The organism is uncultured Formosa sp., assembly GCF_947500765.1.
In the GTDB taxonomy this organism is placed as follows: Bacteria; Bacteroidota; Bacteroidia; order Flavobacteriales; family Flavobacteriaceae; genus Formosa.
The window spans coordinates 115344-173014 of the sequence record NZ_CANMTH010000004.1 but is presented as its reverse complement, the minus strand read 5'-3'; the positions used below and the strand labels follow the sequence as shown (position 1 = coordinate 173014).

The window sequence follows — 57671 nt, the reverse complement described above, 5'->3', positions numbered from 1 at the left end:
AAAAAGCTCATTTTAAGGCAATTAACCAAGAGTTAGAAACTAAAGGGCGCGCGTTAATTGATAAAATTAATAATTTAAGCTAATTTTTTTTGAAAAAGATTTGCAGATATGAGAAATAGCTCTATCTTTGCACTCGATTTTCAAGCCGATGTAGCTCAGCTGGCTAGAGCAGCTGATTTGTAATCAGCAGGTCGTGGGTTCGAGTCCCTCCATCGGCTCTTTAAAAGTTCAATGTTTTTGCATTGAACTTTTTTTTTGTTCTAATATTTTATAACGTAAGTGGAATTAGATTTTAAATAAACTCAAAAACTTAATAAATTTACAAGATTATTAAAAAGAAACCTTTTTTTTGAAATCACTAAAAAGTAAAGAGTAAGTTTGAATTAAATTTTAGACGTTTTAATCGCTGTTTATTGTTTTATCTAATTAGAATATAAGCAGGGGGGTAAAAGTCTTTAAAATTAAAGGATATGATGTTTGTTTAATAGTGTTATAAACAGAATAAGAAAAGGAATATCTTTATAACAAAAAACCACTTTACATTTTATTGTAAAGTGGTTTTTTGTTACTAGTAATTTTAGTGTTATAAAACACTTTTTATAGCTTCAACCATTTTTGAAGCTCTTAGTTTTACTTCATCTTCTGTCCACGACAATTTAATTAAGCAAGAAATATTTCTTGCAATAAAATAATCAGACTGCTCGAATGTTTTAGTTTCTAGAGCACGTAATGCTTCTTTAGTTTGGGAAGGCATTGGAAATAATGTCTTAGCTTCTTTTAAGTGATTCCATTCTCTAACATAATGCCAGTTGTTATTGTAATAATGAAAACAACCGTCTATTCCTGCTGTTTTTAATGCAGACATAGCAGAATTAGTTATTTCTAAATCAGGTAAAAAGAAATTTATAAACGAATAGTTTTCTTCTCCTGCTTCAGGAATCGTTCTAAAAGTAAGCTCAGGAATACTATTTAGTGCTTCTTTTAAAATGGTGTAATGTTTTTTCTGAATGGCTATAAAATCGTTTAAACGTCTAACTTGTGCTAAACCAACAGCAGCATGAAGTTCAGAAATTCTAAAATTATAACCTAAAAAAGGATGCGTTTCAGCACCACGGTCTGATCCTTGGTGATCGTGACCATGATCGCTATAATGATCTGCCCAAGTAGCATAATCATCATTATTTGTAATTACAGCACCACCTTCTCCAGTTGTAATGGTTTTAACAAAATCGAATGAAAAACAACCTACATCTCCATAGCTTCCAAGTGGTTTTCCTTCATAGCTTCCTCCAATAGCCTGACAAGCATCTTCAATTAATTTTAGACCATAAGTCTCGCAAATTTGTTTAAGCTCTTTTAAACGCGCCATACCACCGCACATATGTACAGGCATAATAGCTTTTGTTTTTGTTGTAATGGCGTTTTTAACAGCTTCAATATCTAATGTTAATGTGTCATCTATATCTACAAGAATAGGAATAGCTCCTAACATTAAAACGGCTTCAAAACTGGCAACAAAAGTAAAGGTTGGTAAAATAACTTCGTCTCCAGCACCTACACCGGCAATGGCAAGTGCAACAGAAACAGCAGCAGTACCACTAGATACTAATTGCGCATGCTTAACTTGCATTTGCTTTTGTAATTCAGTTTCTAATTCTTTGGCTTTCCAATGTCCATTTCGCATAGCATCAAAGCCATAACGCATTAAAATTCCACTATCAAGTACATCGTGTACTTCTTTCTGTTCAGCACTTCCAAAAAGTTCAAATCCAGGCATGAGGTATATTTAAAATTGATTTCAAATTTACGATTAAAGCAAGGAATAAAAAAGAAGAGAAAAAGAAGATTCAAAATCTTTAAGTCTTACATATGAATGATGCTATCTGAAATAGGTTTTCTTACTTTTTTCAATTCAGAAAACATATCGTCTTTTGCACGATACCCAATAGGAAGTACTAAAACCGACTTTAAGTTTTTGTTTTCAAGTTGTAATAATTTGTCGTATTCTGAGGGAATAAATCCTTCCATAGGGCAGGAGTCTATTTCTTCTATGGCACAAACAGTAAGTAAATTTCCTAGTGTTAAATATGCTTGTTTTTTGGCCCAAGCTTCAATCTCTAATTGTTCTTTAATTTCAAAATCATTGATTAAAAATGTTTTGAAAGGATTCAAAACAGTATCAGGTGTGTTTCGTAACGCTTTAACTCTTGAAAAATAATTATTAATAAATGTTTTATCAATAACAGTTTCTATACAGATTACTAGAACGTGAGAAGCCTGCCCAATTTGTTCCTGATTCATAGAGGCTGTCACTAGTTGTGCTTGCAATATTTTATTTTTTACAACCACCAATTTTACAGGTTGTAAGCCGTAAGAGGTTGCTGTTAAATTAAAGGATTCTAAAAGAATATTGATTTTTTGATCATCGATAATTTTAGAGTTATCGAATTTTTTTGTTGCATATCTCCATTGCAATTGTTTAATAATATCCATACATTTATTTAATAGATGTCAAAAATAGGATTTGAAACCGACTTTATTTCATATAACTATGAATTATTAATGAGAACTTAGCTAAATAAGTTTGAAATTTGTAAAAAATATAAATTCACAACCCTTTGAAATTTATATTATTAGAAGTGTGATTTAAAAAAGTTTTAATTTTTTTTCTTTTTTCTTTGAATAAATCGAAAAAGCGTCTTATATTTGCACCCGCATTCAGGGAATACCTGATGAGACACTCGGAGAATTGGCAGAGTGGTCGAATGCGGCAGTCTTGAAAACTGTTGAGGGTCACACCTCCGGGGGTTCGAATCCCTCATTCTCCGCAAAAACCCCGTAACAGTAATGTTATGGGGTTTTGTATTTAATGAATGTTGTTTAAATGGCATCCCTACTTTTAAGAGATGTGTTTATTAAGTTGTATTTATTTTCTTTTAACATCTTTTACATCTGTATTGTAGTAAATACAGAAATATCAAACATAAGTATTCTTGCATTTTACTGTGAATTTGATAATCCTTAGTGTCTTTTATAATCAAAAAAACTACTTTTATTATTTTATAATTAATATAAGAATGTCCTTTTGTTTGCTAATTCGGTAAAAAGATAACCTTGTTATGTCTTTCTTTATGAATTTGACTCATTCTATTCGCTAATTAAATATATATTAGTGTAAAATTAACCTTTAGTTAAACTTCAAGATCAGGTTTGTAATAATTTCTAAAACTTCTTTTCATAATTAATCTAATTTATGTTCAATTCCGATATAGAGATTTTAAAAGGTTTAAAAGATGACGATAAAAGAGCCTTAACCTTGTTATATAATACGTATTGGAAAGTGCTTTTTATTTCATCTTATAATCTTTTAAAAGATAAAGAGGTTTGTGAAGAAATTATTCAAGATGTTTTTATAGATATATGGAATAAGCGAAAAGATCTAGAAATAAAGGTCTCGTTACAAAGTTATCTTTATGCTTGTGTTAGATATAAAGTCTTTGCTGAATTTAGATCTAATAAAGTAATGCGAGTAGAACTCTTCGAAGAATTGGATAGGCGTATGCAATATGCCACACCGGAAACAAAAATTATGCATAAAGAACTTAAACAACATATTAAATTTGTTGTAGAAAGTTTACCCGAAAAATGCCAAAGAGTTTATAAACTAAGCCGGAACGAACAACTAAGCCATAAAGAAATTGCCAAGCAATTAAATATTTCTATTAAAACAGTAGAAAACCATATTACAAATGCACTTCGTATTTTAAGAGCTTCTCTAGGACAGGTTTTATTTATCCTACTTTTCTTCAATTATTAATGTCCTAATCTTACTTTTTTAAATTTTTTACTCTGAATTTTCAACATGTTTTACCTTTAATTTCTGTGTATAATGTGGTGTTTTGCTGTAGTTTGGTTAATTATTTTTAATAAAATCATAAAATAATTGAATTTTGTTTAGGGGGTGTTTGGTTTTTTAGACACTTACTTTATATAACACAAAAGTTTTTCGCATACATTTTATGGAATACCAGCAAAATACAAATCAAGATTTTCAAGACTTAATAGAAAAATACCTCGATGGTAAAATAAAAATCGAGGAAGTAAAAAAGCTTGTTAATTATTATGAAAGTTTTCAAGAAAGTCATGAGTGGGTTGAAGAACTGGGGGCAGAACATACCATAAAAAATAAAGTTCTTATAAATATTCTAGAATCGATTCAGTCTGAAGAATCTACACAACGTATTCCTTTTTATAAAAAAGTGGTATTTAAATATGCTGTGGCAGCATCTGTCTTATTACTTGTTTCTCTCGGTTTTCTGTTTAAACAAAATAAGAGTACAGAAGTGCCTATTCGTGTTGTAGATACTCCAATTATTATAGGGTCTGATAAGGCTACATTAACTTTAGAAGATGGGACAAATGTTGTTTTAGATAAGCAAGGAATGTATCAATCTAAAAAACTAACGAGTGACGGAAAGTCGTTGATTTACAATAAATCTGATAAACAAAATATAGCATTAGAGTATAATTATTTAACCATCCCAAGAGGAGGTCAGTTTTTTGTAACACTATCAGATGGGACAAAAGTGTGGTTAAATTCAGAATCTAAATTAAAATATCCGGTAAATTTTATTGCAGGACAACCTAGAGAAATAGAGTTGGTGTATGGCGAAGCGTATTTAGAAGTTTCTAAAAGTTATAAGCACAATGGCGATGCATTTATTTTAAAAACAAACGAACAAAACATCAGAGTTTTAGGGACGGTCTTTAATGTAAAAGCGTATAAAGACGAAACAGATATTTTAACCACTTTGGTTGAAGGTAGCGTTTCTGTTAGTAATGGAATTAGTAAAAACATTTTAAAACCAGGACAACAATCAAAATTATCTCAAACTAAAAACGATTTTAAAATTTACAATGTAGATGTAGATGAGCATATTTCTTGGCGTAATGGCGAATTTAGTTTTACTAATAAATCTTTAGAAGATATTACAAAGGTGCTTTCTAGATGGTATGATGTAGATATTGAAATTGAAAATACAGAAATGAAAAAAATTGGGTTTACAGGTGTAATAAGTAAGCGTCAGTCTATAAAATATATATTAGATATTATAAAAAACACAAACAATATGACCTATAAAATAGAAGGTAATAAAATAGTTATAGAATAAAAAAATAGGGATAAAACGTAACATCTCACAGCCAGTTATATCCCTGTGTAATTGATTAATTAACCAATATGTAAATTTATGAAAAAAAACATTACTAATCCGCTTCTCTTTGCGAAGAGGAGGTTTTTAACGCTCATCATGAAAACATTTATTTTTCTTTTTTCGATGTCTGTTTTTAGTTTATCTCCTAAAAATGGATTTTCACAGAATACTAAAATTGAAATAGCAGACAATCAATTGCTTTCAGTAGATGAAGTGTTTAAAATGATTAAGAATCAGACAGATTACACTTTTATTTATAGAGCAGATCTGTTTAAGAACTATCCTAAAGTCAGTTTAAAAAAAGGAAGTATCAAAGCCGGAGATTTGTTAGAGAAAACATTGTCTAATGGCGATTTTATTTACGAATTTTCACCAGAGCACACCATTCTCATTAAAGACAAGGTTGTTGTAAGTAACGTTCAGCAATTACTTATTAAAGGTAATGTTGTAGATAAAACGGGGATGCCTCTACCTGGGGCTTCTGTAATTGAAAAAGGTACAAATAATGGTGTGACAACAGATTTTGATGGTGATTTTAAAATTAACGTCAGTAAAGAAAATACCATATTAGTGGTTAGTTTTTTAGGGTATTTGCCACAAGAAGTTACTGCAACTTCTGCTAGTGATATTAAAATAGTTTTAAAAGAAAATGCTGAAAATTTAGATGAAGTTCTTGTTGTTGCTTACGGCGAGCAAAGTAAAAGTTCGTTTACAGGTTCAGCTGTTGGTGTAGACCTAGCAAAGGTTGAAGAGATGCCAACATCTTCTTTTCAAGAGACTTTACAAGGTAATGTGTCCGGAGTACAAATGTCTTCTGCTAGTGGGCAACCCGGATATTCACAAGATATTTTAATTAGAGGTGTTGGATCTATAAATGCAGATTCTAATCCGTTATACGTGGTAGATGGAATTCCTGTTGTTTCAGGAGATATCTCAACATTAGCGACAAGTTCTAATACAATTGCTGGAATTAATTCTAAAGATATTGAAACCATTACAGTATTAAAAGATGCATCTGCAACATCTATTTACGGATCTAGAGGTGCAAATGGTGTGATTTTAATTACAACTAAAAAAGGAAAATCTGGAAAAACTAAATTCGATTTTAGTACTCAATACGGTGTAAGTGAAATGATTTTTTCTGATAGAAATAAATTATTGAATACTGCAGAGAGTTTAGAACTATTAATAGAAAGTCGTGTAAATATTGGTGAAAGTTATGATGAAGCAGAACAATATATTTATGATAATGTAGACGAGAATGTAGATACAGACTGGAAAGATGTAATTACAAGAACAGGACAGTATAAGCAATACGGATTTAGCGCTAGTGGTGGTAATGAAAATACAGTGTTTTATTCTTCAGTAGGAATTTACGATCAAGAGTCGGTTATTATTGGTGTAGATTATAAAAAGTTGAATGCGAAATTGAATGTAAATCATCAAGCCACCGATAAATTATCTATGAATTTTGGAGTGTCTGCAAGTAACCAAGTGTTACATACAATAAGTGAGGCCGGAAGTGCATATAACCCAGTTAGAGCCATGTACAGAGAAGTGCCTTGGCAACCTGTTTATAATGAAGATGGCTCTTACAATACAGATATTTTACTTACCTATAATCCTGTGGGATTAGTTGAAGAAAACGAAAGAGAATCTAAATTATATGGAATTTTAGGGAATATTGGTGTGAATTATGATTTTACAGAGAATTTGTCTTTTGAAACCAAAGCAAATATTGATTTCAATTTAGCTGATGAGTTTCAGTATGATAATCCTTATTTTGGAGCCGGTAGAAATGATGGCGGTCGTGGGCAATCTTCAGACAATATTGTTTTAAATTGGAATGTAACAAACTTACTGAAGTATAAGTTAAACTTAAATGAAGATAATACCTTTAACTTCTTATTAGGTCAGGAAGCACAAAAAATAAATAGCAGTTCTGTGTATGCTTATGCAAGCAATTATGGTGCAGAAGGACTAACGACTCTAGACAATGCATCTGTATATAAGGATGCATCTAGTACAAAAACAGCTTCTTCATTATCTTCATTATTCTTCAATGTCAGTTATTCCTTTAAAAATAAATACTATTTAAATGTAACAGGAAGGCGAGATGGTTCTTCAAGATTTGGATCGGATGTTAGATATGCGAATTTCGGATCTGTAGGTGCTGGTTGGAATATTGATCAAGAAGTGTTTATGAAGGATGTTTCATTTATTAGTAAACTAAGATTAAGGTCTAGTTATGGGGTAAATGGAAATCAAGAAATTGGCGATTTTGCTTCTAGGGGTTTATATAGTACTGGAGACGATTATAATGGTGAACCAGGATATTCTTACAGTCAGCAATCTAATCCGTCTTTAACTTGGGAAAAGAACAAGCCTTTTAATGTTGGTTTAGATTTCGGATTATTTAATCGTTTGTCTGGTACGGTAGAATATTATACCAGAAAAACATCTAATTTATTGTTTGAAGTACCAATATCTTCAACCAATGGCCTTACTAGTTATTTAGATAATGTAGGTGAAATGAGAAATAGTGGTGTAGAACTATCTTTATCTGCAAGAATATTCGATAATCCTAATGGGTTTTCATGGAAATCAGATTTTAATATTACAACAAATACCAATGAAATTACGAAACTAACCAATGACGAATCTATAGTTGGTGATAATTATATTCGTGAAGTAGGGAGTGATTTCTATACGTTCTATATGCCAGGTTATGCCGGAGTAGATAGTGCAAATGGTAATGCATTATGGTATACAGATGGTACAGAAACGGCAACGACAAGTGTATATAGCGAAGCAGAATCTTATGAGCAGGGAAGTGCTTTGCCTAACTTTTATGCAGGTTTTACAAATACCTTTAGCTATAAAAACTTTAGCTTATCTGTTATGGTATTCTTAAACGAAGGAAATAAAGTATACGATACTTGGGGACGATACGTAGCAAGTGATGGAAGTGCCGAATTAAACGATCGTGGAAATTTAACACGTAAAATTTACGAGAACAGATGGCAACAACCTGGAGATATTACCGATGTACCAAAAGTAGTTTGGGGAAACACACAATCGGGATTATCTAATCAACATTCAACACGATTTTTATATGATGGGACGTATCTTAGATTAAGAGATATTACACTAGCATATCAGTTTCCGAGTGAATTGGTTGAAAAATTGAAAGTCAGTAACATTAGATTCTATCTTAAAGGAACTAATACGTTAACATGGGTAAAAGACAAAGGTTTAGAAATAGATCCTGAAGTCGGTATTGATGGTACAGCTAACTTAAGAATCCCAATTTCAAGACAATTCTTAATGGGATTAGATTTTTCATTTTAAAAACAAAAACACATGATCGTAAAATTTAAACATATATTAATTATTGCTACGGCGGTATTCACCGTTTCATGTAGTGAATCTTTTTTAGATATAGATCCGGAACAAAGTATTGCAGCAGAAAATGCTATTGTAGATCTATCTAGTTTACAAACCTCTATATATGGTGTATATAGTAAATTACAGAGTAATGATTATTATGGAAGAACAATGTATGTGATTCCAGAATTAATGGCAGACAACTTATATCTTAGTTCCAGAAATACTGGACGTTATTTAGAATTTGAAAACTTTGTAGTCTCAGAAAGGAATACAGAAGTAGAAGGTTTTTGGGATGCGAGTTACGAAGTTATTGTAAATGCAAACCGTGCTATTGATGGCGGAGAAAAAATAGAAACGTCTAATACTTTAGAACAAAGTGCTATTAATCAATTAGTAGGTGAAGCTTATGCTATTAGAGCATTAACGTATTTTGACTTAGTAAGAATGTTTGCGCAACCTTATAATTATACTGCAGATGCTAGCCATTTGGCTGTGCCTGTAATTACAGAAGTTAATATAGATGTTACTTCTCCTTCAAGAAATACAGTGAACGAGGTGTATACACAAGTTAAAGCCGATTTATTATCTGCTTTAGATTTATTACAGGATGATAAAGGAGAAGGTACGTTTTCTAAAGGTGCCGTTAACGGATTGTTGGCTAGAGTTGCTTTATATGAAGAAGATTATGTAAATGCAATTAAATATAGTTCTGAAGTTATAGATAATGGAGGATATACGTTAATTTCTAATACAGATTATACAACACTTTGGAGTTCAGATTTTAATACTGAAACGCTTTTTGAAATCGTAAATACAGTCTCAGATAACGAAGGTAGTAATAGTCTTGGTCACTTTTTTAGTGTAGATGGTTATGCAGATGCTTTAGTTACTACAGATTTATACAACCTTTACGGAGATCAGGATGTTAGAGCAGAAGCTGTCCTTTCTGGAGAAAAACCAAGTGCAGAAACAGATGCACTTTTTGTAAATAAATTTCCTAATGGTACCACTGCCGATGATAATATTAAAATCTTACGTTTAGCAGAACAGTATTTAATAAGAGCAGAGGCTTATCTTAAAGAAGGGCAAACAACTTTAGCTCAAGAAGATTTAAATGTTATTGTAAAAAGAGGAAATCCAGCAGCTTTAAACATTACAGAAACAGGAACGGACTTGCTAAATCGTATTCTTGAAGAACGAAGAAAAGAATTGGCTTTTGAAGGACACAGATTGTTTGATTTAAATAGAAATAAAATGGATCTCACAATAATTCAATCAGATCAAGAATTGGTAGTAAGTTACCCAAACGATAAATTTATACTTCCAATTCCATTGTCAGAAATTAATTCAAATCCAAATATAGAACCACAAAACCCTGGATATTAAATGATATCAATTGAAGTTAAACCATACTTATTACTTAAAAAGCATGTGTTTAGAATTGCAGGAGGAGCTCGAACGAGCACTCCTGTTGTATTAGTCAGATTAAAATATGAAGATTTTGAAGGTTATGGGGAGGCATCTATGCCTCCTCTTTATGGAGAAACGATTGCCTCGGCACAAAATTTTATTAAAACGTTAGATTTTAGTAATATAACGTATCCGTTTGATGTAGAAAATATTTCAGCCTATTTAGATGCTCACGCAAAAGGAAATTCAGCGGCTAAAGCAGCTATAGATATGGCGTTGCATGATCTTATCGGAAAAATAGAACAGGTGCCTTTATACCAGTATTTTAATTTGCCCAAAGCAGAATTAAAGACCAGTAAAACAATAGGTATAGATAGTGCTAAAATTATTGAAGAACGGGTAGCAGAAGCCGATGCATTTCAGTATTTAAAAATTAAACTTGGAGGAGATAATGATGCCGAAATTATAAAAGCTGTAAGACATGTTACAGACAAACCTTTATTTGTGGATGCTAATCAGGGGTGGACAAGTAAAGAAGAAGCACTAGATAAAATTGAATGGCTAAAGGAAGAAAATATAGTTTTTATTGAACAACCTATGCCTAAAACAGCCTTTTCAGATATGGAATGGTTGGTGTCTAGAAGTCCTTTACCTTTAATTGGAGATGAAGGAATACAACGTTTAGAGGATGTGAAAACAGCTAGCCGTTTTTATCATGGCATTAATATAAAACTAATGAAATCTACAGGCTTACATGAAGCTTATAAGATGGCTAAAATGGCACAATCATTAAACTTAAAAATAATGTTAGGGTGTATGTCAGAAACTTCGTGTGCTATAGGTGCAGCAGTACATTTGGGAGCGATGGCAGATTGGATTGATTTAGATGGTAATTTAGGAGTCACTAACGATCCTTATCAAGGACACGACGTTAAAAATGGAATTATTTACCTCAACGATAATAGTGGAATTGGATTGATTAACCCCAATTGGGACAATATCTAAACTTATGTGTAAAATATATCAGATTGCCATCCTTTTATTTTTGACACTTACATTAACTAATTGTAAAGAAGAAAAAGAGAAGGTTGTACAACTAAATGATGAGGTTCAAAATGATACTTTAGATACCTATTTTTCAAAATTATATGAAGCTAAAATGTTTAATGGTGCAGTTGCTATAAAACGAAAGGGCAAATTAATTTTTAAAAAAGGATATGGAATAGCAAATTTAAAAGCGCAAACCTCTTTTTTACCAAATACGTCTTTAGAAATAGCTTCGGTTTCTAAACAATTTACTGCAGCAGCAATCTTGTTATTACAGCAAAACCACAAATTAAAAGTAACAGATTTTGCTTATAAATATTTGGGTGAAGATTTTCCGTATAAAAGCATCACAATTTCTCAACTGTTATCTCACACTTCTGGATTAGCAGATTATTCTACTTATTTTAAGACACATTGGGATCCATCTAAAATTGCATATAACAAAGATATTCTTCAGTATTATAAAACAAGTAAACCAAATCTTTTAAGTATTCCGGGAGAAAAATATAAGTATTCTAATACAGGTTATATCTTTTTGGCAGAAATAGTAAATGCAACAAGTGGAATGACATTAGAAGACTACTTATTAAAAAAAGTATTTACTCCAATGCATATGGAAAATACGTTCTTTATAGGTCGAGATAGTATTTGGAATAAAGATAATTATGCACCAGGTTATATGTTTAATATCGAGAACTGTGAGCATGTCATTCCTGAAACACTACCAAATAAGGGCTACTACCGTTTTTTAAGCGGACGTTTAGGATCTGGAAGATTGTCTTCTAGTGTAGACGATTTAATAAAATGGGATCAGTTTTTATACAGTGATTCTATTTTTAATAAAGCGTCTAAAGTATTGGCTTTTACGCCGCATCCGCCAACAAAAGAAGCTTCAGATTACGGATATGGATGGCATATTAAGGAAGATAGTTTAAGTGGTAAAGTGGTGTTTCATACAGGAAGTTGGGCAGGAAACCTAACTTATATCAGCAGATCTTTAGATACTAAAGACCTTATAATTATTGTAAACAACACTTACAATAGCGGATATTTAAAACAAATAAGAGCCAGCGTTAATGGATTTTTAAATAATGAACCACTGCAATTTCCTAAAGAAAAAGCAAGTGAGTTATTCAAATTAAATTCTTGTGATTTGTCTGAAGTGACACTAGACCAATGGTACATAGACCATAAAGATATAGATTGGGATCTGGAAAATTTACAGAAGCTTCAGAATGACTATTTAAAAGTTGGAGCAACAGATAGAAGTGACATGTTAAGTGTGCTTATTAAAATGGTTCAAGCAGATAAAAATCTATTATAAAAGATTTAATCTCTTCATTAAATTAAAATTTCAAAACTAATTATGATAGAAAAATCTACTGCTTTAATTACCAATGATGCTGTTGTATTGGGAATACTAATAACTGTGTTAGGAGTTATTTTCGTAACGTCTTCAAGTGAGAAGCCTTTCTTTAAAAAATTCTACAGTATTGTTCCTTCAGTGTTATTGTGCTATTTTATTCCTGCGCTGTTTAATACGTTCAATATTATATCTGGTGAAACTTCAAATTTGTATACAATAGCTTCACGTTATTTATTGCCTTCTAGTTTAGTGTTATTGACGCTGAGTATTAATTTTGTTGCCTTAAAAAAATTAGGTAGTAAAGCTCTAATCATGTTTCTAGCAGGAACATTAGGGATTATTATTGGAGGCCCAATCGCATTATATACTGTGGGGAGTCTGTTTCCTGAAATTGTATCAACTAATGGTGCTGAAATTTGGAAAGGTTTGTCAACTATTGCAGGAAGTTGGATTGGAGGAGGAGCTAATCAAACGGCTATGTTAGAAGTTTTTGGAGCGAGTAAAAGTATGTTTGCACAAATGATTGCGGTAGATGTTTTAGTAGCCAATCTATGGATGGGATTTTTGCTTTATGGTACTCAGAAATCAGATAAAATTGATAAATGGTTAAAAGCAGATAATACACAAATTAGGGCTTTAGAAAGTAGATTAGAAGAAGAACAATCTGGTAAAAAGCAATCGCTTACTTCAAATAACTTAATGATTATTTTAATGGTGGCTTTTGGTGTTACTGGTATTGGCCATTTTTTAGCAGATATTTTAGCACCGTTTTTTAAAGTAAATTATCCTGAATTACAAAAATATTCTTTTACTAACGAGTTCTTTTGGTTGGTTATTATTACCACAACTATAGGCGTTGCATTGTCTTTTACTAAAGTGAGAAAAATAGAGCGTTATGGTGCATCCAAAGTAGGCGTTGTCTTTTTATATATCTTAGTAGCCACCATTGGGACACATATGAATTTAACTGCTATTTTTGATAACCCCTTATTGTTTTTAGTTGGAATAATATGGATTACGGTGCATATTCTTGTTATGATTATAGTCGCTAAAATTATTAAAGCACCTTTCTTTTATGTTGCCGTTGGTAGTCAGGCAAATATTGGCGGAGCAGCATCAGCTCCAATAGTTGCAGCAGCATTTAGCCCGTTTTTGGCTCCTGTAGGCGTACTCTTGGCTGTTTTAGGATATGCTGTTGGTACCTATGGCTCTTACATTTGTGGTTTATTGTTGTATGAGATATTTGTGGTTATTAGTTAGTCAGTAAATTTAACCTTATACTATATGTTTATAAAATTTAAAGCCTCGTAACAGTATGTTGCGAGGCTTTGTTTTGAGGATATAACTAATAAATAGCTATGCTTTAATTTTGCCAACCACCATCTAGTGCATGGTATAGTTGGACAACTGATTGTAATTCTTGTAGTTTATCATTAACACCATTTAATTGCGCTGATAATAGGCTGTTTTTTGTGGTGATAACATCTTCAAAAGCACTTATAAAAGTCGTTTTTGCTTTTTGAATATCAGGTCTATTTCTTAGAAATGTGAATGACAAATTTTTTGTGTAAAAAAGCCCTTTTATTCTTAATAAGATAAGAATAAAAGGTTTTTTTGAATGTAATAAGTTAAGCTTTGGTGTTAGAAGACGCTAACTGCTAATTGTACTCTTGCAATTTTTAGTGAAGGGTTCCACATAGTTGTTGCAGACACAGGGAAACTTAAATCTGAAAATTTAAGTGTTTTTGAAGCTGTTAATCCAACGTTCACCAAATCGAAGTTTTGTTCGCCATCGCCGTATAAATGCGTGTCTCCGTTTAAAGAAAAACCAGCTCCAACAAAACCGTTTAAATTAACTTTAGAATCTCTAATTATAGGATATGATGCTTCTATGTAAGTAGAATAACGTTGTTCGTAGTCGCCATCATTGTCTAATTGAGAATCTCCGCTACCATACAATAATATATCAGCTTCTAAGCGTAAAGGGAAGCTTTCATTAAAAGTGTAAGAGGTTCTTAAATCTAATAGGTGTGTGGTTGTTTCTTTATCGTAGTTCCAGATATCTGGATTTTCAACACTACGGGTATTAAATAAATCCCAAATTCCTATAGAAAAACCGTTTTTCGCATATTGAGCATAGTAATTTATTTCTTTGTACGATGTACCATCACTTTCATTAGAGAAAGCCATTCCGCCCCAAAAACCGGCTGTAAAACTACCTGTTTTTTCTAAATTTACTTTTGAGAAAACGGCAACCATTGGTTTGTCTGTAATGACTAGACCTCTCCATAAGTGGTTTGTTTTTACATCTACATTAAAGTCTATAGGACTGTCCTTGAGTTCAGTTTCTTGGGCATTGCTTATTTGCACTGCCAAAAGCGTTACGAATATTATGAGTATTTTTTTCATGGTGTTTTACTTAAATGAAATAATTACATTATGGCCATATACAAGTAAGCTGCAATAGCACAACCTAAAATAGGACCAACTACAGGAATCCAAGCGTATCCCCAATCGCTTTTACCTTTTACAGGTAGTATAGCGTGCATGATTCTTGGTCCTAAATCTCGAGCAGGATTAATAGCATATCCTGTTGTACCTCCTAATGACAAACCAATTACCCACACAAGAAAGGCTACTGGTATTGCTCCAATAGAGCCTAAACCTATAGGTGTTAATGGATCTCCTTCTGTTCCTAAATTAATATTTGCACCTGTGATATAAAATATTACAAAAATTAAGACAAACGTTCCTATAATTTCACTTGTTAAGTTTGATAAAGGATTTCGAATAGCAGGTCCTGTACAGAAACAATCTAACATACCTCTTTCGTCATCGGTTGCTTTGAATTGGTCTTTGTAAAATAACCATACAAAGAATGCTCCTAACATAGCACCTATCATTTCTCCTGCTAGATATTCAGGGACTAAAGACCAAGAGACTTTTCCAGCTATGGCTAAACCTATGGTTACTGCGGGGTTTAAATGTGCACCACTATACGGGCCAGCAACAATTACACCTACGAATACGGCTAAGGCCCATGCTGTTGTGATTTCTATCCATCCTGCTCCAGCTGCTTTTGTCCCTTTTAAAACGACATTGGCGACTACACCGTTACCTAATAGAATCATTAACATGGTACCTAATATTTCAGCTACTAAAATTGACATAATTTCAAGTTTTAAGGTTGTTGATTATAATTTATTCTTCGATCCAATTTTGTGTACATTTAACGGCTTTATGCCAATAGTGTAACATATTGTCTACTTTCTCCTTAGGAGCTTCTGGAAAGAATTCCTTATCAACAATCCATTGTGATTGTATGTCGTCTATACTGTCCCAATAACCAACTGCTAATCCTGCTAAATATGCAGCACCCATTGCAGTAGTTTCAAGTGTTTTAGGTCTTATAATTTTAAAGCCAAATAAATCGGATTGGATTTGCATTAATAAGTTACTAGCGGTAGCACCTCCATCAACTCTAAGTTCAATACTTTTTTCTCCTGCATCTGCTTCCATCGCTTTTACAATGTCGTACACTTGAAAAGCAATACCTTCTAATGTTGCTCGTGCAATATGTGCATCTGTAGTCCCTCGAGTAATTCCAAGCATTGCGCCTCTAGCGTATTGGTCCCAATAAGGTGCTCCAAGACCTGTTAATGCAGGAACAAAGTACACGCCACCATTATCCTCAACCATTTCTGCTAAATGGTTAATTCCTGGGGCAGTTCTTACCATTCTAAGTCCGTCGCGTATCCATTGAATAGCAGCTCCTCCTACAAAGACACTACCTTCTAAAGCGTAAGTTGTTTCTCCGTTTATTTTCCAAGCTACAGTAGTTAATAGGTTGTTTTTGGAATAGACAGCTTTATTTCCTGTATTCATTAATAAGAAACATCCTGTGCCATAGGTGTTTTTAACCATTCCTGGTTTTGTACACATTTGACCAAATAATGCAGCTTGTTGATCTCCTGCAATACCTGCAATCGGAATTTTTGTTGAGAATAATGTGGTTGCAGTTGTACCGTAAACTTCACTACTTTGTTTTACCTCTGGTAGCATAGATTCTGGAATGTTGAATAATTCCATTAATTCTTTGTCCCAAGACATGGTATGAATATTGAACAACATGGTTCTACTCGCGTTAGAAACATCTGTAATAAACATTTTTCCTCTGGTTAATTTCCATATTAACCAACAATCTACCGTACCAAAACATAGTTTTCCGGCTTCAGCCTTTTCTCTAGCGCCTTCAATATTATCTAAGATCCATTTTAATTTGGTTGCAGAAAAATAGGCGTCGATAACTAAACCTGTTTTCTTTTTAATAAGATCTTCGTGACCGGCATCTTTTAGTTCGTCACAATATCTTGCGGTTCTTCTGTCTTGCCATACAATTGCATTATAAATAGGTTCACTGGTTTCGCGATCCCATACCACAACGGTTTCTCTTTGATTTGTAATACCAATGGCTGCGATGTCTGTTCCGTTTATACCGTGTTGAGCTACAACTTCGGCCGCTACAGATATTTGTGAAGACCAGATATCATTAGGGTTGTGTTCTACCCAGCCTGGTTTAGGGAAAATTTGTTCGAATGGTTTTTGAGACACTCTTACAATTTCTCCATCATGGTTAAATAAAATAGCTCGAGACGATGTAGTCCCCTGGTCAAATGCTAAAATTAATTTACTTTTCATGTCAATGTAGTTGTTTGATTTGTTGAACTTATAAAATATAATTAGAGGTAACTTGTATGTAGTCTGCTACTTGTTTGGTTTGCCAAGCATCATCTTTACCTAATTCTTCTGCCATTATTTTAGCAACTTTAGGAGCCATTTTAATACTCTCTTTTGCATTTAATAATTGACAACGTACTCTTCTGGCTAGAAAATCTTCTACATTTAAAGCCATTTCGTTTCTTACTGCCCAAATAACTTGAGCTTCTATTACGCCCATAGAATCGCTAAGGGATGTATTCCATCCGTTTTGTTTAGATAATTCTAGTAGATCATCTTTGTCGCTACCATAGAAATATAACGGATCGTTATAATCTGGATTTGTTTTATATCCGTGTATTTTTAAATGTTTTGTTTTTGTAGGGATATGTTTCCATTCGTGATTATGTTCTGCTTTATCAACTAGATCTTGTCCCATTCTTCTAAAAGTGGTCCATTTACCACCTACAATGGTTAATAATCCTGAGTCGGAAGTATAAATTTTATGGCTACGAGAAATTTCTTTTGTTTTGCTTCCTTCGCTTTTTGGAGCTGCTAATGGACGTAAGCCTGCGAATACACTTAAAACATCACTTCTTTTAGGTGCTTTAGTTAAATATCGACCTGCTGTGCTTAAAATAAATCCAATTTCTTCTTCAAGAGCAACGGGTTCTAAAGACTCTTTTTTTAATGGAGTGTCTGTTGTTCCTACAATAACACGGTTATGCCAAGGCACTAAAAACAAAACTCTACCATCATCTGTTTTAGGAATTGTGATTGCATCATCACCAGGTAAGAAGGATTTGTCTAATATTAAGTGAACACCTTGACTAGGTGCTATTGTTTTTTCTGTTCCAGGAGCATCCATTTGTAAGATATCATCTGCAAAAACTCCGGTAGCATTTACAATTTGCTTTCCTTTTATTTCGAATTGTGTACCATCTGTTTCGTCGTGAACTTTAACGCCTGTGATTTTACCATTTGAGTCTTTTGTTAAATTATCTACAGCACAATAATTAACGACTAGTGCTCCCATTTCTACAGAGGATTGTAATACATTGATAGCCATACGTGAATCGTCAAACTGACCATCATAATAGACTACACCTGCCGAAATTTTATCTGGATTTATAAGTGAAATACGTTTTAGTGTTTTGGCTTTTGAAATACGTTTAGATCTGCCAAGGCTTAATTTACCAGCTAATAAATCGTAAAAAGTTAATCCAACAGTGTATAATATTTCATCATATAAACCATGTGTTGGAATTATAAAAGACTGACTTTTAGTTATGTGTGGTGCGTTTTTTAGCATTAATCCACGCTCTACGACAGCTTCACGAACTAGACCTATATCTCCTTGTGCTAAATATCGAACTCCTCCATGCATTAGTTTTGTTGATTTACTTGAGGTTGATTTTGTGAAATCAGATTTTTCAAGTAAAGCAACAGAGTAACCTCTAGCAGAGGCTTCAAGTGCAATACCAATACCGGTAGCTCCACCTCCAATTATTACGAAATCGTAAGTTTCAGAACTACTTCTTAACTTATCTATCATTGTTTTTCTGTTCATGATTTCTTAGTTTATATTCTTAGTGCCTTTTTAATTTTGAATAAATTTACAACAAAACGAAACAAAACAAAAGTTTTTATTTGTTATTTTTTCATTTGTTGTCTTTTTTTAAGTTTTTTTGATAAAATTAAGGGTGTTTGGTTATTGTATTTTTGTTTTTATAGTGCCTTTTGTTTGAAATATGTAATTGTAGTTTCGTTTTGAAATTGATAATTTATTAAAAAATGTACTTTTCGTGTTCATAATGATATTAGTAATCTTTATTTTTGTCCAAAACGAAACCAAATGTCACTAAATATTATAGACCGCCACAAACTCATATTAGATAAACTCGAAGCAGAGGGATTTGTTAGCGTTAACGAGCTAAGTGATGAGTTTAAGGTGTCGTTAGTTACTATTAGAAAGGATCTTAAGCTTCTAGAAGAAAAGAAATTGTTGTTTAGATCGCATGGAAAAGCAATTCCTGTAAATCCATATATTACAGAAAATCCTGTAAATATTAAGGAGAAGATACATGCTAAAGAAAAAAAGAAAATAGGGATGGCCGCGGCCGAACTATTGGAAGCAAACGATAGTGTTATCATTGCTTCTGGAACTTCTGTTATTGAATTTGCCAGACATATTAAACCTTTAGAAGGGTTAACGGTATTGACCGCATCGTTAAATACTGCTGTAATATTGGCAGCGATTAAAGATATTGATGTTATGCAATTAGGAGGTATGGTGAGGTCGAGTTCGGCATCTGTAATAGGACCTATAGGAGAACGAATGTTGGCCGAATTTACTTTTACTAAATTGTTTTTGGGAGTAGACGGTATCGATCTGGATTATGGGCTTACAACTACAAATTTAATGGAAGCGTCTTTAAATAAAGAAATGATTAAAGCATCACAAAAAATTATAGTATTGGCAGATTCTTCAAAATTCAATAAAAAAGGATTTGGCAGAATTTGTGGACTTGATGATGTCGATCAGATTATAACAGATTCAGGTATTGATGAGAGAACTAAAAATAAATTGATTGATATGGGTATGGAATTGATTATTGTATAAATGAATTTAAAAAATATTTTATAGCATATAAAAAAAAGAAGCTTACAATTTCAATCTCTTGAACCTGTAAGCTTCTTTTAATTTGGATATATTGTTTTAAAGCGCCTATTGTTAAAGTTGTCTAATCGGTTATTTTTATATCGATAGATGTTCTGGCTTGCCATCCTGTTTCATCTGTAACGGAATATGCACAATGGTAATCCCCGGCATCTATATCGTTAGGAATAGTTACCGAAACATTAATTTCATAATTAGTTAATTCGTTCTCTATTGTATAATTTTCCATGAAAATAAATGGATTTACAGCATCTTTTATCTCTTCTAAATCACATTCAGTGACTTGATCGTCGTGTGTGTGGTGATCAAAATTATTATGAATATCTATGCTATAAGATGCCAATGCTTTATTGTCTGTAACCTGAGCTCTGAAATTGTAAGTTTCTCCTTTTGTAAGTACTGAGCAGCCCTGCGGAAATCCATCTGTATAATTAACGGTAATCGTTGGTTTTTCTTCATCTTTATCAATACTATCATCACTGGTACATGACGCTATTAGAAGCATAGATAAAAAGGAGTAATAATATTTTAAGGTAAATCGCATTTTATAAGGGTATAAGAACCGCATAATATAAAGTTATACTATGCGATGTAAATTTTTAATTAAGCTGTAACATCTATATGTGTTTCATACTCTTTTGTATTACCATTTTCATCTTCAATTGTAAAAATGATATGATATTCTCCAGCAGGAGCAGTTACAGGAACATCAATATGCTCATGGAATTCTACTTCTGTTTCTTCATGGTAACCTTCTAAAAATTCTTCTTCGTAATCCCATTCAACTTCACCATCAGCTAAAGTAAGTCCGTGTGCATGCGCATCTACAGTTATAGAATGTATTCCATTAGCTGCATTAATCATGAATTCGGTATGAAAATCTTCTCCTCTAACTACAGTTTCATCTATAGAAATATTGCTTAAAGTAATAAGTTCTAAAATCTGGATGTAACCTTCTACTTCTGTACTGTTTCCAATTTCGTCTGTAATTAATAATTCAACATGATATTCTCCCGCAGGAATATCTGTAGGTACATCTATATGTTCATGAAACGTAGGGTTTATGGCTAAATATTTACTATCTGTAAATACTTGTTCGAAATCCCAATCTGCCTCACCATCTGCAAGTTCTAAGTCGTGTGCATGAATAGAAACAGTAATACTACTCACTGTAGCTTCTGCATAAATTTCTGCTTCTAAATGAATATTAGATCCTTTATAAGCAACTTGATCTGTAGAATGGCTACTACCTGCACCATATTCAAAACCAGAAACTTCTGGATCACTTGTTACAGCTTTGTCATCATCACTACTACATGATTGTAAAAATAATCCTAGAGAAAGGACAATGGCTAAAAATTTAAAATTTGTTTTCATAATTCTTGTTTTCATTGTTGTTGATTTAAATTGATTGTTAATATTTATAATGGTACTGTTAATGATATGGATAGGTTTCTTCCGGCTTCTGGAACATCAATTAAGCGGTAGAAACTGGTATGATCGAAATATTTTGTATTGAATACATTGTTCAATTTTACACGCATCTCTATAGGTGAATTATTTTTAAACAGATTTAATTCTGAAATAAAAGACATGTTGAATAATTGATAACCAGGTGTTTTTTCTTCTGGCGGAACAATCTCGTCCTGCGAAGCTGTAATTTTATAGTCGGCTATAAGCTGAGGTTTACTTAAAAACAATAGGTCTTTAAATTGATATCTTGCAGAAAGTAGACTTGATAACGGTGGAGAAAACGGAATAGTAAATCCTTCTTTTGCACCACTAGTTTGTCTAGAATACACATACTCTGAAGAAGCATCTAATTTTAGGTTTTCAAAAATTGTCGTACTTGCTCTAATTTCACCTCCAATTCTAAAAACTTTACTTTGGGTATATTCGTAAATTTGTAGGGTTTCGTAATAAGCAGATGTGGGATTTAGGTAAATAAAGTTTTCAAAAAAGTTAACAAACGGACTCACGCCAATACTAAAAGCATTAGTTGTATGATCGATATCTAAATCTAGCTGATAAGATGATTCTGGATCTAAATCTAAATTTCCTTTTTCGTAACGATACATGTGGTAATTCACTCCGTCTGAAGCTAATTCGTTTGCTAAAGGCATTCTAAAACTTTTTCCAACATTGATTTTAAATGTGGTATGATTTAAAATATAACTCAAGCCTACAGATCCACTAAAATTTCCGAAGTCTAAGGATTTATTTTGTGCACGTTGTAAATACACATATGATGTGGAACCATCTTCATTATTTATTGTAGAAGGAAACCAATCGTAATACGCTTTAGTATCTACAAATCCATAATCGTAACGTAAGCCCGCCAGAAAGTGTAAGTCTGGAGTAACTTCAAATGTATCAAAAGCAAAAGCCCCTACAGTAAAGCGATTGTATTCTGGAATTAAAAATCCCCATCCGCCAATATTATTATCCTGAAATTCCATATTTATCCCAAAAACCATATCGTGAGCAGCATTAGGTTTAAATGCATCTCTAACATTTAAAGCATAAGTGTTTTTATTAAAAACACGCTCTTCTGTATTTGGAGGTTTAGGCATATAACCATGAGGTATAGATTCTGAATGTTCTGATCTTAGATTGTTTTGATAGCCTAAATCGAAATAAAACGTATGATCTTCACTTTGAATTGTTGTGTTATTAGTGATTTTAAAATGATTCACTTTATGGTAAGGCAAATCAATATCTCTATTAGAACGATCATAGTCAATATCTGAAGTTCTTACTTCTAAACCATGAGCATTAGCGAAGAAACCATTTTTAGCATTTACATTACTAAAACTGGTTTCAGACTCTATGTTATCGTTAATATAACCCAGACTAAAACTTGCATCTGCTTCTTTACCCGCTGTGTTTCTTAAATTATTGTCGTGTAAATTGAAAATGTAATTTTCGTAACTAATTTGATCTGTAGGCACTTTATAATCGCCGTAATCTCTATAAGTGAGTCGGCCGCGATAAAACCAATTATGATTTCTAGCTTGTACACCAGCAGATACGCCTAACAAATCATTATTTGTTTCTCCTAAAAGATTTATATCTCCTGAAAACGAATGTATAGAAGGAATCGCATTGGGTTGTATATCTACAACACCAGCAATGGCATCAGATCCATAGACTAAAGATGCAGGTCCTTTTATAATTTGGATGTTCTCGATACCGTATTGATCTATTTCTAAACCATGATCATTTCCCCATTGTTGTGCTTCGTGTTTTATTCCGTTTTGTACAACAGCAACACGATTAAATCCTAAACCCCGAATGACAGGTTTGGATTGTCCTGATCCAATATTTATGGTGCTAACTCCTGGTATTTTACTTAGGGTTTGCATTAAACTATTTTCTCTATTTTCTTCTAAAAAAGTTTCAGAAACAGAATAAGACACGACAGGAGTTTCCATGAGTTCTCTTTTTTTAGACTTTCCGAGTACTTCAACTTCGTCGAGATTTGTAGCCGATTCTTCTAGGTAAATAATGACATCTTTTAGCATAGAATCTACCTGAATAGTAATGGTTTTTGAAGTAAATCCCATGCTAGACACAACTAAGTTATAGGTGCCTTGTTTTACGTTTTTTAGTGTAAATTCTCCAGTATTAGATGTTATAGAAAATAAATTCCCTCTACTAATTGAGGCTCCGTCTATTGGCTGTAACGTGTTGGCATTTAACACAGCGCCTTTTATTAAAAAAGAGTCTTGTGCAAATGCAATAGTGCACAGGCTAAAACATAGCCAGACACTAAGTGTTTTTTTAAGCATATTGAAATACTATAAGATTTGAATATTTGTTCTTGTAAAAGGACGTTAACAAAACCTATACATACCGTCAGGATATATTATCAATTACACTCTTTTTAGAGTGTTTTAATGTTGATAAATAGACGTGTATTGTTATTTGGTAAACTAAATAGAAACGTGTTAGATTAAGTTTAGTTGCCAAATAATTTTAAATAAAAAGGTATAGGAATACTTATATGGAGTAGGGAGGAGGTCGAGAAAAAAGCTGATGAGTATCTAATGTATTGGATATGCTAAAACAGTAGTTTTTAGACAACTCTTTTTTTACAAAAAATACAGGGACTTCTAGGTTGTAATTTTGTGAATCCGGAGTAAGTGCAGGTGCTAAATTCTGAGTTGTGGTATGCTGACAAACTACACAATGTAAATCATGATCTTCATTTTCAATGTGAGACAAGGCATGAAGCCCAACCAATTTCATTGAAATAAAAAGGACTAGGAAAAGATATGTGACGCTATTTTTAATGCAACTCGGTTTCATTAGTGGGCGAAAATATCAATTTTCATGAAATAAAAATCAAATAAAATGTTAAAGAAATGTTAATAGATAAATGAGGCTATAAGAGGCGGTTGTGTAATGTGTTCTTGGTTAGATGTGTATTGATAAAATGATCGCCTAAAAGATCTAAAAAGGAAACTCTTAGGCGATAATTAATATTTATATTATTGTCTTAATGGAAGCGCAATATCTGGATAATCGGTAATAATACCATCTACACCCATTTTTAGAACGTTAATCATTTCATCTTTTGTATTAACGGTCCAAGGAAATACTTTCATGTTTTTGGCGTGAATATTTTTCACCTCCTGATGATTTAATAATATGTAATACGGACTGTAAATTTCAGGTACAAAACTTAAGATATTCATATTGGTTTCAAAATCGTTTTCATACGTTAAAAAGGATAGCGTATAATCTGGATATGTTTTATGTAGATATTCTAAAACACGAGGATCAAAACTTTGTATTACAACTCTATTTAACGGTAAGTTTGCCTTCTCTATTTCTGTAATTAATAAATCAGAGAATTCATTTACACTTGGTTGAAATCCGTTAGCTTCATCTGTAGGTGTGCTTTTTATTTCAATGTTATATAGAATTTTAGGATTTTTTTCTTCAGCATAAGTTATAACCTCAGATAATAAAGGTTTGTGTGCTTCAATTTTTTCTTGCTTAGGAAACTTTGGGTTTCCTAAAGAGCCAACATCATATTTTTTTAAAGTTTTGTATTTGTTTTTATATATGTTAAATGTTAAAGCTTCTTCTTTTGTAATGTTATTTCCTTTAGCGTCTAGAGTAATTTCATGGTTTAGCCAAGGTTCGTGAGAGACCACAACTTTTTTGTCTTTAGTAATAACTACATCTAATTCTAAAGTGTTTACTTTTAACTCTAAAGCCTTTTTAAAAGCAAGAATAGTGTTCTCTGGTTCTAATCCTCTAGCACCTCTATGACCTTGTAGTTCGAAATTGTAAAGGTGTTCTTTTTCTAAAATAATATCGTCTATAAAGGCTACAGTTTGGTTGTAAACATTTTTGTAATCTTTAGACCTTAAGTCGCAAGCTATAACATGGTTTCCTGCTTCAGGAAATGCAATTTTTACTTTTTTGTCTTTAGGTGTTCCTAAATTTTCATACATATTTAAAATGGCAGGTACAGAAACAACTTGATCTTGTTCTTTTTCATTCTTGTAATAATAACCTACAAACGTAGGTGCTTTAACTTTAGCAAACATTTCAGGAGTTGCTGTACTAACAAGCATTTTTATTAAAGCTTCATACCCGTCTATATGGTAGGAAGTAGACCAATATTTTGCTTCTTCTTCGTTTCTGTTTTGTTTCATAATTTCACCACCGTTCATTTGTATAAAACCAGCTTTTCCTTCAGGAGTAAGAATGGCATTAAAAGCTGGGTTTTTAAGTCCAATAAAGGGTGAATACATAATAAGACCAGTAATAGAAGAATCTTCGGAAGTTAGTTTTAAACTTAATGTTCCTCCTGTAGATGTGCTTACTAAAATAATTTTTTCACCTAATAATTTACCAATTTGTAAAGCTTTTTTAGCTGTTGAGATATAGTTTTCTGGAGTTAACTTTTTAAAGTTATCTTCTCTATTTAAGCCGTGTTCTTTTAAACGCGACATGTACACATTGGCATTATATTGTTTAGAGAGCATAGACATTATAGGTTCGCCTTCTCTATTGCTAGCTCCAAAACCGTGTAAGTATACAAAAGCAATAGGCGATTGTTTTTCTTTGTAATCTTTAGCCCAAATAATTTTAGCTTCGTTATCGGGTTTTAAATTTGCTGTTTGCTGTTCTGCTGTTTTTACGGCTTCTTCAATATTTAAAATAGTAGTTTGTGTTGTTAATGATTGTCCGAAAGATATAGAAGCATAAAAACATGTAAAGAGGAACGCTAAAAATGAATATAATTTTTTCATAATGATATGAATTAAAAAAACTACGCTGATTAAATAACGTAGTTTTAAATGTGTTGATTTTTTGTTTTAGAAATTTGCTTTAAGTTGTATGCCGTATAATCTAGGAGCTCCACCAATAAAGGTTGGAATGTTAAAAGCACCTCCTGTATTACCTGCATCAATAATGTATTCTTCATCTAATACGTTATTCATGAAAAAGGTAATTTCATATTTTTCATACAAATTTAAACCTGTTCTGAAATTTAATAAACCATAACCATCTTGCGATATTTCTGGTAAGTTGGTTTCTTCAAAAAATACTTTCGATTTATAAGTGTACGATGGTCTAAAAAATAAATCTAGATTTTTGCTTATCGTTGGATTGATGTTAAATCCTAAAGAGAATGAATTTTTAGGTGTTAATCTGAAAGTGTTTCCTGCTAATTCTTGATCGTTACCATCAGAATCTTTATCGTCAAAACTAGCATCGATGTAGCTATAGTTTGCGAAGAAGCTACTGTTTTTAGAGAATGCATATTGTGTTGCTATTTCAAAACCAAAAGTGCTTGCGTTACCACTATCTTTGGTTGTTGCTACTAGTGTGCCATTTTCAAATTCGGTAACACTTGTTTGAAAGTTTGAATAGTTATAAATATATGCGTTTACATCAAACTGTAATCTGTTATTTAAGAATAATGATTTGCCTCCAATTTCGTAAGACCATACTGTTTCATCAGACAATACGTTTGTTTCTGTAGCCGTAATATTAATTACATTAGGTCTTCTTCCTTTAGAGACTGTTCCAAATAATGTTATGTTGTCATCAATATCATAATTCAAAGCAAAACGACCTACAGCTGATAAAAAGTTTTCACTAGCTTCTATTTTTTCACCATTTGTAGATGCGTATAATACATTAGGATAATTTCCTGTTAAGAAGCCAAGGTTAGAAGGTGTTTCTGCATCTGTAACTTCATATGCAGCATTAATATTTTCCCATGTAGCTCTTAAACCTACTGTTAAAGATAGTTTGTCTGTAACATCGTAAGAGGCGTCTGCAAAAATATCGCCCGAATAGTTTTTCCCGTAATTTGTGTATGTTTCTGTATTGTATTCGTTTAAAGGTGCCCCGGCTAATGGTCCGTAAGCAGGATCGTTAGGGATACTTGGTATTAATGTAGGTACTCCATTTATTACAAAGAATTCTGGACTCGCTAATAATACAGCAAAACTTTGTTCATTATATTCCCATGGCACACTTTGAGAGCCGTCTTCAAAGAAGAAATTCGTTCCGAAAAAACCTCTAAATTTATCATCAGTATCAAAATTGAATCTTAATTCTTGACTAAATTGTTTTCCTTTAGATATTTCATTAAAAAATAGGGCAGGAGCAGCAGTTCCGTCAGCATCAAAAGCTTCATCAGAATCGAATGTTCTATATGCTGTAGTTGATGTTAAATCCCAAACCGCATTAAAGTTATGTTTTAATATACCTGTAACACCCCAAACAGTTCGGTCTAAACCTAATGCTTCACCGCGTTCTAAATCTGCAAAAGTATTTGGGCTTAAATCGCCTCCAGCAGGGGCATAAGTTCCGCTTTTAAAACCTGTTCCAGGAGGCGTGTCTTGTTGCCAATTGGCGATAACATCTAAAGTGGTGTTGTTACTTATTAAATATTTTAAAGCTGTTCTAAATGCTAAGGTTTCTTTACCGTTTAAGTCGCCTCCAGAGAGGTTTTTAATATAACCGTCTCTGGTGTTGTAAATACCCGCAACACGTAAAAATAATTTGTCTTTAGCTAAAATAGTATTGGCGTCTCCTGTAGCTAAAAGTTGATTGAAGTTACCATATCCTACTTTTAAAGATCCTGAATTTTCATTTTTAGCTTTATTTTGAATAATGTGCATCGCTCCAATTTGTGCTCCCCGACCAAATAAAGTTCCTTGAGGCCCTTTTAATACTTCAATACGTTCTATGTCGAAAAGCTCGACTACAGAACCTCTAGATTTACTAATAGATACACCATCTTGAAAGATAGATACTCTAGGTTCTACTCTAGAATCTCCGCTATCACTTGTAATTCCTCTAACAACAATACCTGGGTTGTTTACACTCTGAATTTGAACTTGTAAACCAGGAACGTATTCTGATAAGGCATCATATTCAAAAGTACCTTGGTTTTCTATAAATTCTGTGCCGTAGGATGTAATTGCAATGGGCACATCTTTATTTTGTTGTTCTCTTTTTTGCGATGTTACTAGAACACCTTCTAACATATAAGAACTTTCTGATAACGTAAAATTGTGTGTGGTTTTACCAGAAGTAATTGTGACCGTTTTATTAATGGTATTGTATCCTATATAAGAAATCTCTACATTGTAAGATTTACCTTCTAATAATTTAATTTCATAATATCCCTCAAAATCTGTTGTCGTTCCAGTATTTAAGCTCTTAATAGAAATGTTAGCACCAATTACAGGTTCTCCGTTTTCTGTTTTAATAGTTCCGTTTAATTCTCCTTTGTTTTGCCCATTAACAATAAGCAAAAAGGACGATGTTAAAATTGTAAATAGAATTTTAAGCTTCATTTATTTGTATAGTTAAGTATAGATTAATTTCTATCAAAACTATTGATGAGATATTATGTTGGTGTCAATTCAAGATTATTCTATGATTACTATTTAGGTAAATGGTAACTTGTTTTTGTGAATAATTAACAATTATATAAAATCATTTGTTTGCTTGTTTTTTAGGATAGAGTTTGATGTTTATTATTGAAAACTTTGATTGGGATAAATTCTGTTTTATGATTTTTTGTTTCAAAATAGAGGTAAGTTATATACTGAAACTAATATTGGTAAAGAAGTTAGTACTTAAAAAAAATAATATAAAAAAAGCTTACAATCTCAATCTCTTGAAAAGGTAAGCTTAAAGAAGTTTAAAACTGAATTCTATTGCTTTATTTCGATTTGTTTTAGTTTAAAAAAATCAATTTCTGATTGTTGTAATTTTGATTTTGGTATAGAAATAACAAATGGTCTGGATAGATTTAAAGTTAGCCAAATTTTATCCTTTTTTAATTCTATCCTTTTTATCCAATTCCAATTTTTAGTTTCAATTTCGTCTTTATTTGTATGATTTATTATAATCTTGTCTTGATTAAATTCTACTAAAGCATCAAAATTAATGGTCTTTCCTAGAGTCTTTGCACTAAAATACTGTAATGGCCAAAGTATAAGCATAACACCTAAAAAATAGAGTAAAGCCGATACAAAAGGGTGTGTATTGTTTATAGGAATGAGGTATCCCATAATCGCTGTTAGAATTAAATATTTCCAGATTGATTTTTTTAGAAATAAATATATTTTTGCTCTAAGAATAGTATTAAAATTAGAGACTAATCTTTGTGTAACCATTATAATGTAAAGGATGTTGTGTTTGTATTATTTTAAAATAATTATTAGTTATCTTTTTCTTGATTATAAATTTTATCCCAAGCTTTTCGTTTCATTGTAAAAAGAGATTCTTTTTCTAGGTCAAATATAGAGACTTCTTTGTCGCTTATTACAATATGCTGATTCCATTCTACAAAGTTTTTGTAAAGTAACAGTGTGCATATGTCTGTAGATGAAATATATTTACTTGTAATGTGTGAATGAATGGTAGAAATAGTTGGCTTTTCTTTATTTCCCGAAGTATACGGAAATTGTAAAATAGTGTTATGAATTTTTTCTTTCTTGGTGAATTTGTTTTTCTTGTCGTAACTTAATTTATAATCGTTACCAAGTAATATAATTCCAGATACTTGTGGTCCTGTAATAACAAAAACATGGCTTTCTTTATCTGTAATTATAGGGATAAAATTTAAGGCAGCATTTTCGTAAAAGCTAAAAAAACTATCGGTATTGTTGGTGTAAGCTCTGTTTCTAGCGTCTTGTCTGATAGAAATCAGACTTTTTTCTAAATCACTTGCTTTGGTATTTACAGTGTCTATTGTTGTTGGTTGAGGTTTTGGTATACTGTCGAATTCATAACGAATTAAAATTTCGTCAGAGTTAAAACGACTGAAAAATATTGTTCTTATTTTATTGTTCTCAGTTTCGTAAGAAAGGTAACCACCTATTGAGTCTTGCTTTGTTTTAAATCTTGCAAGCATGTCATCAGTACCATACCAAGATCCTTTTTCTATTCTAAAAAGTAATTTTCCTTCATTCAATATGTTTTCAGTTTCCCTATTTTGAGAATAGATAAGTGTACTGGAAAATAATAATAAAATAAGAATAGCTTTTTGCATGGTTGTTAGATTATAATTAGTAATGTTTAATATTCTTAATCGTCTTCAAACATTTTATTTAAAGAGTTTAAGCAGGGCGTTACATCAAAATATAAGCCCTCTATATTTGATTTATTTTCTGCAACGGTTAAATAATCGTAGTGTTCAATTAAGCTTTGGCTACCTGCAAATTGAAATCCAATTACACCCAATAAATCGTATTCGTGAGAGGTGTAAATAACATAAAAAGCATCTTCTTTACTTGCGCCATTTCCAGAACTCATTAAGGCGTCTAATGTAGTTCGGAATTGAATAACTCTATTTTGATAAGTCGCTGTATTTCCTGTTTTTTCTAGTGCATACATCTGATAGTCCATAGCTCTTAAATCGAAGGGGTTTTTTGTAAGCATAGAGTCTGTAAACGTAATTACATTTTTTAAATCGATAGGTTCTAATTTCTTTTTTTGTAATACAACGCTTAAACTATCACTGTAATTAGAACTGGAATAAGGCGAGTAGTTTTTATGAAAAGAGTAACCGTAATAAAGATGTCTTTTTTCTTCTAATGTCATGGTAGAATCTGATTTCTGATATCTATTCATTAAAGAATCGTAAAAAAGGTTTGAATTTTTATTTTGAATGTTTTTTTCAATGGTTTCGTAATTAGGTTTTTCAAAATTCCAATCTTGAGAAAATGATAAAAAACTAACTAACAGACATAAGATTGATACTATGTTTTTCATTCTATATAAGTTTTATGAGATTAAATGAAGACGTTACGGTTTTTAAATACGTTTTTCTTCCTTCATGGTTGCACATTCACTAATAAGGTATTACGCCTTAAAAGGTGTTGTTATTTTATTCGATTATTAAATTTCTGTTTTTAGGATATTTAACTGAATATTTTAAATCTATATTTTTTGTTTTATTGGGCTCTAAATCAAATTTCCATTGTATTTCTCCAGTATCTATGTCTTGTTTACCTTTAGATAATTCTAAAACGTCTACTTTAATTTCATCAAGTGTAGAAACAGGAATTTGGTCCATGATTAACATGTTTATGGTTTCAGACTTATTATTTTTAACAGAAATTGCCCAGTTTCTGTTGTCTTCTTTTTTGCTGCCAATTAATTTTTTAGATGAAAAATCGGAAATCTTTTGCCTGTCTACAACTACATTCTTATCACGGCCAAGAGAAATTTGTAAACTGTCTGAAGCATATCTTACATCTAAAATGGTTTTTCCAACATAAGTGCCTTCAAAAAATATGTTTGCCTCACCTTCTAATAAATTGTATTGCTCCCAATCTTTTATACTTGCAATAAGAAAGGCTTCTTTCTCTATTTTTGGCACACTAAAATACTGATATTCTGCTGGCAAATTATAACTCACCATATTTACAGCATAGCTTTTGTTATCAGATGTAATGGTGTAGGGTAATTCTATTTTAAAATTAACGGTAGTTTGGTTTTCTACTTGGACAAGCGGAATTGGACTACTACTAGCACCTCTAATGTTAAGACCAGTAACTTTTCCTTGTAATTTATCGGATACAGATCTTTTTTTGCTAGTTCCATATCCAACCACAACAACTTCATCTAGTGATGTTATGTCTTCATTTAAACTAACATTATGAATTGGGTTTTTTATATTTAAAACTTGAGACTCGAAACCTAAATATGTAAATTCTAATTGGCTTGAGGTTTCCGGGATCGTAATTGCGTAGTTGCCATCAAAATCTGTGGTTGTTCCAATAGTAGTTCCTTTTACTAATACATTAACACCAGGAAGTGGTTGTGAATCGTTGTCTACAACTTTTCCCGTCACTTGGTTTATTAATCGGTTGTAACTTGGTGGTGCTGTATTATAATTTAAATAATATGTTCTTAATGTTGGTGCAACTCCAGATAAATTTGGGTCTGCAGAGGATAAACTTAATTTAATATTTTTCCAATCTATTTTGGTATCCTGTTTTATGTTTGCTTTATAAATAAGCTCTACAGGCTCGTTTACGTTTTTTGCTCTAATATCATAGCTAGGTAGCCAACCTGCATTTCCTACAACATAAGAAATTTCAAAGTTAGATTTAGTAGTGTTTTTACTTTCTACTTTAATCAAAATTTCACCATTAGCATAGTCTTTTTTACTAGTCATGGTTTGTATCTGGTTTTCAATATCGAATTCCTTTTTTCTTAGGTTAGCTAAGTTTTTGTGTCTATCAATTTCTTTAAGTTTTAAGGCAGTGAGTTTGGAGCTGTAAAAAATAGTAGCGTCTTTAAGATTTGTAACACTTAATTCTTCATTCTTGCCGCCAATATTTCTGTTTTCTTGCAAAAAGGCTAATTCTTCTTTTAGAATGTCTAGATAGGTTTCTTCTAACTTTAAATTGTCTTTTGTTTTTTCAAGTTCAGTTTCTAATGTAATGAGTGTATCTTGTTTTTCTAATTTATCAATAAAATTTTGCTGATGATTAACAGACAGCACAGTTACGTTTTTATCGGCCTTTACTTGTATACTTTTTGAATTGATGAAAGGGGAAAGATTTGTAAATTTCAGTATTGTTTTTCCTTTTTTTAATTCGACAGATTTTTTTCGGACTATTTGAGCGCCCTTAATAAATACAGTAACTTCTTCTATTTCTGAATTGATGGTTTTTTCGTTTATCTCTTGGGAAAATGAAAAGTTGAATGATAAACAAATAACGATAAGTACGATTTTTTTCATAGTGTTTTTAAAAAGAGTCTTGTTCTTAGATCAAAAGAAGCATGTTTAGTATGTTGTGTTTTTTGTGAAAATATATAAAACAAGTTCAGGAAATAAAGAAAATCAAGAGGTTAAGTTGAAAATAGCAATTTTTATATAAAGTGTTGTCTGTTATTTTTTAAACGATATTTACATTAAACAAATGACCTACAAGAGCGGTTAGTCCCATAGCTACAGTACCCCAAAATGTAATCCGGAGTATTGCTTTACTAATGCTAGAGCCTCCTGTTTTGGCGGCCAAAGCTCCTAAAATGATAAGAAAAAATAAAGCAGAACCATAAAGGGAGTATTCCATGTTCTTTAATGGAAGTAATAATGTGACTAAAAATGGGAGTAATCCGCCAACAGTAAATGCAGCAGCAGAGGCCGTTGCTGCTTGTAATGGTTTTGCCTGACTGATTTCATTAATACCCAATTCGTCTCTAATATGTGCTCCCAGAGCATCGTGTTCTGTTAATTCTTTAGCGACAGTTAAAGCCGTGCTTTTTTTTAAACCTCTTTTTTCGTAAATCTCTGCCAGACGTTGTAATTCGAGTTTGGGCATGTTTTTTAATTCAATTTTTTCACGCTCAATGTCGGCTTTTTCTATATCTGTTTGCGAACTTACAGAAACGTATTCTCCAGCCGCCATAGATAAAGCACCTGCGACTAATCCTGCAAGTGTTGCTAAAATAACCGTTTCTCGCATATCGCTCGCCGCAGTAACTCCTATTGCAATACTTGTAGTCGATAAAATACCATCGTTGGCACCAAGCACAGCGGCTCTTAACCAATTACTTCTGTGTATATAATGATTGTCTAAATAATTATCTAACTCTTCGGTTTTTTTAGTCATTTAGTGTGTTTGTCAAAATTACAACGGTTAAGGATGAGAATTATGCTGTTTTGTTTATGAGAATTTTTTTATGAAAAAGACTGGATTACGTAAACAAATCAACTTCTATTGGTTAGATTAAAAATAGTGATTTTTATGCAGAATTTTTCTGTTTTTTTTCAATTTCATAATATTCAATTTCTGTTAAAAAAGTTAATCATACTTAAATTAGTTAATGCTTGAATACCTCATGTTTTCGTCAAACAAAATATGTTTATAAAAATTATTCACTAAGACAGCTAATCTGATTGTAAAAAAAAATGTTTCATGAAAAAACATTGTTTTTCCATGAAACATTTTAGTTGTAACATTGTGTGTTAGTCTGCAAAAAAAATAAATACTAACGTTATTCTAATTGGATTTTTTTAGTTTAAGTATCACTTTATTATGATATGAGTATTACTTAATCCGAATACATGTTATCTATAAGTTCTTTGTATTTTTTTTGAATGACTTTACGTTTTAATTTTAAAGTTGCAGTGATTTCTCCTGCTTCTATACTGAATTCTTTAGGAAGTAAGGTGAATTTTTTAATTTTTTCAAATTTTGAAAATTCCTTTTGTAGCTCTTCAAATCGTTTTTCAAAAAGATCTATAATCTGAAGATTAGTAATTAAATCTTCTACGTCTTTAAAGTTAATTTTATGCTCTAAAGCATATTTTTTTAAATTATCAAAACTAGGAACAGCTAATGCAGTAACATATTTTTGTTGGTCTCCAATAACTGCAATCTGCTCAATAAATGAATCTGTAATTAGAGCATTTTCTAATTTTTGAGGCGCAATATATTTTCCTCCAGATGTTTTCATTAAATCTTTAATTCTATCGGTAATAATTAAATTTCCTTTTTCATCTATTTTACCTGCATCACCAGTTTTAAACCATCCATTATCAAATACAGCAGCAGTAGCTTCGGGTTTTTGATAATATCCTCTCATAACTCCAGGCCCTTTTACTAAAACCTCGTTGTTGTCACCAATTTTAATCTGAGTTCCTTCTATAGGCTTTCCTGCAGAATTAAACTCAAAATGTGTGTCTCCAAAAAGTGTAGCTGTTGCAGTGGTTTCTGTTAACCCATATCCGCATTTAATATTTAGTCCGAAAGAGTGGAAAAACGATACCGTATCTGCTGCTAGTGGTGCACCACCACAAGGCATAAATTTTATACGGCCACCAAATACGTCTCGCAATTTACTAAGTACTAGTTTGTCTGCTATTTTATATTTTAGTTTTAAAGCTGCTGGTACTTTTTTCTCTAGTCGTTTGTGTTTGTTGTAATAATTATTACCAATTCCTAAAGCCCAACTTGCTAGTTTCATTTTAGCAGGAGAAGCTTCTTTTCTTTTATCTTGAATTGCGGCAAAAATTTTCTCGAAGATTCGAGGCACTGTACACATTACAGTTGGTTTTACTTCTTTAATAACATCTACAATTTTTTTAGGGTCTTGATTAAAGTATACTTCAATTCCTTTTTTCAAGCAAAAGAATACCCAACTACGTTCGTAAATATGACTTAAAGGTAAGAAGCTTAGCGACGCGTCTTTTTCTGTAAGGGTTAATTCATGATCATGTGCAGCTAAAGAGCCTCCGAAATTATTGTAATCTAACATGACACCTTTAGGTTCTCCTGTAGTTCCAGAGGTGTAAATAATACTTGCGATGTCTTCAAAATCACACTCGTAATATCGTTTTTTAAGTTCTGTTTCTATTTGTTCACTGGCTTCAAAAGCAGTAAAATCTTCTAAATAAACAGATTTTTGCGAAGCATGAAGTTTAATTGTTTTTGTTAAAGCTACAATTAGTTTTAAATACTTTGAAGTGTCTAAAAGTTCGTAAGCTTTATCGTATTCGTTTTGATCGCCAACAAAAAGCAAACTTACCTTTGCGTCATCTATAACATATTCAACTTCTTTCTTAGAATTTGTAGCATAAATAGGTATAGTTACAGCTCTAACACGCATAATTGCAATATCTGAAATAATCCAATTTGGCATATTTTCAGAAAAAATAGCAATGTTTTGCTGTACCGATATTCCGTAATTTATAAGGGCTTTAGAAAGTGTTTCTATTCGAGATTCAAAATCTAACCAAGAAATGCCTTCCCATGTATTAAGCTCGTTATTTTTATAATAGATTGCATTTTTATTTTTAAAATGCTGACTATTATCTTTTATCTCTTCTACTAAGTGTTTATAGTTCATTACCCTGTTATTCGTTCCGAATTAAAATAGACCTTAGCCTAAATTAAAGCATACAAAGTTACGAATAATTGTACTCTTTTTGACTAAAATGAATGTTTGAGATTTTTTCGGACTAAGAATTTCTCCTTGTTTAGTAATTAATTTTACAGTTTTTTTATAAAAGAAGGGGTAATTTTCTGCTGGTTTTTACTTCGTGTTTAGTTGTGATATTTTACTTGAAATGAAGAGTTGTTGAAGTTGTTTAATTTCAAATGTTTTTGAGTAATTATATAACAATCCTAAAATAATCTGTGTTAAACAGGTACTAATATCCTTAAGTATAATACCAGTTAAATCTAAAATATATGTGAGCTAAATGGTTAAGAGGTAGGAGTATGTAATTAGGTTTAAAGTTTATTTAGAAGTAGCGGGAATAGTGCTTCTATGTTTGTTTATAAAGTTTCTTATTTTTTTATACACTAGCAAATAGGTGGTTGCGGTTCCGAAAGAGAGCAATGTGCCCCAATATATACCATATAATGGATATACGATTGAAATGGTTAGTGAATAGATAATTAATGAAAACATACCTATAGGTACATTTTTAATAACAGTATGTACATGTTCTTTAGAATAAGTTAAGTGTATAATTAATATTAAAGGAAAAAGGGTGGTAGGAAAGGCTGAAAAAAGTCCTGCCCACGTAGGTCCAACAAACTTTGGGACACTTGTAATAACTAAAATAATTAATGCAGCCAGAAAGGCTCTTACAAAAAGCGTTTTATAACTTAGTTTTGCTTTCGTTTTTATATTAATTTCTTTAATATTTTTGAAGAGATAGAGATACAGAAACGAAAATATAATAGGGATTAATATGGCTATATAGGTATTAACTTCTAAATGGTGCAATAACCAAACAACTATAAAGTAACCTAAAATGGCAGACAAAGCCGATAAGAGAATGTTGTATTTATTAAAGAATTTAGATGCAATGTAATAAATATATACAAAGGTTAATGCCGCTGTTAGTCCAATCATATTATAAACGGCACTTTTTGCAGCATATTCAGGATTTACTTCTAGTCCAAAGAAAAATAACGTTATTGCAGATCCTGTTGGATATCCAGATAAAATTCCAGCAACTTTTGGGCTTACATTTTCAGCAAGTACGGATAAGCCAATAACAAACCCAATTGCAACAATTAGTTTAATTAAGAATAGTAATTCTATCATTTTTATTAATTAATATTTTGATTCTCTCATGCAATTTTTGCTAAAAAAATAGAATCTTATTAGATTCTATAAAAAATCAAATATAGTGATCTGAAATCGATGCTTTGCGAAATCTGTACAAAGAAAATTAAATGCTGTTCTTAATACGGTTATAGTGCATATATAGGGGGAATATTAGAGACTAATTTTGTTGAATTAAGGACTTTACATAAAGTCTATGTATAATTCTTAGTTTTTTAATTTCTATACGTAATAGTTTTATAAAATCGGAGCTGTTAGTTTTGTTGGTTTCTAAATGTTTGGTATTAGAATATAGTCTATCAATAAAAAAACGTAAAGATTTCGCGTATTTTAACTTTAGAATATGATTTGTTTCATTCTCTGTTTCAACAATTTTTGGCACTAATTCTAATGAATCAATTACAAGTTTATCTGCGTATTTATCTAAATAATTTTTAGACGTGTGCATGGCTATAACATCTTTGTCATGAGTAATATAAGACGCAATGTGTCTAGACAACTTAAAAATTTCCAAAGATTTCTGGTATATTGTTAAATCTTTAATATTTGTTTTGTTTGACTGTGCCATGTTATTATCCGTTACCACAAAAATAAACACTAAACCGGAAAGATGTATTTAAATGTTGAATTTTTATATGATAAAAAATTCAATCAAAATTAATAAAATCTTAAATACATTATTAAATATTACAATGTTACGAGAAATAGAACCCTGATTTTATAGCTGATATTTAAAAAAGTGAAGCGTTTAGACTTGTTTGTAAATGAGTTAAATATGTGCCAAAAATTAAAAACACAAAAAAAGAGTTCTAATAATGTCAAAAATAATCCATTACTTAAAGATACTATTATAAAATTGCTTTAAAAGCGGTGAAAATTTAAGAATTAATAAATTTATACACTTTTTAGTTTCAAAAATTTATTATAATTTTAGCTCTTGTATAATTTGTTAGATTAATAAAAAAACGAATCCCAATTAATAGCCATTTTCATGAAAAAAACCACCTTAAAAGATATTGCAAAAGCATTAAATGTATCCGTTTCCACAGTATCTAAAGCGCTTCATGACATTCCTGAAATTAGTGAGGAAACGCGTATTTTAATTCAGAATTATGCAAAAGAGAAAAATTACAGACCAAATTATAATGCTTTAAGTTTAAAGAATAAAAGAACAAAAAGTATTGGTGTAATTATTCCTAATATGCTTAATTATTTCTATATGCAAGTATTACAGGGTATAGAAAAAGAAGCAGCAAGTCATGGGTATAGAATAATGACTTGTATCTCTAATGAATCTTATCAGAAAGAAGTTGAAATTATAGATATGTTATCTACAGGAAGTATCGATGGTTTCTTACTTGCAATTTCTAAAGAAACGGAAGAGAATGGGGAGTTTAGTCATTTTACTGATAGTGTTAAATTCGGATTTCCAATTGTAATGTTTGATCGTGTTTCTGAACACGTAGAATGTGATAAAATTATTACAGACGATTTAAATGCTTCTGCAGATGCTGTAAGTAATTTGGTGAAGCAAGGATGTAAACGTATTGCATTTGTATCTCCATTAAAAAATTTAAGTATTGGACGTTTACGTTTTGAAGGATATAAAAAAGGATTAGAACAAAATAATATCGCTTTCGATTCTAGTTTGGTTATAAATACCAACGAAGTAAATTATAAAAATTACGATACTATGATTCGTCCGTTGTTTGATCATAAAATCGATGGTATTATTTCTACGAACGAATCTTCTGCACTTTCTGCAATGGAAATAGCAAAAGAAAATGGTTATAATATACCCGAAGATTTGGCAGTTATTTCTTTTGCTAATGGTTTATTGGCTCGTAATTCTAATCCAAGATTAACATGTGTTAGTCAACATGGTGAAATTATGGGTGCTGTAGCTGCTAAAAAATTAATTGAAAAATTAGAAACGAAAGACGATGCAAAATCGTATTCTACAGAATATATAGAAACAGATATTGTAGTGCGTGATTCTACACGTTAATAAGTTATTATTGCTTGTCTTTTTGCCTAATCATTCTCCATTTTAAATAGTATAAAATACCAATACATACAAGCATAACCACAGTTGTGGTATGCCATGTTACTTGGTATCCGTATTTTGCTATTAAGTGCATTCCCGAATTATGTGCTATAATATGAGCTATAGAAAAAGAGATGCTATACAATGCCATGTATTCCCCTTGATTTCCTTTTTTAGCACGTTCTAAAGCAAAGGCATTAGAAAACGGAAAGGCGATCATTTCTCCAATAGTCATAAATAACATACCTATTACTAATACGCCAGCCCAGCCGCTTATGTTTAAAAATATAAAACTTATAGTTGTTAAAATGGCTCCGAAAACAACCAATCCTGTTTTAGAATACATTGATTTCTCTAAAGACTTAACAAGTGGCATTTCAAGCACAAAAATTAAAAATCCGTTCATTCCCATTAACAATCCAATCTGAAACTCGGATAAACTAAATACCTCTTTATAGAACAATGGTACTGTCGAGAAGTATTGCAAAAAGGCCACTCCAAATAATAACATAGCCAATAAGAAGATAATGTAATTCACGTCTTTATAAGCAGATCTTGGGTTTTCAACAACAATCTCATCAGCAACTTTAACTTTTTTAGGGTGTAATACGTTTAATAGTAATATACCTGCCAAAAAGCATGTAATACCATCTACCCAAAACAGTCCGCCATAGTTTAATGTTACAATTATTAATCCGCCAATAGCTGGTCCTGCAGAAAAACCAAGATTAATAGCCAAACGTATTAATGTTACAGATCTTACTTTATTTTCCTGTTTACTGTATGCACTTAAAGCTACAAACATGGCAGGTCTAAACATGTCGGCAATCATTAGTAAAACAAAAACACCAATAGTTATACCTACAAAAGTTGTTAGAAATTGTAAGGCAATAAATAGAAAACCAGAAGTAATTAAGCTAAAAACCATGACTTTGTAGTAACCAATTTTATCGGTTAATTTTCCGCCTAACCAAGATCCAACGACAGATCCACCTCCAAAAGCACTCATGATCCAGCCTACTTCTATAAGAGTAAAATGTAAGTTTTTAGTCAGGTATAGCGATAAGAATGGGATAACCATAGTTCCAGCTCTGTTAACTAATGTAATAAATGCCAACCACCAAACTTCGTTAGAAAGCCCTTTAAAGGTGTTTATGTAATTTTTAAAAATTGTTTTCATTGTTTTTTTGTTTGGTTTGAGCAAAAAAAAACGTCCAACTTAATACTTTAAGGTTGGACGTTTTTTATATAATATTTAGAAAGTGTTATATATAGCGTGTCCAGTATCTAGAATAAGATACGCGGGTAAGTTTATAAGAGACTTTTCTAGTTAACATTATTGTGGATATTTTCTGATTCAAATCTAGATAAAAAAATGATAAGTTGTATTTTTGAGTTCAAATTTATTCAAATGAAATCATTCTTATATATCGCCTTGTTTTTTTGTTTGTGTTCCTGTTTTCAAAACAAAGAACCTTTAGTTGGTGATACACCTTTTCAGAGATCATTAAATTCTAGTTTTAAAGATGCCAGTCAGTCCCCTTTAAAAAAGAAGGATAGAAAAGAATTTAAAGGTTTAGATTTTTTTAAAGTAGATTCTACATACATCGTTCAAGCGCAATTAAATCATACTCCAGATAGTACATTTTTTGAAATGCCTACAACTACAGATCGTATGGCTAAAGAGCGTGTTTTTGGTGTTGTAAATTTTAAAATTAAGGGTGAAGATTTTAAACTTAAAATTTATGAAAGTCAAGATTTGTTAGATGAAGAAGGCTACGAAGATTATTTGTTTTTACCTTTTTTAGATTTAACAAATGGCGATTCTACTTATGGAGGCGGACGTTATATTGAAGTTCGTGTAAATGATAAAGAAAAGGATACTGTTATTACTATAGATTTTAATACGGCTTTTAATCCGTATTGTGCATATAATGAAAAATACTCGTGCCCAATTGTACCAAGAAATAATTTTTTAAATACAGAAATAAAAGCAGGAGTGAAGGCTTTTAAAAAATACTAGATATATTTTACAAGGTATACTCCAGAAAATACAACCAAAAAACCAAGTATAAAACTCGCACAAGTATAAATTGTAAAGTTTAGAAACTCTCCGGTTTTTAAAAAAGTTTGATTTTCAAAAGCAAAAGTTGAAAAGGTTGTTAATCCGCCGCAAAAACCTGTAGCCAATAATAAGGTGTGGTTTTGGGTTATAAAATGATTTTTAGCAGCTAATCCCAGAACAACTCCAATAAGCAAACTTCCTGTAATATTTACTAACATGGTTCCGTAAGGGATACCTGTACTAGTATCGTTTAGATATTTACTTACAATAAAGCGTAACACACTACCAAAACCACCACCAATAAAAATCAAAACTAAGTGTTTCATTTGTCGTGTCTAAAAATTTAGTTATCGCTTGTTACAGGTGTAGTGACCTCTGGTATTTGAGGAATTGAATCTGTCTCTTGTTTGATAGCAACATAGATTTCGGTAACCCAATCTGCCGGATTAATTTTGTATTTCGGGTTTGTAACATAACTCTCTAACATAATATTACTTTCCGCCTTTTCTAAGTCATTTGTAATCATGTATTCTGAAGTCGTATTCCAAGCTTCATCTAAATAGTTGTAATTACCTTTTAAAGTGGTTTTAAGTGTTTTAAATCCAGGTAGTAAACCTGTCTTGATAGTGTTGTCTGTAGTTGTAATTTCTGTGGTTGTAGGTATGCAGCAAGAGAAGGTTACACTGTTATGTTCTCTATCCCATTTACTAAATGAAATAAAAGGAAAACCAGCCATAGGGATTTGGTTTTCTGAGATATATTTTGTGACTTCAGCCATCATAACTTTTGCCTTATCTTTGTAGTTATCTATACGGCTAGAAGTTGTGTTGTATAAGTAATAACTGCCACTGTGGTTGGTAATACCATTTATTGTAACGCTATATGCTTTCATACTTTCTATAATCGCAGAATCTAGTTTTATAAGTCCTTTTTCAAATTTAGGAGCAAGATCTATTTCAGGGGTTCCAAAAATGGCATAATATACTTTCTTTTTTAACGGAATGTTCTTACTGGTCATGCTTAAAGTTACCGAAGATGTGTTTTCAGAAATAGAATCAATTTTCCAATCTAACTCAGATTTTGGGTATTCGTGGTAGATTAATTCTTGATGTATACTTGTGGGTTTAGAAGACTTTATGGTTGTAATTCTTCCTATAGAATTATCTTGTAACCACGTATACTCTTTACTATTTTGATTAGAGTCTGTAGTGCTTATTTTTTTCCATGGAACCCAAGAATTCCAATGGTTTAAATTATTAAGATAGTTGTAAACTACTTCTTGTGGTGCTTCTACTGTCTTTGTTCTTGAGAAGCTTATTTCGTTTGGTTGAACAGCAATATAAATTGAAGATCCAATGAACGCTATAAGTAGCAAAAACAAGATATATTTTGTTGATTTCATTGATGTAAAATTGTGATAATATCAAAGGTAAACAATTTTATTTCAATTTTTTAAAAACCGTATTTCTTCTTTAAACATGCGTGATTTTTAGTCTTTTTATCTGTAAATAGGCACTTTTAAACCGATATATACATCGGCAGATTTTGATGTGTTTGATATTAAGTTTGAAATGATTGAACTTGATCCAATTGTTAGCGGTCCGGCTCGTAATCCAAAACCACTTCCAAAACCACCATATTGTCTAAAACCAAAAGGTAAATACACACTAAATCTTTTAATTTCAAAACGTGGTGTAAATATTACAGAATTTAAACTGTTTGAAGTTTTAGCTTGATTTGCTTTTGCTATCGAAAAATCTGCTTGAGCGCTCATGTAAAAACGGTCAACAATATTGTAATCTGCTTGTAGGTGAATGGCTGTTGGGAGTTTTATTTTTGCCTTTTCTATTACCGAAGTGTATTCGTATAAATCATCTAAATTATCAATATCAAAATCGTTTGGATTAATTGTTGCATTTAAGTCGTAATTAGATACTTCTGTATCCTTATAATTTATAGAACCAATATCTGTAACAGATACTCCGATTTTTAATTTATAATCAGTATTAAGATCGTCTAAAGTGTTGTTTTTAATCCATTCGTAAATAAGTCCAATGTCAGCTCCAAAACCAGTACCTAAATTTTCATATTTAAGGTTGTCAATATCAAAATCTCCTGTAACACCATAAACCAAATTTCCAGTTGTTTCTAATGTATTTGCAGATGCATTGTAATTTCCCTTTAACTCATTGGTACTCATAAAAGCAGATCCTATTCCTTGTAAATACTTTAAGGTTATGCCTCCTTTAATTTTATGATTTTTATTATTATAAAGTATATGACCGTAAGAAAACCCAAGTTCTGCCCATGCATGAATTGCTCCTGTAAATTCATCGTTTTTGAAATTAAAATTTTCCGTTTCATCAAAATCATTTTTTATGTTTTCAAATAATTCTCCATTTATTTTATTGATATTTACAAAGGATCTTACTCGTGAAATTAATGCAACACTATTACTTTTATTAATATTTAGCATTATAGAAGGTCCCATAACATCTAAATTCACAAAAAAGTTATTATTATCTTTTGGAAATGTTTTGGTGTCTTGTTCTGAACTAAAAATATTTTCAGAATTTACTAAATTATTTAAAGTCATTGCATAGTAATCATTTGCGCCAAAAGAACTAAGGGATAAAATATTAATGTCTAATTTCATTTTAGAACCCACACTTGTTGCAGGGTTATAGATAACACTATGTATCCCCGCATAGTTGTCTACAGTATGTCCAATGTAGTTTTGCGCTTTTATCGTATTACAGATTGATGTAAAAAAGACAAGAGTTAGAAGTATAGGGAGGGGTTTCATATCCGTTATTTTTTATTAAGAACGGAAAATAAATGAAAGGTATCTAAAAATAAATGATGTTTTTTTAGATTAAGATTGGTTTTTTGTGTTTTAAAAACAAAAAACTTAATAATGTAGCTTGTTTTTTGCGTAAAATGTAAAGCGTTATTAACCTTTAAATATTAATTTTATACTGATAATAAATAATAAGAAGGCAATAAAAGCAACAAGCACCCATATACTACCATTGTAATATTTTTTATGAAGTGCGAAATCTTTTTTATAAGTATAAAATATTGAGATAACAAAAACTATAAAAAAGATGACTCCAAAAATCAATTGACCTTTTGTAAACATAGGGTACTATGAGAATTAATTAAAAAAATGATGCTAAAATTTAAAATCTGTGATAAGTTGCTTAAATATTAGAATCTAATTGCAACTTTATCAAGTTTGTAAATGTAATCAAAATTATAATATATTAATAATATGAAGAGTAAAATAGAGGCTGTAAAAGCATTTCATACAGCATATAAACTAGGATATAGTGAAACACCTCTTGCCGATTTAGGTAAAGATAAAAATATGTTGCGTTTTAACTTAATGAAAGAAGAAAACGAAGAGTATTTAGAGGCTGCCAATAATAAGGATCTTGTAGAGATTGCAGATGCCTTAGGAGATATGTTATATATTTTATGCGGGACTATAATTGAGCATGGTTTACAGCATAAAATAGAAGATGTCTTTAACGAAATACAACGCAGTAATATGAGTAAACTAGATGCCGATGGTGAACCTATATATAGAGAAGACGGAAAAGTATTAAAAGGGCCAAACTATTTTAAGCCGGATATAGCTTCTGTTTTAGATAAATAAAAAAAAGAGCGACTGTTTTAAGTCGCTCTTTTTAGTTTTATATTATATACTTTGTCTCCAACCGTAAGGGTCTTCAGATTTGTTATATTGTATATTTAATAATTTCTCTTTAAATATAGAAGAGAAGTTGTTGTCCATTTTCGGAATTTCAAAAAGATCTCCTTTATAAGAGAATGCAGATATTGGACTAACTACAGCAGCTGTACCAGAACCAAAAACTTCTTTTAAAGATCCGTTTTTGCTAGCTTCGACTAATTCACTTACTTTAATAGGTCTTACATCTACAGCAATACCAGAATCTTTAGCAATTTGGATAATACTTTTACGAGTAATTCCATCTAAAATTCTTTCACTAGTTGGTGCAGTAACTAAAGTGTCGTTAATTCTAAAAAAGACATTCATAGTACCAGCTTCTTCAAGAAACTCATGAGTATCTGCGTCTGTCCAGATAATTTGTTGAAAACCTTCTTGGTTTGCTAGACTTGTAGGGTAAAATTGTGCAGCATAATTTCCTGCAGCTTTTGCGTAACCAACACCTCCGTTAGCAGATCTACTAAATTGTTCAGCAATTAGCACACGTACATCTCCAGAATAATACGATTGAGCCGGCGAGCAAATAATTAAGAACTTGTATTCTAAAGCAGGAGATGCAGCAATAGCAGGTTCTGTTGCAATAACAAAAGGTCTAATGTATAGCGAGTTTCCAAAACCAGGTTGTACCCATGCTTCGTCTAATTTTACCAAAGCTTTTAAGCCTTCCATAAAAACGTCTTTTGGAAATGCAGGTATAGCCAAACGTTCTGCAGATTTGTTAATGCGTTCAAGGTTGTCTTCAGGTCTAAATAACCAGACATTATTAGCTTCGTCCTTAAATGCTTTCATGCCTTCAAAAACAGCTTGGCCGTAATGAAAAACACGAGCAGAAGGATCTAAAGTTAAAGGTGCATAAGGCGTAATTTCTGGCTTCTGCCATTCGCCATTTTTAAAATCACAAACAAACATGTGATCTGAGAAAACTTTACCAAAAGACAAATTATCAAAATCCACATCATGTATCTTGCTCGTATTTGCTTTTGTAATTTCAATCGTATTTGTCAAAATATTACAATTTACTAGATTAAACAGTATTTAATTATACCCTAAAAGTAGTATAAAATTTTTAAAAATCGAGTATATTTACGTTTCGAATTAATTGATTATATAATTTAGTAAATCCTTCTTTTTTAGATTTTAATATTTTAATTAATCTTTCGCAAACTTCATTATTTTGGAACGTAAATTTATTACAACAGCAGATGGTTCTTCAACCATTTATTTACCTGATTTAGACGAAACTTATCACTCTAGACATGGGGCAATTCAAGAGGCTTTACATGTGTTTATTAAGGAGGGATTAAAATATACTTTAGAAGAAAAACCAGATTTAAATCCTATCTCTATTTTAGAAATAGGGTTCGGTACTGGTTTAAATGCGTTTTTAACATGTTTAGAATCTAAGAAATTAAATTGTAAAATAAATTATACAGGAGTAGAAGCATATCCTGTAACTGCAGACGATTTACTTCATATTAATTATTCGAAATCTATAAATCAAGGTGCTAACGAATCGCTTTTTAATACTCTTCATACTGTTGCTTGGGAATCTAAGCAAGATATTTCAGAAGGTTTTTCTTTATTAAAACAACAAAAATCTTTTAATGATATTACAGACAATGCGTTGTATGATATTATTTATTTCGATGCTTTTGGCCCAAGAGTTCAACCTGATTTATGGGGAGAAGCTGTTTTTAAAATTATGTTTAAAGCTTTAAAACCAAGCGGGATTTTGGTAACTTATTCTGCACAAGGTAATGCTAGAAGAGCAATGCAAGCCGTTGGGTTTACTGTAGCTCGTATTCCAGGGCCTCCAGGGAAAAGAGAGATGTTGAGAGCAATTAAAATTTAATAAATAGACGTTATGACTACAAATGTTGAAGACCTTTTATTTAAAAATGAAGACTATACAAGTAACCCTTTGCCTTTAGGCGATTATGATGGCTGCTCCTTCGAGCAATGCGATTTGTCTAATAGCGATCTTTCTGGGTTTGTGTTTACCGACTGCGAGTTTATAGATTGTAATTTAAGTAATGCAAAACTTAAAAAGACAGCTTTTAACGATGTTGTTTTTTCAGGATGTAAATTATTAGGATTAGATTTTAAATCTATAAATACATTTTTAATGCGTTTAAATTTTAACAATTGTAATCTTCAAATGACGCATTTCGATTTTTTAAAACTTAAACGTAGTGTGTTTATAAATTGTGAATTACAACAAGCCTCATTTCAAGGCAGTGATTTAACATATGCAGATTTCGAGGAGAGTAATTTACAAGATGTACAGTTTATAGATGCAAATCTAGAAAATGCAAATTTTTTAACCGCATATAACTTTAATATCGATCCTGAACATAATAAAATGAAAGGTGCTAAATTTTCTAGGAATGATTTAGAAGGTTTATTACAAAAGTATCAACTTGAAATTAGTTAACTACGTATTAGTCTGTTTTACAGATTAGTGTTAAACCTTACTTAATGTGACTTGTAGGCATTTATGTATTTGTATTTTTGTTTAAAAATTAAGAGATGGGTGTTTTAATTACTGGCGCTACAGGACTTTTGGGAACTAAAATTGTGGAACGCTGTCTCCATAAGAATGTTAGTGTTAAATATTTAACGACTAGAAAAGAAAAAATTGTAAATAAAAAGAACTATCGGGGTTATTATTGGAACCCGAAAACAAACGAAATAGATACCGGTTGTTTTGAAGGTATACATGTTATTATTCACTTGGCAGGAGGAACAGTTTCTAAACGTTGGACCGCTTCTAATAAAAAGGAAATTTTAGATAGCCGGGTGCAATCTGCACGATTATTACATCGCGGGTTAAAATCTTTGCCTAGTCACAATGTTTCTCAAATAATATCTGCAAGTGGGATTAGTATTTATCCCGATTCTTTAACTAAATATTATAATGAAAAGGATACTGGAATAGACGATTCTTTTCTAGGAGAAGTGGTTAAAGCTTGGGAAGCCGAGGTCGATACTTTTTTTGGATTAAATATTAAAGTAGCCAAAGTACGTATTGGCCTTGTGTTGTCTACAGAAGGTGGCGTTTTACCAGAATTTAAAAAACCGATAGATTTAGGTTTAGGGGCTGTTTTTGGTAAAGGTGAGCAATGGCAATCTTGGGTGCATATAGACGATGTTGTTCGTGTGTTTATTTATCTTTTAAAATATTGTGGAGAAGGCACTTTTAATGCTGTTGCACCAAATCCTGTTACACAAAGCGAACTTATAAAGTCTATTGCTAAAGTTGTAGATAAACCTATGTTTTTACCAGGTATTCCTAGAGGTGTAATGAAACTCGTTTTGGGAGAAATGCATAATTTAATGTATGCAAGTCAGCGAGTAAGCAGTAAAAAATTAGAAAATCAGGGGTTCGAGTTTAAATATCCTAATCTACATCCGGCATTGTTAGAATTACTAACATAAAAAAAAGACTATCTTTTTATAGATAGTCTTTCAATATTAAATTTGTTTTAATACATCAAGTTTTAAGCTTTTGTAGCTTTAACTTTAATCGTTAAAGTAATATCGTCGTTAATAAACTTATCTCCAAGATTATCAAAAACCGATTTAGATCCAAAATTTATTCCCCATTGTGTTCTGTCTATAGCAAAAGTTTCGCTAACTAAACTAAGTGTTTTACCTTCAGTAGATACAGTGACAGGGAATGATACATTTTTCTCAATACCTTTCATTTTTAAATTTCCAGAAAGTATCGTTTTTCCAGTCTCATTAGTGGTAACTCCTGTGATTTTAAATGTAGACTTAGGGAACTCATTTACGTTAAAAAAGTCGCCTTCTTTGCCTTCAACAGTCCCTTTTAAGTGAGCTTCTAAGTTTAGTTTTTTATCACCTTCAACATCTAAGGCAGCAATACTATTCATATCTATAACTATAGTTCCGCTTTGTACACTATTACCATCAGCAGTAAGTTCTCCTGTTTCAATGCAAATGGTTCCAAAATGTTCACCTGTAGGTTTAGCACCTTTCCATTCAATAGAAGAGTTGCTTACATCTACATTGTATTTTACTGCAGTAATTACAGTTTCGGCTACGGGCTCTACAGCAGTAGCTTCAGCTTCTTTTGTCTTGTCTTTACAAGATATTAAAGTTGCACCAATAGAAATGGCAATACATAAGGTTAAAATCTTATTTTTCATGATTATTGTTTTTTATGTTTGAATTCAAAAATAACCAAAATAGAAAGCTTCAAGAAAAAAACCATAATTTTATTTGTGACATTTTGGCAAATATTGAAAGATGGCAGTACTTTTGCCTTAAATGGATAGTGTTTATTTTAAATTAGAAGACATGAGTAAAGAAGAGAATCAAAAAGACATTGAAGTCGAAAATATAGAAGAACAAGTAGAAGAGCAAGTTGTTGAAAATCAAGAAGTATCTGTAGAAGAGGATTTACAGGCTAAATTGAAGGAAGAAAAAGATAAATTTTTAAGACTGTTTGCTGAGTTTGAAAACTATAAAAAACGAACTTCTAAAGAACGCATCGATTTGTTTAAAACTGCCAACAAAGATGTCATGGTAGCATTGTTACCTGTGTTAGATGATTTTGATCGTGCATACAGTGAGATTTCTAAAACTAAAGAAAAGGACCTTTTAAAAGGAGTAGAATTGATTAGTAATAAACTAAAAAATCTGTTACAATCTAAAGGTTTGGAATTAGTAGAGGTTGAAGTAGGAGATACTTTTAATGCAGATCATCACGAAGCGATTACTCAAATTCCTTCACCAACACCAGATTTAAAAGGAAAAATTATTGATGTTATTGAAAAAGGATACAAATTAGGCGAAACAGTAATTCGTTTTCCTAAAGTTGTAATAGGGCAATAACATACACACTATAAAATAGTGTAAAAACATTAACGGTCGAAAGTAAGACACACCATGAAGAGAGATTATTACGAAATTTTAGGAGTTGATAAAAATGCTACTGGAGCTGAAATAAAAAAGGCATACAGGAAGAAAGCTATTGAATTCCACCCAGATAAAAATCCAGATAACAAAGACGCTGAAAATAAATTTAAAGAAGCTGCAGAAGCTTACGAAATTTTAAGCGACCAAGATAAAAAAGCACGTTACGACCAATTCGGTCACCAAGCATTCGAAGCTGGTGGAGGAGGTTATGGTGGCGGCCATATGAATATGGACGACATTTTTAGCCAATTTGGAGATATTTTTGGTGGCGGTGGTTTTGGCGGCGGCGGATTTTCAGGATTTGGCGGCGGTGGCGGTCAACGTCGAGTAAAAGGTAGTAACCTTAGAATTCGTGTAAAATTAACCCTAGAAGAAATTGCTAACGGTGTAGAAAAGAAAGTAAAAGTTAGACGTAAAGTTCAGGCACCAGGAACCACTTATAAAACATGTCCTACATGTCAAGGATCGGGGCAAGTTACGCGTATTGCTAATACTATTTTAGGTCGTATGCAAACAGCTTCACCTTGTACGTCTTGTGGTGGATCGGGTCAGATTATAGATAAAAAACCTAACGATGCAGATGCACAAGGTTTAGTTGTAAAAGAAGAAACCGTATCTATTAAAATACCAGCAGGAGTTGTAGATGGTATGCAACTTAAGGTTACAGGTAAAGGTAATGAAGCTCCAGGAGCAATGGGTGTTTCAGGAGATTTACTCGTCGCAATTGAAGAAGAAAACCACAGCAGTTTACAACGTGAAGGAGATAATCTTCATTTCGATTTATATGTAAGCATTCCAGATGCTGTTTTAGGAACCTCTAAAGAGATTGAAACAGTTACAGGAAAAGTGCGTATTAAAATTGAAGCGGGTACACAATCCGGAAAAATATTACGCTTACGCGGAAAAGGAATTCCAAACATTAATGGTTATGCTAAGGGTGATTTATTGGTACATGTAAATGTGTGGACGCCTAAAACATTAAATAAACAACAAAAAGAATTTTTTGAAGAGATGCGTGATGATGATCATTTTATGCCAAAACCAGAAAGTTCAGATAAATCATTTTTCGAGAAAGTAAAAGATATGTTCTCTTAAAAAATGTAATTAAAAATACTTGTAAAACATCCGCATTTTTAATGCGGATGTTTTTGCTTTATGCTTTTCGTAAAATTTGTCTAAAATAATTACGGTATTTTTAATATAAAGTATTATATTTGAGACATTACTAATTGAACTTAGTAAGTTTTTCTTTTTCATAGCAATTTTTTTCCCATCCTTAGGTTTATTTAAGGGTGGGTTTTGTGATTTTAGGAATAACTCCTTTTTAGCATATTATATTAAGCTTCTTGTATTACATTTAATATATTTACACCTTTAATTAACTAAATTCGCGAATGCATAACATTTTAGAAGCGCATACTATTTCTAAAAAATTTGGAGAGTTCACAGCGCTTAATCAAGTTTCTATAGAAGTACCTAAGGGAAGTATTTTTGGTTTATTAGGACCAAATGGTGCTGGAAAAACAACGTTAATCCGAATTATAAATCAAATTACTATGCCCGACTCTGGGCATGTTATTTTAGATGGAGAGCCTTTAAAAAATCATCATATAAAAGATATTGGTTACTTACCTGAAGAACGCGGTTTGTATAAATCGATGAAAGTTGGAGAGCAAGCGTTATACTTAGCTCAATTAAAAGGACTAAGTAAAGCCGAAGCTAAAAAACGACTTCATTATTGGTTCGATCGTTTAGAAATTGGTGATTGGTGGAATAAAAAAATTCAAGAATTATCTAAAGGTATGGCACAGAAAATTCAATTTGTGGTTACCGTATTGCATGAACCTAAATTATTGATTTTCGATGAACCTTTTTCAGGATTCGACCCTATAAACGCGAATTTAATAAAAGATGAAATTTTGCGCTTAAGAGATAATGGTTCAACCGTTATTTTTTCTACACACCGTATGGAATCTGTCGAGGAGCTATGCGATCACATTGCCTTAATTAATAAATCTAATAAAATATTAGATGGAAAACTAACAGAAGTCAAGCGACAATTTAAAAGCAATGCCTATGAAATTGGTGTAAAAACAGCAAATATAAAAGCATTACATCAGGATTTAACAGATAAATTTGAAGTATCTCCAGCACAATTTAAAACCATAGACGAACAGTTAAAGCTAAATGTGAAATTAGGACGTAACGATAACTCGAACGATTTATTACGTTATTTAACGACACAAGGAGAAGTTTCTCATTTTGTAGAATTGTTGCCAAGTACAAACGATATTTTTATTAAAGCCATTCAGAATAATAGCTAATCATGAATCATTTACCACTCATTATAAAAAGAGAGTATTTAACGAAAGTTAAAAATAAGGCATTTATTGTAATGACTATTATTAGTCCTATTGTACTAATTGCACTTATTGCTACAGTGGCTTATTTATCGCAAATAAGTAGTAATAAAGTAAGAACAATAGCAATTTTAGACGAATCGGGTTTAATTAAGAATGCTTTTAAGGATACAGAAACGACTAAGTATAAGTTCTTAACAAATATAGACTTAGAAGCTGCAAAAGTATTGGTTAAGGCTCAGGGAGAATATGGTTTATTACATATTGAAAAAAGTATTGACGTTAATTATCTAGAAAATCATGTAAAGTTCTATTCCGAAGATTCACCTTCATTATCTGTAGTCTCTGGCTTAGAGAGTAAAGTTGAAAAGTCTTTAACAGATGTAAAGTTGGTACAAGTTGGAGTAGATTTAGATAAAATAGAATCTGCCAAAATAGACGTTAGTATTATACAGGAAAATTTCTCGGGAGAGAAAACATCCAAAGTAGAAAGTATTATTAAACTTGCTTTTGGTGGTGCTGCAGGATATTTGTTATTCATGTTTATTATTATTTATGGTAACATGATTATGCGAAGTGTAATCGAAGAAAAAACAAGCCGTGTTATAGAAGTTATTATTTCATCTGTAAAGCCTATGCAACTTATGTTGGGTAAAATAATAGGAACGTCTTTAGCAGGTATTACACAAATTATAATTTGGATTATACTTGGAGGAGTTTTAACAGCTTTGGTAGGATTTGTTTTTGGAATAGATATGAATCAAACACCACAACAACAAGTTATTCAGCAATCCATATTCGATCAACAATTAAATGGGCAAATCGAGACAGTTTTTGCAGGATTTTATCATTTACCACTTACCAATTTAATTATTGCTTTTGTGTTGTTTTTTATAGCAGGATATTTATTATATAGCTCTATGTATGCTGCAATTGGAGCAGCTGTTGATAATGAAACAGATACGCAACAGTTTGTGTTTCCTATTTTAATGCCTTTAGTTTTATCTGTATATATCGGTTTTTTTACAGTTATAGAAGATCCACATGGTACGGTTTCTACTATATTTTCATTTATACCATTAACATCTCCTGTGGTCATGTTAATGCGAATACCTTTTGGTGTTCCTATTTGGCAGCAATTATTATCGTTATTGCTTTTAATAGGTTCGTTTTTGTTAACGGTTTGGTTTGCTGCGAAAATTTATCGTGTCGGAATTTTAATGTATGGAAAAAAGCCTACATATAAAGAGCTTATTAAATGGATTAAATATTAATATGAAACAGCTTACAGATTTTTTTAATTTTACATTTCATATAGGGCAAGATATTTCGGTTTCTGTAAAGGCTATTTTTGTTATAATTATAGTCATTTTAGTCACGTCTAGGTTACTTAAAATTTTAAGTAAATTAGCCACGAGAAAATTGCCAAAAGATGATAAGATTAAATTTGAAATGCTGTTTTCTTATGGAAGTTGGGTGGTATATTTAATTATTCTATTAATTACTTTCGATTCTATAGGTATAAATGTTACTGCTGTTTTCGCCGCTTCAGCAGCTTTATTAATAGGTGTAGGTTTGGCTTTACAAACCTTAATTCAAGATATTATTTCAGGTGTATTTATTATTGTAGATCAATCTGTTCATGTTGGCGATATTATAGAAATAGACAATAAAATTGGTCGTGTTGAAGAAATAAAACTAAGAACAACAAGAGCCGTGACTTTAAATAATAGAGTCATTATAATTCCAAATCATATTTTCTTAACAAGTAGTTTATATAATTGGACACAAAACGGAAAGGAAACAAAAGACACAGTAACAGTAGGAGTGGCTTATGGAAGTAATGTTGAATTGGTTGAAACATTATTGTTACAGTCTGTAGAGAATCATCCGGATATTTTGTCAGAACCAGCACCACGCGTATTGTTTATGGATTTTGGAGATAGTGCATTAATATTTCGTGTAGCATTTACTGTAAGAGAAAGTTTTTTAGGTGAAGGACCACGAAGTGATGTGCGTTTTAAAATAGAGAAATTATTTAGAGAACATCAAATTTCTATACCATTTCCACAACGGGATTTGCATGTGGTTACAGCTCTTGGTTTAGAAAAATCAAACACAAAAAAATAAATAAAGTTATATTATATTGATGTGTAATCAATACCAAAAATAAAGTATATGCCAAAAATTTTAATTATAGAAGATGAAGCAGCCATTCGTAGAGTTTTGGTTAAAATATTAGCAGAGGAAAATGAAACATATCATTTAGAAGAAGCAGAAGATGGTTTAATCGGTATAGATAAGATTAAGAAGGAAGATTACGATTTGGTGTTATGTGATATTAAAATGCCTAAAATGGATGGCGTTGAAGTTTTAGAAGCAGTTAAACTTATAAAGCCTGAAATACCAATGGTGATGATTTCAGGACATGGCGATTTAGATACAGCTGTGTATACAATGCGGTTAGGAGCCTTTGATTATATTTCTAAACCGCCAGATTTAAACCGATTATTGAATACGGTAAGAAATGCTTTAGATAGAAAAGAATTGGTTGTAGAAAACAAAATTCTGAAAACTAAAGTGAGTAAGAATTACCAAATGATAGGTGAAAGCCCAGAGATTGCAAGTATAAAGAACATTATAGAAAAAGTTGCACCAACAGATGCTCGTGTTTTAATTACAGGAGCAAACGGAACAGGAAAAGAACTTGTTGCGCATTGGCTGCATCAAAAAAGTGAACGAGCAAAAGGTTCTATGGTCGAAGTTAATTGTGCTGCTATACCTAGCGAACTTATAGAAAGCGAATTGTTTGGTCATGTTAAAGGAGCCTTTACTAGTGCCAATAAAGATCGTGCAGGAAAATTTGAAGCCGCAAACGGAGGTACTATTTTTCTTGATGAAATAGGAGATATGAGTTTGTCTGCACAAGCAAAAGTATTACGTGCCCTTCAAGAAAGTCGTGTGCAACGTGTAGGAAGCGATAAGGATATTAAAGTAGATGTTCGTGTTGTTGCAGCAACAAACAAAGATTTAAAAAAAGAAATAGAAGAAGGGCGTTTTAGAGAAGATTTATATCATAGATTAGCTGTTATTTTAATTCAGGTACCAGCTTTAAATGATAGAAGAGAAGATATTCCGTTGTTAGTAGATTATTTCTCTAATAAGATTGCAAAAGAACAAGGAAATGCTAAAAAGGAATTCTCTAAAGCAGCACTTACATTATTAAAGTCTTACGATTGGACAGGGAATATACGTGAGTTAAGAAATGTAGTAGAACGTTTAATTATTTTAAGCGGAGATACTGTAGAAAAAAGTGATGTAGAATTATATGCAACTAAATAAAAAGAATTCATTTTTGATAAAAAAGTAAGGCTCTAATCCACATGGTTTAGAGCCTTACTTTTTATATACGTATTGTACGTTTTCTAAATGCTGAATATTTTATGATTTAATGAATTTGAAAGTTTCATTATCTATCTGCAGCACGTATAAGCCATCTTGTAAATATTCTACAGAGATATAATTATTTTCAATGATACCTTCACCGGAAAGTTGTCCTATATTATTGTAAATTTTAAAAGACTGACCTTGTATCTCTTTGTAATTTGAGATGTTAAGTTTGTGCTTTGCAGGATTGGGGTAAATTGTAATGCTATTTAAAACATGGTCTTGTGTCGATAATACGTTTTCAAAGTAAGTGTCTAGAAAAGTTAACCTGTCTTCCAACCAATTTAGAGTGTATAATAAATCGTCTTCACTAAAGGAGTAATTAGGGTAGACTAAGGCTTCTCTTTCGTAAATATTATTAGATTTTAAATCATTAAATTTATTAGAAATAGATTGCGATAAGGCTTCATATGTTAGTGTATCTTGTCTTAAAGCAAACCATCTGTTAGAAATCTCTTCATTAATATTATTCGGGTTTAAATCTATAACTCGACTCATAAATCCGTTAGTTAAAATATCATCTGTAATATTTTCATTAGATCCATCCCATATCGTCCCAAAACAACCATCTAAATCCCAAGGCACATAAAAGTAAGGTTCATCTGTGGTGTATTTCGCCAAATAAATATTTTTTCCAGTATTATCTTCAGCTCTAATTAGATTGAAGAAAATAAAATAATTAATATAATTGTCGCGGTTAAACCTGTCCCAAATGTTGGCTTTAAAATCTGATTCTGGGGCATTCATTACAAAATTGGTAAATTCATATAGATTTTTCCAATCTATAATTTCATCTGCTTTAGGATACTTCACTTCGTAACCACCCCACAGCTCATTAGTATTATCGTAATTAGGTAAAGCAGTAAATGTAGAAGCTCCTCGTCCGACGCCTTTAAAGAGTTCTCCTCGAATATCATCTTTATTACTTTTAAGTTCTAATTGTTTTTTATCTACTTGTTCAGACAGATTGTAAACGCCGTTATAACTTCCGTTTAAGAATACTTCAACATAGTTTACATCTGCACCCGATTTTGCATCTGGTTCTTCATCTAAATATGTAGGTGTATGAATATCTAACCATAGTTTATTAGCAGTGTAACTTCGTAATCTTAAAGGTTCGTTGTATAAAGCATCTATAATCCAATCATCGTCAGATCTTAAATTTCCAAAAGAAACGTCGCGTGTATCGTCTCCTAATTCGTCTTCCCAAAACTCTAAATCGTAAGTTTTTTTAGGGTAAAGTTGAGAGATACCTCCTCGAATTTCTATACCTATTTTAGAGGTTAGAATTTGCGAATCGTCTGCGTAATAAAAATCGGCATAGACTTTAGGTTCATCAACAATTGTATTTTCAGTACTTATAGATATCAGTGGTAATGCTGTAAAGTATAAGGTGTAATTGGTAGTAGTTTCTGAATCTGTAATACTGTAAGAATCTGTGTAGGTTAACTGGTTTGGTACGGTTGTGAAAATATATTTTTCTTGATCTAAAATTAGCTCCACCTCGCTGTATTGCGCAATTAAATTGGTGTAAGTATCAATATCTTTAATTTGTGAAATCACCACAGCTTTATTATGGTCTACATTAAATTTATGTGCTTCTGTTTGAATGGTTAATGTTTGAGAAAAACAACATA

49 protein-coding genes and 2 tRNA genes (2 of these 51 cut by a window edge) are annotated in these 57671 nt (G+C 31.6%); 23 read left to right on the top strand and 28 right to left on the bottom strand.

Going from position 1 to position 57671, the window contains the following annotated elements; translation table 11 throughout:
- On the top strand, nt 1-83 hold the 3' portion of the coding sequence (locus Q1B05_RS09655; protein ID WP_299780086.1) for a hypothetical protein. Its footprint begins 187 nt before the window's first position; only the last 83 of its 270 coding nucleotides appear in the window; its start codon lies off the left edge, out of view; the stop codon is at nt 81-83.
- 61 nt (nt 84-144) lie between these two features.
- Nucleotides 145-218 (top strand) — tRNA-Thr (locus tag Q1B05_RS09650).
- A gap of 365 nt (nt 219-583) precedes the next feature.
- Here the strand turns inward: Q1B05_RS09650 and Q1B05_RS09645 are convergent.
- Nucleotides 584-1777 (bottom strand): DegT/DnrJ/EryC1/StrS aminotransferase family protein, encoded by a 1194-nt coding sequence (locus Q1B05_RS09645; RefSeq protein ID WP_299780084.1) that lies wholly within the window; start codon nt 1775-1777, stop codon nt 584-586.
- Nucleotides 1778-1863: 86 nt separating this feature from the next.
- A complete protein-coding gene (locus Q1B05_RS09640) occupies nt 1864-2493 on the bottom strand; it encodes an NAD(P)H-dependent oxidoreductase (RefSeq protein WP_299780082.1) in 630 nt (209 codons plus the stop codon).
- A 250-nt stretch (nt 2494-2743) separates the two neighbouring features.
- Here Q1B05_RS09640 and Q1B05_RS09635 point away from each other — a divergent pair.
- The 8 genes from Q1B05_RS09635 (at nt 2744) to Q1B05_RS09600 (ending at nt 13686) form a co-directional block, all read left to right on the top strand.
- Nucleotides 2744-2828, top strand: a tRNA-Ser gene (locus tag Q1B05_RS09635).
- A 425-nt stretch (nt 2829-3253) separates the two neighbouring features.
- Nucleotides 3254-3817: an RNA polymerase sigma-70 factor gene (locus tag Q1B05_RS09630; RefSeq protein WP_299780080.1), complete on the top strand. Its 564-nt coding sequence runs from the start codon at nt 3254-3256 to the stop codon at nt 3815-3817.
- Nucleotides 3818-4019: 202 nt separating this feature from the next.
- Complete coding sequence (locus Q1B05_RS09625) at nt 4020-5171, top strand: FecR family protein (protein WP_299780078.1); 1152 nt, start codon at nt 4020-4022, stop codon at nt 5169-5171.
- Between the two features lie 138 nt (nt 5172-5309).
- Nucleotides 5310-8564 carry a TonB-dependent receptor gene (locus Q1B05_RS09620; RefSeq protein ID WP_299780076.1) on the top strand — a complete coding sequence of 1085 codons (3255 nt, stop codon included), beginning with the start codon at nt 5310-5312 and terminating at the stop codon, nt 8562-8564.
- Nucleotides 8565-8576: 12 nt separating this feature from the next.
- Nucleotides 8577-9989: a RagB/SusD family nutrient uptake outer membrane protein gene (locus Q1B05_RS09615; RefSeq protein WP_299780074.1), complete on the top strand. Its 1413-nt coding sequence runs from the start codon at nt 8577-8579 to the stop codon at nt 9987-9989.
- Nucleotides 9990-11018 (top strand): dipeptide epimerase, encoded by a 1029-nt coding sequence (locus Q1B05_RS09610; RefSeq protein WP_299780072.1) that lies wholly within the window; start codon nt 9990-9992, stop codon nt 11016-11018. It abuts the gene before it with no gap.
- Between the two features lie 4 nt (nt 11019-11022).
- On the top strand, nt 11023-12384 hold the full coding sequence (locus Q1B05_RS09605; protein ID WP_299780045.1) for a serine hydrolase: 1362 nt from the start codon (nt 11023-11025) through the stop codon (nt 12382-12384).
- 42 nt (nt 12385-12426) lie between these two features.
- The gene (locus Q1B05_RS09600) at nt 12427-13686 is read left to right on the top strand and encodes a DUF819 family protein (RefSeq protein ID WP_299780043.1); all 1260 of its coding nucleotides are present in this window, start codon (nt 12427-12429) and stop codon (nt 13684-13686) included.
- A 103-nt stretch (nt 13687-13789) separates the two neighbouring features.
- Here Q1B05_RS09600 and Q1B05_RS09595 read toward each other — a convergent pair whose 3' ends face one another.
- From Q1B05_RS09595 to Q1B05_RS09575, 5 genes are all read right to left on the bottom strand, one after another.
- Nucleotides 13790-13984 carry a hypothetical protein gene (locus tag Q1B05_RS09595; protein ID WP_299780041.1) on the bottom strand — a complete coding sequence of 65 codons (195 nt, stop codon included), beginning with the start codon at nt 13982-13984 and terminating at the stop codon, nt 13790-13792.
- 83 nt (nt 13985-14067) lie between these two features.
- Nucleotides 14068-14835 carry a hypothetical protein gene (locus Q1B05_RS09590; protein WP_299780039.1) on the bottom strand — a complete coding sequence of 256 codons (768 nt, stop codon included), beginning with the start codon at nt 14833-14835 and terminating at the stop codon, nt 14068-14070.
- A 23-nt stretch (nt 14836-14858) separates the two neighbouring features.
- Nucleotides 14859-15596 (bottom strand): MIP/aquaporin family protein, encoded by a 738-nt coding sequence (locus Q1B05_RS09585; protein ID WP_299780037.1) that lies wholly within the window; start codon nt 15594-15596, stop codon nt 14859-14861.
- A gap of 31 nt (nt 15597-15627) precedes the next feature.
- Nucleotides 15628-17124: a glycerol kinase GlpK gene (gene glpK, locus Q1B05_RS09580; protein WP_299780035.1), complete on the bottom strand. Its 1497-nt coding sequence runs from the start codon at nt 17122-17124 to the stop codon at nt 15628-15630.
- 28 nt (nt 17125-17152) lie between these two features.
- Nucleotides 17153-18712, bottom strand: coding sequence for a glycerol-3-phosphate dehydrogenase/oxidase (locus Q1B05_RS09575; RefSeq protein WP_299780033.1), 1560 nt, complete (start codon nt 18710-18712; stop codon nt 17153-17155).
- Between the two features lie 285 nt (nt 18713-18997).
- Here Q1B05_RS09575 and Q1B05_RS09570 point away from each other — a divergent pair, with 285 nt between their 5' ends.
- Nucleotides 18998-19765: a DeoR/GlpR family DNA-binding transcription regulator gene (locus tag Q1B05_RS09570; protein WP_299780031.1), complete on the top strand. Its 768-nt coding sequence runs from the start codon at nt 18998-19000 to the stop codon at nt 19763-19765.
- 121 nt (nt 19766-19886) lie between these two features.
- Here the strand turns inward: Q1B05_RS09570 and Q1B05_RS09565 are convergent, their stop codons facing one another.
- The 14 genes from Q1B05_RS09565 to Q1B05_RS09500 all read right to left on the bottom strand — a co-directional run bounded on the left by Q1B05_RS09565 (nt 19887) and on the right by Q1B05_RS09500 (nt 37985).
- A complete protein-coding gene (locus Q1B05_RS09565) occupies nt 19887-20390 on the bottom strand; it encodes a DUF4625 domain-containing protein (protein ID WP_299780029.1) in 504 nt (167 codons plus the stop codon).
- 35 nt (nt 20391-20425) lie between these two features.
- A complete protein-coding gene (locus Q1B05_RS09560; protein WP_299780027.1) occupies nt 20426-21214 on the bottom strand; it encodes a DUF4625 domain-containing protein in 789 nt (262 codons plus the stop codon).
- 29 nt (nt 21215-21243) lie between these two features.
- On the bottom strand, nt 21244-23613 hold the full coding sequence (locus Q1B05_RS09555) for a TonB-dependent receptor (protein ID WP_299780025.1): 2370 nt from the start codon (nt 23611-23613) through the stop codon (nt 21244-21246).
- A 211-nt stretch (nt 23614-23824) separates the two neighbouring features.
- Nucleotides 23825-24073, bottom strand: coding sequence for a hypothetical protein (locus tag Q1B05_RS09550; RefSeq protein WP_299780023.1), 249 nt, complete (start codon nt 24071-24073; stop codon nt 23825-23827).
- 242 nt (nt 24074-24315) lie between these two features.
- The gene (locus tag Q1B05_RS09545; RefSeq protein WP_299780021.1) at nt 24316-26094 is read right to left on the bottom strand and encodes a glycerophosphodiester phosphodiesterase family protein; all 1779 of its coding nucleotides are present in this window, start codon (nt 26092-26094) and stop codon (nt 24316-24318) included.
- Nucleotides 26095-26160: 66 nt separating this feature from the next.
- Nucleotides 26161-28662: a TonB-dependent receptor gene (locus tag Q1B05_RS09540; RefSeq protein ID WP_299780019.1), complete on the bottom strand. Its 2502-nt coding sequence runs from the start codon at nt 28660-28662 to the stop codon at nt 26161-26163.
- 363 nt (nt 28663-29025) lie between these two features.
- The gene (locus tag Q1B05_RS09535; RefSeq protein WP_299780017.1) at nt 29026-29490 is read right to left on the bottom strand and encodes a hypothetical protein; all 465 of its coding nucleotides are present in this window, start codon (nt 29488-29490) and stop codon (nt 29026-29028) included.
- A 44-nt stretch (nt 29491-29534) separates the two neighbouring features.
- On the bottom strand, nt 29535-30368 hold the full coding sequence (locus Q1B05_RS09530; protein WP_299780015.1) for a hypothetical protein: 834 nt from the start codon (nt 30366-30368) through the stop codon (nt 29535-29537).
- A gap of 35 nt (nt 30369-30403) precedes the next feature.
- The gene (locus Q1B05_RS09525) at nt 30404-31090 is read right to left on the bottom strand and encodes a DUF4919 domain-containing protein (RefSeq protein ID WP_299780011.1); all 687 of its coding nucleotides are present in this window, start codon (nt 31088-31090) and stop codon (nt 30404-30406) included.
- Between the two features lie 115 nt (nt 31091-31205).
- Nucleotides 31206-33071, bottom strand: coding sequence for a DUF4139 domain-containing protein (locus Q1B05_RS09520; RefSeq protein ID WP_299780009.1), 1866 nt, complete (start codon nt 33069-33071; stop codon nt 31206-31208).
- A gap of 157 nt (nt 33072-33228) precedes the next feature.
- On the bottom strand, nt 33229-33945 hold the full coding sequence (locus Q1B05_RS09515) for a VIT family protein (RefSeq protein ID WP_299780007.1): 717 nt from the start codon (nt 33943-33945) through the stop codon (nt 33229-33231).
- A gap of 442 nt (nt 33946-34387) precedes the next feature.
- Entirely contained in the window at nt 34388-36184 is a 1797-nt protein-coding gene (locus Q1B05_RS09510; RefSeq protein WP_299780005.1) for a long-chain fatty acid--CoA ligase, read from the bottom strand.
- A 393-nt stretch (nt 36185-36577) separates the two neighbouring features.
- Nucleotides 36578-37396, bottom strand: a complete 819-nt coding sequence (locus tag Q1B05_RS09505) for a hypothetical protein (RefSeq protein ID WP_299780003.1) — start codon at nt 37394-37396, stop codon at nt 36578-36580.
- Between the two features lie 181 nt (nt 37397-37577).
- Nucleotides 37578-37985, bottom strand: coding sequence for a hypothetical protein (locus tag Q1B05_RS09500; protein ID WP_299780001.1), 408 nt, complete (start codon nt 37983-37985; stop codon nt 37578-37580).
- A gap of 423 nt (nt 37986-38408) precedes the next feature.
- Between Q1B05_RS09500 and Q1B05_RS09495 the strand changes: the two genes are divergently transcribed.
- Complete coding sequence (locus Q1B05_RS09495; RefSeq protein WP_299779999.1) at nt 38409-39425, top strand: LacI family DNA-binding transcriptional regulator; 1017 nt, start codon at nt 38409-38411, stop codon at nt 39423-39425.
- A 7-nt stretch (nt 39426-39432) separates the two neighbouring features.
- Here Q1B05_RS09495 and Q1B05_RS09490 read toward each other — a convergent pair whose 3' ends face one another.
- Entirely contained in the window at nt 39433-40644 is a 1212-nt protein-coding gene (locus Q1B05_RS09490) for an MFS transporter (RefSeq protein ID WP_299779997.1), read from the bottom strand.
- Nucleotides 40645-40875: 231 nt separating this feature from the next.
- On the opposite strand from Q1B05_RS09490, the gene Q1B05_RS09485 reads away from it, so the two are divergent.
- Nucleotides 40876-41487 carry a DUF1684 domain-containing protein gene (locus Q1B05_RS09485; RefSeq protein ID WP_299779995.1) on the top strand — a complete coding sequence of 204 codons (612 nt, stop codon included), beginning with the start codon at nt 40876-40878 and terminating at the stop codon, nt 41485-41487.
- On the opposite strand, the gene crcB is transcribed toward Q1B05_RS09485, so the two are convergent.
- The 3 genes from crcB to Q1B05_RS09470 form a co-directional block, all read right to left on the bottom strand.
- Nucleotides 41484-41855, bottom strand: a complete 372-nt coding sequence (crcB, locus tag Q1B05_RS09480; protein WP_299779993.1) for a fluoride efflux transporter CrcB — start codon at nt 41853-41855, stop codon at nt 41484-41486. The two genes, Q1B05_RS09485 and crcB, sit on opposite strands and share 4 nt — an antisense overlap.
- A 17-nt stretch (nt 41856-41872) precedes the next feature.
- Nucleotides 41873-42931 (bottom strand): GyrI-like domain-containing protein, encoded by a 1059-nt coding sequence (locus tag Q1B05_RS09475; protein ID WP_299779991.1) that lies wholly within the window; start codon nt 42929-42931, stop codon nt 41873-41875.
- A 96-nt stretch (nt 42932-43027) separates the two neighbouring features.
- A complete protein-coding gene (locus Q1B05_RS09470) occupies nt 43028-44335 on the bottom strand; it encodes a DUF5723 family protein (protein WP_299779988.1) in 1308 nt (435 codons plus the stop codon).
- Between the two features lie 468 nt (nt 44336-44803).
- On the opposite strand from Q1B05_RS09470, the gene Q1B05_RS09460 reads away from it, so the two are divergent.
- A complete protein-coding gene (locus Q1B05_RS09460) occupies nt 44804-45190 on the top strand; it encodes a nucleoside triphosphate pyrophosphohydrolase family protein (RefSeq protein WP_299779981.1) in 387 nt (128 codons plus the stop codon).
- A 42-nt stretch (nt 45191-45232) separates the two neighbouring features.
- Here Q1B05_RS09460 and Q1B05_RS09455 read toward each other — a convergent pair whose 3' ends face one another.
- Nucleotides 45233-46288, bottom strand: a complete 1056-nt coding sequence (locus tag Q1B05_RS09455) for a branched-chain amino acid aminotransferase (RefSeq protein ID WP_299779979.1) — start codon at nt 46286-46288, stop codon at nt 45233-45235.
- 169 nt (nt 46289-46457) lie between these two features.
- Here Q1B05_RS09455 and mnmD point away from each other — a divergent pair, with 169 nt between their 5' ends.
- From mnmD to Q1B05_RS09440, 3 genes are all read left to right on the top strand, one after another.
- A complete protein-coding gene (gene mnmD, locus Q1B05_RS09450; RefSeq protein WP_299779977.1) occupies nt 46458-47135 on the top strand; it encodes a tRNA (5-methylaminomethyl-2-thiouridine)(34)-methyltransferase MnmD in 678 nt (225 codons plus the stop codon).
- A 12-nt stretch (nt 47136-47147) separates the two neighbouring features.
- A complete protein-coding gene (locus tag Q1B05_RS09445; RefSeq protein ID WP_299779975.1) occupies nt 47148-47717 on the top strand; it encodes a pentapeptide repeat-containing protein in 570 nt (189 codons plus the stop codon).
- 95 nt (nt 47718-47812) lie between these two features.
- Nucleotides 47813-48721 carry a TIGR01777 family oxidoreductase gene (locus tag Q1B05_RS09440; protein WP_299779973.1) on the top strand — a complete coding sequence of 303 codons (909 nt, stop codon included), beginning with the start codon at nt 47813-47815 and terminating at the stop codon, nt 48719-48721.
- A 62-nt stretch (nt 48722-48783) separates the two neighbouring features.
- On the opposite strand, the gene Q1B05_RS09435 is transcribed toward Q1B05_RS09440, so the two are convergent.
- A complete protein-coding gene (locus Q1B05_RS09435) occupies nt 48784-49455 on the bottom strand; it encodes a YceI family protein (RefSeq protein WP_299779971.1) in 672 nt (223 codons plus the stop codon).
- Nucleotides 49456-49606: 151 nt separating this feature from the next.
- Between Q1B05_RS09435 and Q1B05_RS09430 the strand changes: the two genes are divergently transcribed.
- From Q1B05_RS09430 to Q1B05_RS09405, 6 genes are all read left to right on the top strand, one after another.
- Nucleotides 49607-50143 carry a nucleotide exchange factor GrpE gene (locus Q1B05_RS09430; protein ID WP_299779969.1) on the top strand — a complete coding sequence of 179 codons (537 nt, stop codon included), beginning with the start codon at nt 49607-49609 and terminating at the stop codon, nt 50141-50143.
- A gap of 54 nt (nt 50144-50197) precedes the next feature.
- Entirely contained in the window at nt 50198-51322 is a 1125-nt protein-coding gene (dnaJ, locus tag Q1B05_RS09425) for a molecular chaperone DnaJ (protein WP_299779967.1), read from the top strand.
- Nucleotides 51323-51621: 299 nt separating this feature from the next.
- Nucleotides 51622-52551 carry an ABC transporter ATP-binding protein gene (locus Q1B05_RS09420; RefSeq protein WP_299779965.1) on the top strand — a complete coding sequence of 310 codons (930 nt, stop codon included), beginning with the start codon at nt 51622-51624 and terminating at the stop codon, nt 52549-52551.
- A gap of 2 nt (nt 52552-52553) precedes the next feature.
- Complete coding sequence (locus Q1B05_RS09415) at nt 52554-53861, top strand: ABC transporter permease (protein WP_299779963.1); 1308 nt, start codon at nt 52554-52556, stop codon at nt 53859-53861.
- Between the two features lies 1 nt (nt 53862).
- Nucleotides 53863-54717 (top strand): mechanosensitive ion channel domain-containing protein, encoded by an 855-nt coding sequence (locus tag Q1B05_RS09410; RefSeq protein ID WP_299779961.1) that lies wholly within the window; start codon nt 53863-53865, stop codon nt 54715-54717.
- A gap of 48 nt (nt 54718-54765) precedes the next feature.
- Nucleotides 54766-55929 (top strand): sigma-54 dependent transcriptional regulator, encoded by a 1164-nt coding sequence (locus Q1B05_RS09405; protein ID WP_299779959.1) that lies wholly within the window; start codon nt 54766-54768, stop codon nt 55927-55929.
- A gap of 99 nt (nt 55930-56028) precedes the next feature.
- Here the strand turns inward: Q1B05_RS09405 and Q1B05_RS09400 are convergent, their stop codons facing one another.
- Nucleotides 56029-57671 carry the 3' portion of a CotH kinase family protein gene (locus tag Q1B05_RS09400; protein ID WP_299779957.1) on the bottom strand. The gene runs 43 nt beyond the window's last position, so 1643 of the gene's 1686 nt are visible here — the last part of the coding sequence; its start codon lies off the right edge, out of view — the gene reads right to left on this strand; the stop codon is at nt 56029-56031.

Coding starts and splice junctions, on each gene's coding strand:
- Q1B05_RS09615 (WP_299780074.1), top strand. CDS start 8,577: ATGATCGTAAAATTTAAACATATATTAATTATTGCTACGGCGGTATTC.
- Q1B05_RS09515 (WP_299780007.1), bottom strand. CDS start 33,945: ATGACTAAAAAAACCGAAGAGTTAGATAATTATTTAGACAATCATTAT.
- Q1B05_RS09495 (WP_299779999.1), top strand. CDS start 38,409: ATGAAAAAAACCACCTTAAAAGATATTGCAAAAGCATTAAATGTATCC.
- Q1B05_RS09405 (WP_299779959.1), top strand. CDS start 54,766: ATGCCAAAAATTTTAATTATAGAAGATGAAGCAGCCATTCGTAGAGTT.
- Q1B05_RS09585 (WP_299780037.1), bottom strand. CDS start 15,596: ATGTCAATTTTAGTAGCTGAAATATTAGGTACCATGTTAATGATTCTA.
- Q1B05_RS09530 (WP_299780015.1), bottom strand. CDS start 30,368: ATGCAAAAAGCTATTCTTATTTTATTATTATTTTCCAGTACACTTATC.
- Q1B05_RS09420 (WP_299779965.1), top strand. CDS start 51,622: ATGCATAACATTTTAGAAGCGCATACTATTTCTAAAAAATTTGGAGAG.
- dnaJ (WP_299779967.1), top strand. CDS start 50,198: ATGAAGAGAGATTATTACGAAATTTTAGGAGTTGATAAAAATGCTACT.
- Q1B05_RS09470 (WP_299779988.1), bottom strand. CDS start 44,335: ATGAAACCCCTCCCTATACTTCTAACTCTTGTCTTTTTTACATCAATC.
- Q1B05_RS09500 (WP_299780001.1), bottom strand. CDS start 37,985: ATGGCACAGTCAAACAAAACAAATATTAAAGATTTAACAATATACCAG.
- Q1B05_RS09520 (WP_299780009.1), bottom strand. CDS start 33,071: ATGAAAAAAATCGTACTTATCGTTATTTGTTTATCATTCAACTTTTCA.
- Q1B05_RS09475 (WP_299779991.1), bottom strand. CDS start 42,931: ATGAAATCAACAAAATATATCTTGTTTTTGCTACTTATAGCGTTCATT.
- Q1B05_RS09490 (WP_299779997.1), bottom strand. CDS start 40,644: ATGAAAACAATTTTTAAAAATTACATAAACACCTTTAAAGGGCTTTCT.
- Q1B05_RS09460 (WP_299779981.1), top strand. CDS start 44,804: ATGAAGAGTAAAATAGAGGCTGTAAAAGCATTTCATACAGCATATAAA.
- Q1B05_RS09605 (WP_299780045.1), top strand. CDS start 11,023: ATGTGTAAAATATATCAGATTGCCATCCTTTTATTTTTGACACTTACA.
- Q1B05_RS09640 (WP_299780082.1), bottom strand. CDS start 2,493: ATGGATATTATTAAACAATTGCAATGGAGATATGCAACAAAAAAATTC.
- Q1B05_RS09440 (WP_299779973.1), top strand. CDS start 47,813: ATGGGTGTTTTAATTACTGGCGCTACAGGACTTTTGGGAACTAAAATT.
- Q1B05_RS09565 (WP_299780029.1), bottom strand. CDS start 20,390: ATGCGGTTCTTATACCCTTATAAAATGCGATTTACCTTAAAATATTAT.
- Q1B05_RS09435 (WP_299779971.1), bottom strand. CDS start 49,455: ATGAAAAATAAGATTTTAACCTTATGTATTGCCATTTCTATTGGTGCA.
- Q1B05_RS09430 (WP_299779969.1), top strand. CDS start 49,607: ATGAGTAAAGAAGAGAATCAAAAAGACATTGAAGTCGAAAATATAGAA.
- Q1B05_RS09535 (WP_299780017.1), bottom strand. CDS start 29,490: ATGGTTACACAAAGATTAGTCTCTAATTTTAATACTATTCTTAGAGCA.
- Q1B05_RS09575 (WP_299780033.1), bottom strand. CDS start 18,712: ATGAACAGAAAAACAATGATAGATAAGTTAAGAAGTAGTTCTGAAACT.
- Q1B05_RS09525 (WP_299780011.1), bottom strand. CDS start 31,090: ATGAAAAACATAGTATCAATCTTATGTCTGTTAGTTAGTTTTTTATCA.
- Q1B05_RS09550 (WP_299780023.1), bottom strand. CDS start 24,073: ATGAAATTGGTTGGGCTTCATGCCTTGTCTCACATTGAAAATGAAGAT.
- Q1B05_RS09415 (WP_299779963.1), top strand. CDS start 52,554: ATGAATCATTTACCACTCATTATAAAAAGAGAGTATTTAACGAAAGTT.
- crcB (WP_299779993.1), bottom strand. CDS start 41,855: ATGAAACACTTAGTTTTGATTTTTATTGGTGGTGGTTTTGGTAGTGTG.
- Q1B05_RS09590 (WP_299780039.1), bottom strand. CDS start 14,835: ATGAAAAAAATACTCATAATATTCGTAACGCTTTTGGCAGTGCAAATA.
- Q1B05_RS09625 (WP_299780078.1), top strand. CDS start 4,020: ATGGAATACCAGCAAAATACAAATCAAGATTTTCAAGACTTAATAGAA.
- Q1B05_RS09645 (WP_299780084.1), bottom strand. CDS start 1,777: ATGCCTGGATTTGAACTTTTTGGAAGTGCTGAACAGAAAGAAGTACAC.
- Q1B05_RS09560 (WP_299780027.1), bottom strand. CDS start 21,214: ATGAAAACAAGAATTATGAAAACAAATTTTAAATTTTTAGCCATTGTC.
- Q1B05_RS09555 (WP_299780025.1), bottom strand. CDS start 23,613: ATGCTTAAAAAAACACTTAGTGTCTGGCTATGTTTTAGCCTGTGCACT.
- Q1B05_RS09410 (WP_299779961.1), top strand. CDS start 53,863: ATGAAACAGCTTACAGATTTTTTTAATTTTACATTTCATATAGGGCAA.
- glpK (WP_299780035.1), bottom strand. CDS start 17,124: ATGAAAAGTAAATTAATTTTAGCATTTGACCAGGGGACTACATCGTCT.
- Q1B05_RS09445 (WP_299779975.1), top strand. CDS start 47,148: ATGACTACAAATGTTGAAGACCTTTTATTTAAAAATGAAGACTATACA.
- Q1B05_RS09485 (WP_299779995.1), top strand. CDS start 40,876: ATGAAATCATTCTTATATATCGCCTTGTTTTTTTGTTTGTGTTCCTGT.
- Q1B05_RS09600 (WP_299780043.1), top strand. CDS start 12,427: ATGATAGAAAAATCTACTGCTTTAATTACCAATGATGCTGTTGTATTG.
- Q1B05_RS09630 (WP_299780080.1), top strand. CDS start 3,254: ATGTTCAATTCCGATATAGAGATTTTAAAAGGTTTAAAAGATGACGAT.
- Q1B05_RS09540 (WP_299780019.1), bottom strand. CDS start 28,662: ATGAAGCTTAAAATTCTATTTACAATTTTAACATCGTCCTTTTTGCTT.
- Q1B05_RS09510 (WP_299780005.1), bottom strand. CDS start 36,184: ATGAACTATAAACACTTAGTAGAAGAGATAAAAGATAATAGTCAGCAT.
- Q1B05_RS09545 (WP_299780021.1), bottom strand. CDS start 26,094: ATGAAAAAATTATATTCATTTTTAGCGTTCCTCTTTACATGTTTTTAT.
- Q1B05_RS09505 (WP_299780003.1), bottom strand. CDS start 37,396: ATGATAGAATTACTATTCTTAATTAAACTAATTGTTGCAATTGGGTTT.
- Q1B05_RS09620 (WP_299780076.1), top strand. CDS start 5,310: ATGAAAACATTTATTTTTCTTTTTTCGATGTCTGTTTTTAGTTTATCT.
- Q1B05_RS09570 (WP_299780031.1), top strand. CDS start 18,998: ATGTCACTAAATATTATAGACCGCCACAAACTCATATTAGATAAACTC.
- Q1B05_RS09610 (WP_299780072.1), top strand. CDS start 9,990: ATGATATCAATTGAAGTTAAACCATACTTATTACTTAAAAAGCATGTG.